At 41.5% G+C, this 57,431-nt stretch carries 55 protein-coding genes, 1 tRNA gene and 1 pseudogene (2 of these 57 running past the window's edge); 27 read left to right on the top strand and 30 right to left on the bottom strand.

Annotation, left to right across the window (positions count from 1 at the left end):
- Both ACM0OY_RS04705 and ACM0OY_RS04700 read right to left on the bottom strand, forming a co-directional pair.
- Positions 1–2,515, bottom strand: partial view of an NB-ARC domain-containing protein gene (locus tag ACM0OY_RS04705; RefSeq protein WP_414567724.1) — the 5' portion only. The gene continues 1,019 nt to the left of window position 1, outside the view; the window shows 2,515 of its 3,534 coding nt (coding positions 1–2,515); the start codon lies at positions 2,513–2,515; its stop codon lies beyond the left edge, outside the window.
- Positions 2,502–2,660 (bottom strand): hypothetical protein, encoded by a 159-nt coding sequence (locus tag ACM0OY_RS04700; protein ID WP_414567723.1) that lies wholly within the window; start codon positions 2,658–2,660, stop codon positions 2,502–2,504. Before ACM0OY_RS04700 ends, ACM0OY_RS04705 begins: the two co-directional genes overlap by 14 nt.
- Before the next feature lie 15 nt (positions 2,661–2,675).
- Between ACM0OY_RS04700 and ACM0OY_RS04695 the strand changes: the two are divergent.
- Together ACM0OY_RS04695 and ACM0OY_RS04690 are read left to right on the top strand one after the other, a co-directional pair.
- Positions 2,676–3,365 (top strand): annotated as a pseudogene (locus ACM0OY_RS04695) (PAS domain S-box protein); the annotation flags it as partial.
- 38 nt (positions 3,366–3,403) lie between these two features.
- A complete protein-coding gene (locus ACM0OY_RS04690) occupies positions 3,404–3,610 on the top strand; it encodes a hypothetical protein (RefSeq protein WP_414567722.1) in 207 nt (68 codons plus the stop codon).
- A 51-nt stretch (positions 3,611–3,661) separates the two neighbouring features.
- Here ACM0OY_RS04690 and ACM0OY_RS04685 read toward each other — a convergent pair whose 3' ends face one another.
- Entirely contained in the window at positions 3,662–4,513 is an 852-nt protein-coding gene (locus ACM0OY_RS04685; protein WP_414567721.1) for a thiopeptide-type bacteriocin biosynthesis protein, read from the bottom strand.
- Positions 4,514–4,670: 157 nt separating this feature from the next.
- Between ACM0OY_RS04685 and ACM0OY_RS04680 the strand changes: the two genes are divergently transcribed.
- Positions 4,671–5,687, top strand: coding sequence for a cupin-like domain-containing protein (locus tag ACM0OY_RS04680; protein ID WP_414567720.1), 1,017 nt, complete (start codon positions 4,671–4,673; stop codon positions 5,685–5,687).
- A gap of 55 nt (positions 5,688–5,742) precedes the next feature.
- Here ACM0OY_RS04680 and ACM0OY_RS04675 read toward each other — a convergent pair whose 3' ends face one another.
- From ACM0OY_RS04675 to ACM0OY_RS04665, 3 genes are all read right to left on the bottom strand, one after another.
- Positions 5,743–7,887 (bottom strand): NHLP family bacteriocin export ABC transporter peptidase/permease/ATPase subunit, encoded by a 2,145-nt coding sequence (locus ACM0OY_RS04675; protein WP_414567737.1) that lies wholly within the window; start codon positions 7,885–7,887, stop codon positions 5,743–5,745.
- A 149-nt stretch (positions 7,888–8,036) separates the two neighbouring features.
- Positions 8,037–9,479, bottom strand: a complete 1,443-nt coding sequence (locus tag ACM0OY_RS04670) for an NHLP bacteriocin system secretion protein (protein ID WP_414567719.1) — start codon at positions 9,477–9,479, stop codon at positions 8,037–8,039.
- Positions 9,480–9,632: 153 nt separating this feature from the next.
- On the bottom strand, positions 9,633–10,673 hold the full coding sequence (locus ACM0OY_RS04665) for a cyclic nucleotide-binding domain-containing protein (protein WP_414567718.1): 1,041 nt from the start codon (positions 10,671–10,673) through the stop codon (positions 9,633–9,635).
- A gap of 628 nt (positions 10,674–11,301) precedes the next feature.
- Here ACM0OY_RS04665 and ACM0OY_RS04660 point away from each other — a divergent pair.
- Genes ACM0OY_RS04660 through ACM0OY_RS04645 form a run of 4 tightly spaced genes read left to right on the top strand, consistent with a single transcriptional unit; the run spans position 11,302 to position 17,259 of the window.
- Entirely contained in the window at positions 11,302–12,075 is a 774-nt protein-coding gene (locus tag ACM0OY_RS04660) for a DUF928 domain-containing protein (RefSeq protein ID WP_414567717.1), read from the top strand.
- 3 nt (positions 12,076–12,078) lie between these two features.
- Positions 12,079–14,355: a CHASE2 domain-containing protein gene (locus ACM0OY_RS04655; protein ID WP_414567716.1), complete on the top strand. Its 2,277-nt coding sequence runs from the start codon at positions 12,079–12,081 to the stop codon at positions 14,353–14,355.
- Positions 14,348–17,023: an NHLP bacteriocin export ABC transporter permease/ATPase subunit gene (locus ACM0OY_RS04650; RefSeq protein ID WP_414567715.1), complete on the top strand. Its 2,676-nt coding sequence runs from the start codon at positions 14,348–14,350 to the stop codon at positions 17,021–17,023. The genes ACM0OY_RS04655 and ACM0OY_RS04650 overlap by 8 nt, the downstream gene beginning before the upstream one ends.
- A gap of 59 nt (positions 17,024–17,082) precedes the next feature.
- Complete coding sequence (locus ACM0OY_RS04645) at positions 17,083–17,259, top strand: hypothetical protein (protein ID WP_414567714.1); 177 nt, start codon at positions 17,083–17,085, stop codon at positions 17,257–17,259.
- 156 nt (positions 17,260–17,415) lie between these two features.
- Here ACM0OY_RS04645 and ACM0OY_RS04640 read toward each other — a convergent pair whose 3' ends face one another.
- Positions 17,416–19,104: an ATP-binding protein gene (locus tag ACM0OY_RS04640; RefSeq protein WP_414567713.1), complete on the bottom strand. Its 1,689-nt coding sequence runs from the start codon at positions 19,102–19,104 to the stop codon at positions 17,416–17,418.
- A gap of 39 nt (positions 19,105–19,143) precedes the next feature.
- Between ACM0OY_RS04640 and ACM0OY_RS04635 the strand changes: the two genes are divergently transcribed.
- Positions 19,144–19,368 (top strand): hypothetical protein, encoded by a 225-nt coding sequence (locus ACM0OY_RS04635; RefSeq protein WP_414567712.1) that lies wholly within the window; start codon positions 19,144–19,146, stop codon positions 19,366–19,368.
- A 420-nt stretch (positions 19,369–19,788) separates the two neighbouring features.
- On the opposite strand, the gene ACM0OY_RS04630 is transcribed toward ACM0OY_RS04635, so the two are convergent.
- Positions 19,789–20,589: an RMD1 family protein gene (locus ACM0OY_RS04630; protein WP_414567711.1), complete on the bottom strand. Its 801-nt coding sequence runs from the start codon at positions 20,587–20,589 to the stop codon at positions 19,789–19,791.
- A gap of 65 nt (positions 20,590–20,654) precedes the next feature.
- On the opposite strand from ACM0OY_RS04630, the gene ACM0OY_RS04625 reads away from it, so the two are divergent.
- Complete coding sequence (locus ACM0OY_RS04625) at positions 20,655–20,906, top strand: hypothetical protein (RefSeq protein WP_414567710.1); 252 nt, start codon at positions 20,655–20,657, stop codon at positions 20,904–20,906.
- A 57-nt stretch (positions 20,907–20,963) separates the two neighbouring features.
- Here ACM0OY_RS04625 and ACM0OY_RS04620 read toward each other — a convergent pair whose 3' ends face one another.
- Both ACM0OY_RS04620 and ACM0OY_RS04615 read right to left on the bottom strand, forming a co-directional pair.
- Positions 20,964–21,119 carry a hypothetical protein gene (locus ACM0OY_RS04620; protein WP_414567709.1) on the bottom strand — a complete coding sequence of 52 codons (156 nt, stop codon included), beginning with the start codon at positions 21,117–21,119 and terminating at the stop codon, positions 20,964–20,966.
- A gap of 121 nt (positions 21,120–21,240) precedes the next feature.
- Positions 21,241–21,633 (bottom strand): hypothetical protein, encoded by a 393-nt coding sequence (locus ACM0OY_RS04615; protein WP_414567708.1) that lies wholly within the window; start codon positions 21,631–21,633, stop codon positions 21,241–21,243.
- 202 nt (positions 21,634–21,835) lie between these two features.
- Between ACM0OY_RS04615 and ACM0OY_RS04610 the strand changes: the two genes are divergently transcribed.
- From ACM0OY_RS04610 to nspC, 3 genes are all read left to right on the top strand, one after another.
- On the top strand, positions 21,836–22,288 hold the full coding sequence (locus ACM0OY_RS04610) for a DUF1392 domain-containing protein (RefSeq protein ID WP_414567707.1): 453 nt from the start codon (positions 21,836–21,838) through the stop codon (positions 22,286–22,288).
- A 415-nt stretch (positions 22,289–22,703) separates the two neighbouring features.
- On the top strand, positions 22,704–23,903 hold the full coding sequence (locus tag ACM0OY_RS04605; protein WP_414567706.1) for a saccharopine dehydrogenase family protein: 1,200 nt from the start codon (positions 22,704–22,706) through the stop codon (positions 23,901–23,903).
- A 2-nt stretch (positions 23,904–23,905) separates the two neighbouring features.
- The gene (nspC, locus tag ACM0OY_RS04600; protein ID WP_414567705.1) at positions 23,906–25,060 is read left to right on the top strand and encodes a carboxynorspermidine decarboxylase; all 1,155 of its coding nucleotides are present in this window, start codon (positions 23,906–23,908) and stop codon (positions 25,058–25,060) included.
- Positions 25,061–25,220: 160 nt separating this feature from the next.
- On the opposite strand, the gene ACM0OY_RS04595 is transcribed toward nspC, so the two are convergent.
- Positions 25,221–25,400 carry a transposase gene (locus ACM0OY_RS04595; RefSeq protein WP_414567704.1) on the bottom strand — a complete coding sequence of 60 codons (180 nt, stop codon included), beginning with the start codon at positions 25,398–25,400 and terminating at the stop codon, positions 25,221–25,223.
- A gap of 513 nt (positions 25,401–25,913) precedes the next feature.
- On the opposite strand from ACM0OY_RS04595, the gene xerC reads away from it, so the two are divergent.
- Complete coding sequence (gene xerC, locus ACM0OY_RS04590; RefSeq protein WP_414567703.1) at positions 25,914–27,107, top strand: site-specific integrase; 1,194 nt, start codon at positions 25,914–25,916, stop codon at positions 27,105–27,107.
- A 24-nt stretch (positions 27,108–27,131) separates the two neighbouring features.
- Here xerC and ACM0OY_RS04585 read toward each other — a convergent pair whose 3' ends face one another.
- From ACM0OY_RS04585 to ACM0OY_RS04570, 4 genes are all read right to left on the bottom strand, one after another.
- Positions 27,132–27,704, bottom strand: a complete 573-nt coding sequence (locus ACM0OY_RS04585; protein ID WP_414567702.1) for a hypothetical protein — start codon at positions 27,702–27,704, stop codon at positions 27,132–27,134.
- A 123-nt stretch (positions 27,705–27,827) separates the two neighbouring features.
- Positions 27,828–28,076 carry a hypothetical protein gene (locus ACM0OY_RS04580; RefSeq protein ID WP_414567701.1) on the bottom strand — a complete coding sequence of 83 codons (249 nt, stop codon included), beginning with the start codon at positions 28,074–28,076 and terminating at the stop codon, positions 27,828–27,830.
- A gap of 27 nt (positions 28,077–28,103) precedes the next feature.
- On the bottom strand, positions 28,104–28,592 hold the full coding sequence (locus ACM0OY_RS04575) for a hypothetical protein (protein WP_414567700.1): 489 nt from the start codon (positions 28,590–28,592) through the stop codon (positions 28,104–28,106).
- Positions 28,585–28,839 (bottom strand): hypothetical protein, encoded by a 255-nt coding sequence (locus ACM0OY_RS04570; protein WP_414567699.1) that lies wholly within the window; start codon positions 28,837–28,839, stop codon positions 28,585–28,587. Before ACM0OY_RS04570 ends, ACM0OY_RS04575 begins: the two co-directional genes overlap by 8 nt.
- Positions 28,840–28,930: 91 nt before the next feature.
- On the opposite strand from ACM0OY_RS04570, the gene ACM0OY_RS04565 reads away from it, so the two are divergent.
- The 3 genes from ACM0OY_RS04565 (at position 28,931) to ACM0OY_RS04555 (ending at position 30,750) form a co-directional block, all read left to right on the top strand.
- Positions 28,931–29,569, top strand: a complete 639-nt coding sequence (locus tag ACM0OY_RS04565; protein ID WP_414567698.1) for a hypothetical protein — start codon at positions 28,931–28,933, stop codon at positions 29,567–29,569.
- A gap of 250 nt (positions 29,570–29,819) precedes the next feature.
- On the top strand, positions 29,820–30,032 hold the full coding sequence (locus tag ACM0OY_RS04560) for a hypothetical protein (protein ID WP_414567697.1): 213 nt from the start codon (positions 29,820–29,822) through the stop codon (positions 30,030–30,032).
- Positions 30,033–30,207: 175 nt separating this feature from the next.
- The gene (locus ACM0OY_RS04555; protein ID WP_414567696.1) at positions 30,208–30,750 is read left to right on the top strand and encodes a hypothetical protein; all 543 of its coding nucleotides are present in this window, start codon (positions 30,208–30,210) and stop codon (positions 30,748–30,750) included.
- A gap of 405 nt (positions 30,751–31,155) precedes the next feature.
- On the opposite strand, the gene ACM0OY_RS04550 is transcribed toward ACM0OY_RS04555, so the two are convergent.
- From ACM0OY_RS04550 to ACM0OY_RS04530, 5 genes are all read right to left on the bottom strand, one after another.
- Positions 31,156–32,766: a virulence-associated E family protein gene (locus ACM0OY_RS04550; RefSeq protein WP_414567695.1), complete on the bottom strand. Its 1,611-nt coding sequence runs from the start codon at positions 32,764–32,766 to the stop codon at positions 31,156–31,158.
- Between the two features lie 84 nt (positions 32,767–32,850).
- Positions 32,851–33,000 (bottom strand): plasmid mobilization protein, encoded by a 150-nt coding sequence (locus tag ACM0OY_RS04545; protein ID WP_414567694.1) that lies wholly within the window; start codon positions 32,998–33,000, stop codon positions 32,851–32,853.
- A 142-nt stretch (positions 33,001–33,142) separates the two neighbouring features.
- Entirely contained in the window at positions 33,143–33,442 is a 300-nt protein-coding gene (locus ACM0OY_RS04540; RefSeq protein ID WP_414567693.1) for a hypothetical protein, read from the bottom strand.
- 26 nt (positions 33,443–33,468) lie between these two features.
- On the bottom strand, positions 33,469–33,645 hold the full coding sequence (locus ACM0OY_RS04535) for a plasmid mobilization protein (RefSeq protein WP_414567692.1): 177 nt from the start codon (positions 33,643–33,645) through the stop codon (positions 33,469–33,471).
- 3 nt (positions 33,646–33,648) lie between these two features.
- Positions 33,649–33,873 (bottom strand): hypothetical protein, encoded by a 225-nt coding sequence (locus tag ACM0OY_RS04530; RefSeq protein ID WP_414567691.1) that lies wholly within the window; start codon positions 33,871–33,873, stop codon positions 33,649–33,651.
- A 305-nt stretch (positions 33,874–34,178) separates the two neighbouring features.
- Here ACM0OY_RS04530 and ACM0OY_RS04525 point away from each other — a divergent pair, with 305 nt between their 5' ends.
- The gene (locus ACM0OY_RS04525; RefSeq protein ID WP_414567690.1) at positions 34,179–34,400 is read left to right on the top strand and encodes a hypothetical protein; all 222 of its coding nucleotides are present in this window, start codon (positions 34,179–34,181) and stop codon (positions 34,398–34,400) included.
- Between the two features lie 53 nt (positions 34,401–34,453).
- On the opposite strand, the gene ACM0OY_RS04520 is transcribed toward ACM0OY_RS04525, so the two are convergent.
- The 3 genes from ACM0OY_RS04520 to ACM0OY_RS04510 all read right to left on the bottom strand — a co-directional run bounded on the left by ACM0OY_RS04520 (position 34,454) and on the right by ACM0OY_RS04510 (position 35,745).
- Positions 34,454–34,657 (bottom strand): hypothetical protein, encoded by a 204-nt coding sequence (locus ACM0OY_RS04520; protein WP_414567689.1) that lies wholly within the window; start codon positions 34,655–34,657, stop codon positions 34,454–34,456.
- Positions 34,658–34,793: 136 nt separating this feature from the next.
- A tRNA-Cys gene (locus ACM0OY_RS04515) sits at positions 34,794–34,865 on the bottom strand.
- A gap of 289 nt (positions 34,866–35,154) precedes the next feature.
- Positions 35,155–35,745, bottom strand: coding sequence for a chromophore lyase CpcT/CpeT (locus ACM0OY_RS04510; protein ID WP_414567688.1), 591 nt, complete (start codon positions 35,743–35,745; stop codon positions 35,155–35,157).
- Between the two features lie 341 nt (positions 35,746–36,086).
- On the opposite strand from ACM0OY_RS04510, the gene ACM0OY_RS04505 reads away from it, so the two are divergent.
- The 3 genes from ACM0OY_RS04505 (at position 36,087) to ACM0OY_RS04495 (ending at position 39,238) form a co-directional block, all read left to right on the top strand.
- On the top strand, positions 36,087–37,316 hold the full coding sequence (locus ACM0OY_RS04505; RefSeq protein WP_414567736.1) for a tetratricopeptide repeat protein: 1,230 nt from the start codon (positions 36,087–36,089) through the stop codon (positions 37,314–37,316).
- Positions 37,317–37,560: 244 nt separating this feature from the next.
- Positions 37,561–38,229 carry a DUF1003 domain-containing protein gene (locus ACM0OY_RS04500; protein ID WP_414567687.1) on the top strand — a complete coding sequence of 223 codons (669 nt, stop codon included), beginning with the start codon at positions 37,561–37,563 and terminating at the stop codon, positions 38,227–38,229.
- Between the two features lie 379 nt (positions 38,230–38,608).
- Positions 38,609–39,238 carry a hypothetical protein gene (locus ACM0OY_RS04495; RefSeq protein WP_414567686.1) on the top strand — a complete coding sequence of 210 codons (630 nt, stop codon included), beginning with the start codon at positions 38,609–38,611 and terminating at the stop codon, positions 39,236–39,238.
- An 88-nt stretch (positions 39,239–39,326) separates the two neighbouring features.
- On the opposite strand, the gene ACM0OY_RS04490 is transcribed toward ACM0OY_RS04495, so the two are convergent.
- Positions 39,327–40,103, bottom strand: a complete 777-nt coding sequence (locus ACM0OY_RS04490) for an ABC transporter ATP-binding protein (RefSeq protein ID WP_414567735.1) — start codon at positions 40,101–40,103, stop codon at positions 39,327–39,329.
- 68 nt (positions 40,104–40,171) lie between these two features.
- A complete protein-coding gene (locus tag ACM0OY_RS04485; RefSeq protein WP_414567685.1) occupies positions 40,172–40,360 on the bottom strand; it encodes a hypothetical protein in 189 nt (62 codons plus the stop codon).
- Between the two features lie 145 nt (positions 40,361–40,505).
- Here ACM0OY_RS04485 and ACM0OY_RS04480 point away from each other — a divergent pair, with 145 nt between their 5' ends.
- Positions 40,506–42,128, top strand: coding sequence for an iron uptake porin (locus ACM0OY_RS04480; RefSeq protein WP_414567684.1), 1,623 nt, complete (start codon positions 40,506–40,508; stop codon positions 42,126–42,128).
- A 712-nt stretch (positions 42,129–42,840) separates the two neighbouring features.
- On the opposite strand, the gene ACM0OY_RS04475 is transcribed toward ACM0OY_RS04480, so the two are convergent.
- From ACM0OY_RS04475 to prfC, 5 genes are all read right to left on the bottom strand, one after another.
- The gene (locus ACM0OY_RS04475; RefSeq protein WP_414567683.1) at positions 42,841–44,574 is read right to left on the bottom strand and encodes an NFACT family protein; all 1,734 of its coding nucleotides are present in this window, start codon (positions 44,572–44,574) and stop codon (positions 42,841–42,843) included.
- Between the two features lie 218 nt (positions 44,575–44,792).
- Positions 44,793–46,121: a glycosyltransferase family 4 protein gene (locus ACM0OY_RS04470; protein WP_414567682.1), complete on the bottom strand. Its 1,329-nt coding sequence runs from the start codon at positions 46,119–46,121 to the stop codon at positions 44,793–44,795.
- Positions 46,122–47,579: 1,458 nt separating this feature from the next.
- Positions 47,580–48,077 carry an RNA recognition motif domain-containing protein gene (locus ACM0OY_RS04465; protein WP_414567681.1) on the bottom strand — a complete coding sequence of 166 codons (498 nt, stop codon included), beginning with the start codon at positions 48,075–48,077 and terminating at the stop codon, positions 47,580–47,582.
- Between the two features lie 636 nt (positions 48,078–48,713).
- Positions 48,714–50,954, bottom strand: a complete 2,241-nt coding sequence (locus ACM0OY_RS04460) for a M48 family metalloprotease (RefSeq protein WP_414567680.1) — start codon at positions 50,952–50,954, stop codon at positions 48,714–48,716.
- Between the two features lie 138 nt (positions 50,955–51,092).
- On the bottom strand, positions 51,093–52,721 hold the full coding sequence (prfC, locus tag ACM0OY_RS04455) for a peptide chain release factor 3 (RefSeq protein ID WP_414567679.1): 1,629 nt from the start codon (positions 52,719–52,721) through the stop codon (positions 51,093–51,095).
- A gap of 125 nt (positions 52,722–52,846) precedes the next feature.
- On the opposite strand from prfC, the gene ACM0OY_RS04450 reads away from it, so the two are divergent.
- The 6 genes from ACM0OY_RS04450 to secD all read left to right on the top strand — a co-directional run.
- Positions 52,847–53,206 (top strand): DUF4870 domain-containing protein, encoded by a 360-nt coding sequence (locus tag ACM0OY_RS04450; RefSeq protein ID WP_414567678.1) that lies wholly within the window; start codon positions 52,847–52,849, stop codon positions 53,204–53,206.
- 186 nt (positions 53,207–53,392) lie between these two features.
- On the top strand, positions 53,393–53,596 hold the full coding sequence (locus ACM0OY_RS04445; protein ID WP_414567677.1) for a hypothetical protein: 204 nt from the start codon (positions 53,393–53,395) through the stop codon (positions 53,594–53,596).
- A gap of 97 nt (positions 53,597–53,693) precedes the next feature.
- The gene (hemB, locus tag ACM0OY_RS04440; RefSeq protein WP_414567676.1) at positions 53,694–54,674 is read left to right on the top strand and encodes a porphobilinogen synthase; all 981 of its coding nucleotides are present in this window, start codon (positions 53,694–53,696) and stop codon (positions 54,672–54,674) included.
- Positions 54,675–55,201: 527 nt separating this feature from the next.
- Positions 55,202–55,492: a helix-turn-helix domain-containing protein gene (locus ACM0OY_RS04435; RefSeq protein ID WP_414567675.1), complete on the top strand. Its 291-nt coding sequence runs from the start codon at positions 55,202–55,204 to the stop codon at positions 55,490–55,492.
- A 670-nt stretch (positions 55,493–56,162) separates the two neighbouring features.
- Positions 56,163–57,146: an alpha-ketoacid dehydrogenase subunit beta gene (locus ACM0OY_RS04430; RefSeq protein ID WP_414567674.1), complete on the top strand. Its 984-nt coding sequence runs from the start codon at positions 56,163–56,165 to the stop codon at positions 57,144–57,146.
- A 190-nt stretch (positions 57,147–57,336) separates the two neighbouring features.
- Positions 57,337–57,431, top strand: the start of a protein-coding gene (gene secD, locus ACM0OY_RS04425) for a protein translocase subunit SecD (protein ID WP_414567734.1). It continues 1,318 nt past the right edge of the window; only the first 95 of its 1,413 coding nucleotides appear in the window; it begins with the start codon at positions 57,337–57,339; its stop codon lies off the right edge, out of view.

Genomic DNA, 57,431 nt, shown 5'->3' with positions numbered 1-57,431 from the left:
ATTCACCTGTCTCGACATTCCATAGCTTCACGGTTTGATCGTGCCCGCCGCTAGCCAAAAGCTTACCTTGGGGGCTGAAGGCAACTGAAAAGACCCAGCTGAAATGTCCTTGAAGCGTTTTGAAACATTCACCCGTATTGACACACCATAACTTCACCGTATGATCGTGCCCACCGCTAGCCAAAAGGTCGCCTTGGGGGCTGAAGGCCACTGAAAAAACTCGATTAGAATGCCCCAGAAGTGTTTTGAGACATTCACCCGTTTGAGTCTTCCATAGCTTAATAGTTTGATCCTCGCTGCCACTTGCCAGTATCTGACCATCTGGGCTGAGGGTAATTGACCGGATTCCACTATTATGATGCTTTTGAAACGTTTGAATACACTGTCCAGTTTTGATATCCCACAATTTAACGGTGCGATCGTCACTACCACTCAACAGCTGAGCATCTGCTCTAAAGACAACAGAGAGTACCCAACTCAAATGTCCCTCAAGTGTTTTGAAGCATTCTCCAGTGCTACTATTCCATAATTTCACGGTGTAGTCATCGCTGCCACTTGCTAATGTGCAATTATCTTGGCTAAATGCAACCGACCAAACCTCATTTGTATGCCCTTCTAAGGTGCGAAGGCACTGACCAGTACTAACATCCCATAGCTTTATTGTGTAATCTGTGCTGGCGCTAGCGAGAATCTTACCATCAGGGCTGAACGTCAGTGATGTTACCCAACTCTTGTGTCGCGTGCAGATGAGGACTGGTTGCACATCGCTAACTTGGTAAAGATGAATTTCTCCATTACTGTCACCTAGCGCCAGAAGTTCTCCATCAGGACTAAAGGCTACCGCATGAATAGCACCAAAAGTTTCAGTAAACGTACACTTCGCTAGATTGGCGTAAGCAAAATTCGTATTTTGCAAATTTACATCTCGTAGGTCAGCCTGCCAAATGTTTAGTCCAGAGAAATCATAGCCCGTTAAATTAGTTCCTAGCTGATTGAGTAAGTTAAGAATATTACCTGCTACATATCCCGGCTCTAAGGGTGACTTCTCTCGCTGTTTGAGTAAGATTTGAGTCAGCTCATATTCCAAGTTTTTTTTGCCTTCAAAGATTGGAATTAACCTGTTAATCACGGGATAGAGAATCAGACGAATTTGAGTCTCTCTTACATAGTCTTTGGCAGTAGCTTTGATCAGAGCATGGCTTTTAAAAAGCGAAAACTCCTGCTTAGTAATCTCCTCAAAAACTTGTTCAACCAAGCGATTTGTCACGTACTCCATGACGACTGGCTGTAGAGTGAAGCAAGCTGTATGTCGTTCGATGAGCGATCGCCGTCCCAAAGATTCTAGGGTTTCAACTAAATTGAGTTGTGGAAAAGGTGATACTAAATCTTCTCGTAACTTGGAGAGGGTTACTGGCTCCCGATTAATCGCTAACCAGTACATTACATCTTTTCCCCCATCAGATAAACGCTCAAATTGCTGCTCTAATAGGTCACGAAGATCGCCAAATACGGTGGTTTCCTCCTTTAAAAACTCAGAAATATAACCATCAAATAAATCTTGAATCGTAGTTGCCACAATTTTTAAGGCTAAGGCATTGCCCCCATAGCGTTTGACCAGTGCGCTGAATTGAGTTTCTGAACCCTTGAGCCTCTTACTCTTAAGAATTTCCTCTCCCTCTCCTTCTTTAAGTCCACCCAATCTCAAAGTTCGCACTGGCAAGGCTTCTCCTTCTAGAGAGGCGACCTCTTTAGGTTTTTCTCGCGTTGTAAGTAGCAAGCAACTCTGGTGGTCTGATTTACCTACTCGTTCGAGGAGTTCGCCATATTGCTCATATCCAAGCCTATATTGTCCTGCTCGACTCCCACCACGTAACACAGCATCTACATTATCAAACACGACTAAGCACCGCATCTCCTTAAAGTAGTTAAGCAACTGGGAAATCTTTTCGCTGACGCTTTCCGGCAATTCTGCCTCAGTTTCTTGCTCGTCAGACAGAAACTGAATAATGCTACCCAAGAATGTATCAATGGGTGGAGCGTCATACAGCGATCGCCAGACAATACAATCAAATTTGTTTTGCATTAATTCTGCCAATTTGATCGACAGAGAAGTTTTGCCTACTCCACCCATTCCGAGAATGGTAACTAATCGACAGCAATCCTTCAGCAGCCACTCATCCAGAGTACTGAGTTCTTCTGTACGCCCGTAAAATGCTAAGACAGAAACAGCTTCCCCCCAATCTTGACGGCAATTGGGGTCTGAGGTCGAATAGTAGCCTTCGCATAGGCAGCTATCAAAACCAAGAAAGAGAGCCTCAAGTGTTCGCTTGTCAACTCCCTTCCTACGGTTCAAAACTTTTCTAATTGTTAGAGGGTCTAAGTTAGTGCGGTAGCTTAACTCTTCAATAGTGAATCTCTTGCCAAAATTATCTCGAAACTCAAACTTGTGCCTTGCTTCCTCAAACTTCTGTAAACCAACAGAAGTGAGTATAACTCCGCGTTTACGTCTTGGCATACCCAAATTCCTCTACAAACAAAGATAGATTTAGCACAGAACTTAAGTACTTTTTCACCCATACGGGGTAAATATAGCATGGCTGACAGACACTAGGAGCAACAGCCGCAATCACATCTCCTAACCAAGACACCTTGATATACATAATTAAAGATATCTTGTCATGGTTAGTTCCTGGTATGGTGGTTTAAACCCAGGACTGTTGGCGACTTTTTTGTCTGCTATAGTCTGCGCCTACTTCCTTTTGCCACCTTTTTATTCTTTGGCTATTACTGGGTTCAGTGTAGTGGGGTTGCTTCAGTTTGTGTTAGTAGGGTTGTTGATTAGCTTACTTAACACTGCACTACGTCAGGCGCGATCGCAAGCTCAAATGAACGCGGTAGCAGCCCTGCAAAATTATGAGCGTCTACGTGAAAGTCAAGACAGTCTGCGTCAAAGTGAAGAACGTTATCGGTTATTAGTAGAAGGAGTAACTAATTACGCAATTTTCATGCTAGATCCAAACGGTAACGTTACCACTTGGAACATTGGAGCAGAAAGTATTTTAGGTTATCAGGAAGCAGAAATAATTGGTCAAGCTTTTGAACGAATTTTTTCACCTGAAGCAATTGAGCAGGGACAACCACAACAAGTCTTGAGACAAGCTGTCGCTGAAGGATTTTCGCGGGAGAATCGCTGGCATATTCGTAAAGATGGTACATATTTCTGGGCGCATTGTCTCATCACACCTTTACTAGATGGCGATGGAAATCTGCGCAGCTTTTCTAAAATTATGCAAGATATTACTGAACGTAAGCAAGTTGAAGAAGAAAAAGAGCAACTACTACTGCGAGAACAAGCTGCACGCGCCGTTAGCCCCAGCGTTCGCCTACGGTGAACAAAACGCCAATGTCGCAAATACCAGTGTTAGTTTTTACAGAGCGAAATAATTTTAGCGATCGCTCACCGGAAGTGCCCGTATTTTCGCTTAACTGTAATAATTTTAAACCCACACCTCCCACACCCCTGGATTTCTCACAAGTGAGAAATCCAGGATTATGTATGCGTCGATGCGATCATTTGCGTTCAAGCAATATTCGGTATCCTGTGTCTTAGCAAGGCTTCTAGAACCGAGACTTACACCCAACAGACAAAGCCGAACTTTGTTCAGGAAATAGGACTTTCATCATTTTGCTCAAGAATTCGGATTATAGCTTCAATTAATTTCCCTGAACGATGCCAGTCAAACCCGTGGCGATGAAAATTAAACATCGCTACTGCGGCGAGTATATCAGCCAGATCCTCAGTCAATTGACCAAGATGCTGAAGATTAACTAATTCCTTTGCAAGTATGTCGTTAGCTGTTGCATATTTTTGTAACACATCAGCTTCTTGTCCTACTACGGTTCGAGACTCAGACAAAGTTTCTAGAGAAAATAGTTCAATTGTTGGAATTGTGGCTTTAGGAAGTGTAGGAATCAAAGCCCTTAAACTGTGCCAAGCTGCCAGAATAGATATTTTACTTGACAAAGCACGGCTAAAAAGATCGTGCAGCACAGTTGGCAGAAGTAAGTCTTTGGGGATAACACTAAGTTTATGTCGCTCGAGATGGTCAAGTATAAGCCATATTGAAGTGTCTGCGTCGAAGTGCTGATGAACGCACTTCATGGCTTCCAGCCCACCAAATCGATCGCTTTCAGGCTGATAGTCACTAAAGAAAAATTGATTAATAAAATTCTCACGCTCAAGAGTATACATGAGTTCAGAGATTTGGGCGATCGCTTGTTGCCGATCCACTGTTGTAAAAAAGCGCACCCGGACATCTGGCGGTTTTCTCATAAAGAAGAACCAGCGCAACAAACCATGACTCCGCCAGTGAGTAACCAAAGGTTCGAGCCGAGCAAAAAGGGCGCGGGCGCTTGGTAATGCCTCGCCCTGATGCCTTACGAGTCCCACGTTGAGTTGCACCCAATCCCCGTTTTCCCAGTTATGACTACTAAATTGTCGCTCGTGAATCATTTAAGACTGTTATGTCTGCTTTAATTTATCTGAAATACTTAGATTAGTCTGTAAGCTGTTCGTAACTTTGCCAATGTTAAATCAAGAAAACAAAGGTTGACAATAGAAACTCGCTTAAAGCAGCATTACGGCATGTTTGTTAGCCACTAAAAGTAACATGGTTCTCAACAATATCGACCGTATCGAAGCACCTCCAGCAGATGTGTTTTACCAAGAGTATATTCTGCCGCAGCGCCCAGCGATTATCACTAATATGTTTGATAATTCATCATTGCGTCAGATGGATACCCTTGAAAAGGTAAGAACTGGGTTGACTGACATCCCAGTTCAAATATCTCCAAATTACATCGCTAATCTGCTAGATTCAACATCAGCTAATGTTCCTCGTATGATGAACTTGGGTGCATATCTTGATTTCCTGCAAGCACAACCCACAACTCTTGATATTTGTGTTGAGTATCCTACACCCGAAAAATTGCTTGAGTTATTGCCCCTGAATTTATACCAAAATTTCAATGATGAGAGCGATTTATACTCGAATATGTTTGTCGCTGCCAGCAATAACTATGCTCATTTGCACTATGATGCCGATCAGCGTAATGTTTTGTTGTTTCAAGTTTTTGGCGCAAAACGATTTGTATTGATTCATCCGCGTGAAACTCAAAAATTAGATGCCATCGAGCAAGCTAATCTATGTCGTACAAGTGGCATCTTCTTGGAAAATATGTCAGAAGCCGAGAAAACAGATTTTCTCCAATATACCAACGCCTTTGACGCAGTACTTTACCCTGGGGAAACTATTTTTATGCCAATGATGATCTGGCATTATATTGAATATTTGGAACCAGCCATGTCAATTGCTTATCGTTTAGGACGCAATCCTTATAATCGTCGATTGGCGAATCTATTTCCAGCCCCATCGGTTGATGTTCAATCCTTGTCGTTGTTGTTGCAAGATGAGACACAAGCACAATTACATCATCTGGAATGGTTGAATAAACTAGAGGCTGTAAGCCATTCCTTAGCAGGGAATGAAAGCGATCGCAGGGACACTTTGAACTACCTATCTTTAAGGATTCGCGGGCAATATCTTGGCCTTGAACCTATCAAGAATATTCGGGAGTTGAGAAGACGTGAAGCGATGTTGAACAAGTCTCTGGGAGGGAAAGTATAACTTAATTCATAATCTTAAGAGGTTATTTTAAGGGAGTGCGATCGCAAATACATTATTAAACACTAGCCTGCTCCGACCGAATTAACCGTGCATAAGAACCATCAATCTGAGACATTTCTGCATGGTTCCCTCGTTGGACCACTTTACCCTTTTCTAAAACGATGATTTCATCACAGTCGCGGATGGTACTGAGGCGGTGAGCCACAATAATACAAGAACAGCCTCGATGACGGAGATTCCGGTCAATAATTTTTTCCGTCTCTGCATCTAGAGCGCTGGTTGCTTCGTCCATAATGAGAATTGTCGGCTCGTTGACTAATGCACGAGCAATTTCTAAACGCTGGCGTTGTCCTCCACTGAAATTAGCAGCACCTTCAAGTAAGTTGCCTTCATAACCCCCAGGTAAAGCTAAAATCACTTCATGAATGGCAGCATCTTTGCAAGCTCGCACTAATTGAGAATTTGACACTGTATCATCCCACAAGGTCAAGTTATCTCGAACTGTGCCGGCGTACAGAAAAATTTCCTGTTCTACCATTGCCACAGAATTAGAAAGTATCGCTCTAGGAATTTGCTGTCTGGGAATACTATCAAAAAGAATTTCTCCCGACCAAGGTTGATACAGCCCCGCTACTAATTTGGCAACTGTTGATTTACCAGAACCACTACTACCAACTAAGGCTACTCGCTGTCCTGGTTTTAATTGAAAACTCAGGTCTTCAATTAGAGGCCCATCTGTTCGAGAGTAGCCAAATGTGACATTTTTTAATTCTACATATCCCTTAAGTTCGCAGGATGAAGCATATTGTAATGGTTTGGCTGTTGAGGTATGTAAATTATGACTGTCCAATTCTGAATCGGTTGCGTTTTGCAACACATCATCCAGCCGATTTAAGTCTCCTTCTAGTTCCTGCAAGGTACTACCGAAATTCACCAGAAAATTGACTGGAGTCAAAAAGCTAGTCATTAAACTTTGGAAAGCAATCAACATCCCGATGCTGAGATGCCCATCCATGACTCGTAGACCCCCAATAACTAAAACTAATAGGGAACTTAAACTAGTCAATAAAATAGGTAAAACGCCTAGTACTTGATTAGTGATGCCTAATTCCTGCTGACCGTTGATAAATTTTGTGTAGTAACCCGACCAACGGGAGAAAAAATCAGATTCCAAAGCTGATGCTTTGAGGGTTTCCATACTTTGAAGGGCAGCAATTTCTGTACCTGCAACTTTGCCTCTATCTTGAATGATTCGCATATAAATATCTGTACGCTGCCGGGAAATCCATTGCAATGTCAACATATTAATCGCAGCAAAACAAATACCGATCGCAGTCAGCACGCCATCATAAGCAAACATAACTAAGGCGTAAAATACCACCATGATCGTATCAATCACAGTCCTGGCTAACTGCCCCGATAATACTTCTGCAACTTTAGTATTGATATTGATTCGACTGCTAATTTCTCCGGCAAATCTTTGGGAATAAAATGATACTGGCAAGCGCAGAATATGGTGGATAAATTGCCCCGACATCTCCACCGATAACTTAATATTTAGCTTTCTCAGAAAGCGTCTTTGTAGTAATGTCAGTAACACCTGGATAACCACAGTAATTGCCATTCCCAAAATCAATGGACGCAACCACTCTGTACGATTTTCTACCAGAACATTATCGACAAAAATCTGATTAAAAACTGGTAAAACTAACCCTGGAATGACTAGAAAAAATCCTGCCAGAAAACAATAGAGAATCGCTCCCCAAGAACCGCGCAAACGGTCAACAAGTGCCCCAATTAAGCTAGGTTTGCGACCCCCACGTTGGAATTCCGGGCCTGGTTCCATCACCAAGACTACCCCTGTATAGGCTTCATCAAATTCTTTGAAGGAGACTCGCCTCGGCCCCGTAGCTGGGTCGTTGAGATAAACCCAATCTTTTTTAAATCCTTCTACTACTAAGAAATGATTAAAATTCCAGAAAACAATGTATGGCGGACGAAGTTCTTGTAATTGCGCCAACTGCTTTTTAAAACCTTTGGCTTGCATCCCGCAATTTCTCGCAGCTTTGATCATGTTGGAGGCTTTGCTACCATCACGAGAAACCCCACAATTTTGCCGCAGTTCTGCTAAAGGCACAATTTTGCGATGATAGGCTAAAATAATCCCGAAAGCTGCTGCTCCACACTCCACCGCTTCCATTTGCAATAAGGTCGGAGTTTTGACGCGGTAGTTTATCTGAGTTTGTGCTGTTTCTAGGTCTGATAATGGAGCTTTTTTACGTAAGGGATTGAGGTTTTGAATTGAGGAAATTAATTGCTGAATCAATTGCACAAGACCATTTTTAAACTTTAGTTAATGCCAGTAAATTCTCGTAGAATGGGTAAGACATAAGTAATTGGTGCCTGCTCTGCTACTTTAACGCGGACACTGGTAGTTGTTCCCCCAGAAATTTTTAATTTTGGCCCTTGGGAAGAAGACCAGCGATAACCGCTAAAAGTAGATGGAGTTATTTCCATTTCTGCTCGCACTTCAATGTCTCCGCCACCAGTTGGCAAGATGTTGGTTACTAAATCAGAGTTGCCAATCACAGACTTTGCACCTTCTTTAGTCACAGGTAAGGGGGAAACGGAAATAACTTTGCCGACAATGCCGCCAAAGCGTTCTCTTTTCACGGAGGTGGGGGTGATTTGTACGGTCATTCCTGGTTGAATCTGTTTGCCATCTTGGATATTAAAGTAGGAAACGGCAATTAGTGGGGTGTTTTTGTCGCCGATGTTCAGGGTGACAAGGGGAGTTTTCGGGGTAGTAACTTGTCCGACAAAACCAGTCACTTCTAATACACAGCCATTACTAGGGCTAACAATCTGACTATTATCTAATATTTGTTTTTCCAATTGAGCGATCGCTCGATTAACTTCTTGAATTTGATTAATTTTTATATTGACATTTTCGACGTTCTCTTGCTCAATACGTTGGCTCTTAGTATCTAAATCTTTTAATTGCGCTTGTAGTTCGCTTACGGAACTCAAATTTTGTAAGTATCTCTGCTGTGCTTCTGTTTCTTGTACATCTAACTGTTTGAGCTGCGCTCTAAGATCGTATAGGGTCTGCGTTCCCTGTTTATATTCTTGCTCTGCTTGTAGATATGTATCTTTGGAAATAGCTCCCGCATCTACGAGTTGCTGGCGCTTTTGCAATCGATCTTTGAGTATCGGTACGATCGCTACAGCATCATTGAGCCGTTGCTGCAAACTAATGCGCTGTTCGCGGATGGCATTTAAGCCTTTTTCATAAAACGCAGGCGTGAGAGTCTGAGTGTCCCGCAAACGTTGTATATAACTAGCTCTAGCAGATGCGATCGCTTCTTTTTCTTTAGCGGTACGTTGTCGCTGAAGCAACGATGAATTTTGTTCTTGTGTTTGTAATTGCCCTAGTTTTGAGCGTTGCAGTTGTAATTGCTGTTTTAAATCCGTCGGATCGATTGTTGCTAGGACATATCCTCGATCTATACATTGTCCGGTTTTGACATTCAAACTTTTTAACTGTCCTGAAATTGGCGATTCAAAAGTGACAACTTGATTAGGTTGAATGAGAATTCCTTTTCCTGTTACTGTCACAGGAATACGTCCAAAAATACTCCAAATTAACCCCAGTAACACAAAAGTACCCAACGTCGCCAAAGGTAGCCAATCCATAGGGTTAACTATTTGCATTAACTGATCCAATCTTTCTGGAGAAGATAAACGATCCAGTGATTCTTTGCGAAATATACTATCTTGATTTTCAGCCATTCATTTGTTAATTCGTAATACTTCTCTACGAGAGGCTGCGCCAACGACTGCGCTCAGTAAAAGTTCGTAATTTAGATTGAAATTGCAGACTAATAAACCTACCTCCTTCCTGCCTCCTGCCTCCTGCCCCCTGCCTCCTGCCTCCTGCCTCCTTCATGATTGTCGATTCAGACGTTTAATCATCCAGTCAAATCTAGCACCTGCAAGGGCGGTATTATCTAATGTATCTAAGTTGAGTTCATCTTCAACTTCAATATCTTCTGCTAAAAGTTGGTCTAGTTGGTAAGCCAATTTTCCAAATCCACGACGAAAGAGGCGATCGCGAATCCGATCTACTAAAACTACAGCGATCGCTTTGTAAAAACGTGCTGTAAATCCTGTATCTCGCTTTAATTTTTCAGCTAGTTTCTGTTGTGGTAGAGCTAGTAATACAGAAGATTCTGCTGCCTTGACTGTGGCAGAGGCGGTTGTTGCTTCTACAAAAGACATTTCCCCTAAAATTTCGCCTTTGACTGATTGAGCAATTTCTCTTTCGACAAGTTTATTGTCTGGGGTGGTAACAAAAATTCCTAACTTGCCATCTAATAATATATATAATGCTTCAACAGGTTTTCCTTCTTCAATTAGCACCTTACCTGGATTGACTTGAGTTTTTACTCCTTGAGAAATCATCCAATCAATATCGCCATCATTCAAAATAGCAAATACAAACAAAACCTTTCGCAGTGGTTCTCCTGGAACTACTTTGTTCTTAGCAAGAAAATCAGTGAGTCCCCGCAATTGCTGTGAAAGTAAAACAGCTATCGTTTGATAAAAATGCGCGGCAAATTCTGTATCTTGCTCCAGTTTTTGAAATAATAATTGTCTTGGTAGTGCTAATACCTGTGAGGATTTAAGAGCTATAAAAGTAGTAGATGGAGGACGATTATCTATAAAAGATAAAGTTTCTACAATTTCCCCTGGCGATACGCGATCGATTTCTTGTGCGTCTTTTAGATTGCCTGTGGGAGAAACACAAATACTTAATCCTCCCTCTAGCAAAATTTCTACTGTATCAATAATTTCTTTACCTTCTTGAATGAGAACTTCACCAATACGATGCTCTCTACATCTGCCTACACTGAGCATCCAATCAATATCAGTTTCCCTGAAAGCAGCAAAACTAGGAGTATTAACCAGGATTTGTCTAAACATAGGATTTAAACTTGATTATGAGTGGAATTAAATCATTTTTTGTAGGAAAATACAGCTTTTTGTTAGTTTTCTTGAAGTCTTCTACCTAGCTGTCTGACATAAGTAGTAAAAATTCAGTAAAAACAAGGTTTTTCAGAAAAGGGGTCGAGTTGCATAAGACGGTAAAGTTACCAGACAACTATAGCAATCGCTCTATTCTCTGTCATTAAAGCTACTTACATATTTGTACGTATTTTCTTGTAAACTATTCTGGATTGCTATACTCTTGCTTATGCTAAGTTCTACGTACTGGGAGCATCTCACTTTTGTAAAAACACGTTTGCCCTGGCGAATGGAATTCGCGGCTATACAGGCAAAAGCTACCGATCCTGGGTTTCAAATTGTTAGAGTCCGCGTAGGCTAGGCGGACTTCGTTTGTGTAGCTGCAATTTATAATCACCTGGTATATTTGCAAAGGTGAGATGCTCCCTACGTACTTTATTTTTTTTTGCAAAATCTTTAACAAAGCTTTTACACAGAAGTTAATATAGGTTTTATCATTAAGTAGTTAATTTAACTCAATATCACCTTTTCGTGCTATCACAAATATTTGTCTTTGTTAGATGATTGAAAATTAATAGGACTTAATATGAATTGGATACAAAAATTTGTAAAATTTCCAGCATTTCCTATATATTTGGTATTAATAATTTCTAGTTTGCCCAGAATCGCGATCGCTGAATCACCAATTTCACTTAAATTCCAAAGATTCCAGAGTTGGCAAATTAGTCAGAGGTTTATCCCACCAAATCGAAAAGCACCACAAACTACTGCTGGCGGGGCAAGTCGTCGTGGCCGTTCCTGCTTTTTAGAGAGTAAAGAAACTTTAACTCCCTTAATGCCTGCGAATAAATTAGGTTTAACCTTTGCAGAACGTCCGACATTTTACTGGTTTGTACCAGAGACAGCAGTACAAACTGCTCGTTTTTCACTTCTAGATGGTGAGGATATAGTCTACGAAACGACTTTTAAACTTCCTCAGCAATCAGGAATTATTGGTTTTACTCTCCCGGCAGAAGCGCCAAGTCTCAAAGTTGGTAAACAGTATCAGTGGTATATGGCGATCGCTTGCGGTGCAGACAAACTAGCAGAGGACATCGCTGTTGACGGTTGGGTAGAACGAATTCAACCCACTCCTGATTTATCGAAGGAAATAGCCAGGACAAATCCCAAGCAACTGTCCCAAGTCTATGCCACATCTGGTATTTGGTACGAACTGGTGCATACTTTAGTACAGCAACGTCTTGCCAATCCAAGCGATCGCACAGTCATGGCTAATTGGCAAGCACTATTAGAGTCAGTGGGGTTAGAAAATTTAGTTTCCAAACCTTTAGTAGATATCTGCAATAACAAGACTAAGTAATTTATGTGGATAAACATCAAACGACGACTTTGGCAATGGCGCGGTATCTTCATTGCTGCTCCCAGCGCGGGAGCATTGGTGTTTATTCTACGTTTGAGTGGATTATTGCAGATGTTGGAATTGGCAGCGCTGGATCAAATGTTTCTGTTACGTTCTCCAGAACCTATCGATCCGCGGATTGTCATTGTAGAAATTAATGAATCTGATGTGCAAAAACTTGGTAAGCGCGGTTATTGGCCTCTGCCTGACAGCTTGCTGGCACAAGTTTTAGAGAATTTAAAACAACAAAAACCCAATGCTATTGGTTTAGATTTATATCGAGATTTACCAGTAGGTTTTGGACATCAATCCTTAGTTAAGGTGTTTGAGTCTACACCAAATTTAGTTGGCGTCCAAAAAGTAGCCCAGAGTGAAGATAGTTCGGCGGTAGCACCACCACCAGCGCTGAAAAAACTTGGTCAAGTTGGTGCAAATGATTTTCCCTTAGATGGGGATGGTAAAATTCGCCGTAGTTTGATGTATTTGGCCGATGAAAATGGCGAAAATGTGTTTAGTTTTGCTTTTAAACTTGCCTATCTTTATCTGAGCGATCGCCAAATTGATGTCGGACAAACAGAAGATTTTTTGGTAAAAACAGGTAATGTGATTTACCCTTTATTTCAAGGAAATGATGGTGGTTACATTCGGGCTGAAGACCAAGGTTATCAAGTACTAATAAATTATCGTGGTTATAGAGACAAATTTCAACACATATCTATTATGGATGTGTTAGAAAATCGGATTTCCAAAGATTTATTCAAGGGGCAGATTGTGTTGATTGGCCCCACAGCCGAAAGTCTCAAAGACCTATTTTATACACCTTACAGCAGTACTATATTAACAGCACCAAAACGGATGTCTGGTGTAGTAATTCATGCTAATGCTATCAGTCAAATTTTAAGCGCTACTTTAGATAATCGTTCGTTAATTAAAACATGGAGCAAACTACAAGAATGGTTATGGATTTCTGTTTGGTCATTAATTGGTACAATCTTAAGATGGCAACAACGATATAGCAGTGGCTCTAAAAGAAAATCCTTATTACCTTTGATTAGCATTTTGCTAGCTGGTTGCTGTCTTATAGGTAGTAGTTATTTGGCTTTTATCGCAGGTTGGTGGATTCCTCTAGTTCCACCATTAATCGCATTAATTGGTTCGGCACTTACTGTTACTGCCTATATTGCCATGACTGCGGGAGAAATTCGTAAAACCTTTGGGCGTTATCTCACCGATGAAGTCGTCGCTAATTTATTAGAAAATCCAGAAGGTTTAAAATTAGGCGGCGAACGAAAAAAAATTACTATTCTCACTTCCGATCTAAGAGGTTTTACAGCTACCGCTGAAAGATTATCTGCTGAAGAAGTAATTAAAATAATTAACTTGTATTTGGGATATATGGCAGATGTGATTACTCAGTATCAAGGCACAATTGATGAGTTTATGGGTGATGGAATTTTAGTTTTGTTCGGCGCTCCTATCACTAGAGAAGACGATCCGACAAGAGCGATCGCCTGTGCCGTGGCAATGCAGCTAGCAATGGAACCAGTAAATCAAAAAATCCAACAAATGGGATTACCAAAGCTAGAAATGGGTATTGGGATTAATACAGCAGAAGTAGTAGTTGGTAATATTGGTTCGGAAAAACGGACTAAATATGGAATTATCGGCAATCAAGTTAATTTAACTTATCGGATTGAATCTTATACAGTCGGCGGACAAATTTTTGTTTCCGAATCAACTATTAAAGAGGCTGGTTCTATTGTCAAAGTTATTAGACAGAAAGAAGTACAAGCAAAAGGAGTGAAGGAACCTATAAAAATTTATGAAGTGGGTGGGATTGCTGGAGAATATAATTTATATCTGGCTAAAGATGAAGAAGAAGCCTTTTTGGAACTTTTAGAAGCAATTCCCCTAAAATATGCGGTTTTGGATGGAAAAGATGTAAATAGTACTGTAGTTGAAGGAAAGTTAGTGAAGCTGTCAGCTAGGGAAGCGCAAGTATGTTATGACTCAAAAGTAAATTCTCTAGTTTTACAACCCTTTACTAATCTGAAACTGAACTTATTTATGGAGGGCAACACCAAAATTAGTGAAGATATCTATGCTAAAGTCTTAGACAAAACAGCAGAACCAAATAATTTTTATATTCGCTTTACCAACCTTCCATTAGAAGTGGTAGGAGAATTTAATGCTATACGCCTCCGCCAAAAAACTATTGCATCTCTAACTGCAAATGAGTGATTCCAAGTTACTGCTCGCGGGTAATCAATCCCTAATATTAGACAATCCCCAAACAGTTTGGCAAATTGAATCCGGTGCGATCGCTGTGTTTGCTATTCCCATCCACCAAGGTATTGAAGGCGTTCGCCGTTATTTATTTAGCGTCAATCCGACAGAAGCATTGTTTGGAATATCGGCTAATAATCATAAAATTTTGGCGATATCTCTAGAAGATACTGTGCTGTTGCAAATATCTGCACCCGAATGTGAGGAAGGGATAAGAGGGGGGAAAGACGAGGCAGAAAGTTTATTGAAGTTAGTGCAGATTTGGGAAAAAAAAATTCAAATTTGTCTAGGCGATCGTTTTTCTATTCCACTAGTTTTTTCCCACCCTGAAAACCTTACCAACTGGAACGCCATCCAAGCTACTCTGAGTGAAATCCACGAAAATTTCTGCGAAATTCTGACTCAAATAGAACAAGAAGAGTCGGCAGCAAAATTTACTCAATTCCAAGCACGGGAACAACTTAACTCTCAGGTAAAAGTCAGTGCTTTAGGAGAATTAGCATCAGTCCTCAAACCCAAGCAAGCCGAACTGATGCAGTCAGGTACACCATTGCTGATTGCCGCAGGTGCAGTGGGAAGGGCATTAGGAATTAAGATTTTGCCACCTGTACGTTCCGAAGACATGAATCGGATTAAAGAACCATTAGAAGCGATCGCGCGTGCATCCCGGATTCGCATCCGCCAGGTATTACTTAATGACCGATGGTGGCAAAAAGATAGCGGCCCGCTATTAGCATATACGAATCAAGGTAATTTTCCTGTAGCACTGCTACCAGCAGGGGTAGGTAAGTACGAAATATTTGACCCCCAGAAGCGCGTTCGCATACCTGTAAACGAGGATACAGCCCAGCAACTAGCTCCTTTTGCCTATGTATTTTATCGTCCCATACCCGAAAATAATTTTACTGCGATCGACTTACTTTTATTTGCCTTCAAGGGGAAAATTCGAGAACTGGTTGTTATCTTCCTTACTGGTGTCGTCGGTGCATTACTGGGAATGTTAACCCCCTTAGCAACTGCCATCCTCATCGATTCCGTCATTCCTGATGCAGACAGAGGGTTGTTAGTGCAAATTGGATTGGGTCTGATAGCCGCCACCTTTGGTACGATAATTTTTCAAATCGCCCAAGGTTTTGCCGGTCTGAGATTAGAAAGTAAAGCTAGTTTAGACTCCCAAGCAGCCTTATGGGATAGATTGTTTAATCTGCGAGTATCTTTCTTTCGTGAATATTCAATTGGAGATTTGCAATCTCGTGTTTCTGCGGTCACTCAAATCCGTCAAAAACTCAATGACACAGTGCTACGCACTGTTTTTACTAGCTTCTTCTCTCTACTTAATCTGGGATTATTATTTATCTACAGTTCCAGCCTAGCTTTAGTTGTAGTAGCAGTAGCGCTCATTGCAATTATCTTCACTACTATCTCAAGTCTACTTAGTCGCCAAAAATTGCGTTCTTTAGAAGAAATAGAGGGGGAAATTTTTGGTTTTACTGTACAGATGGTTGCTGGTGTTTCCAAACTTAGAGTCAGCAATGCAGAAGACCGCGCTTTTGCTTACTGGGCAAAAAAGTATAGTCAGCAGCTAAAACTCAAGTTGAGTACAGAAGTAATTGAAGATGTTTTAGCGATATTTAATACCGCTATGCCAACTGTTAGTTCGATAATTATCTTTTGGCTGGCAGTTACCTTAATTACACAAGCGCCATCTCAAAGCGAAACCGGATTATCTACAGGTACATTTCTCGCCTTTAATTCCGCCTTTGCCATATTTATTGCAGGGGCAACTCAGCTGAGTAACACCATAGTCAGCATATTAGATATCAGCATTTTCTGGGAACGTGCAAAACCCATCTTTCAGGCTCAACCAGAAATCGACCTGAGCAAAAGTGATCCGGGGCGGTTAACAGGTAAAGTAAAAGTAGATCGCGTGACGTTCCGTTACCGCGAAGATGGGCCCCTGAATTTAGATGATTTGACCATTGAAGCAGACCCAGGAGAATTGATTGCTTTGGTAGGGCCTTCTGGTAGTGGCAAATCAACAATTATTAGGCTGTTATTGGGATTTGAAACGCCAAAAGATGGCACTATTTACTACGATGGCCAGGACTTATCAGGCTTAGATACATCAGCAGTGCGTCGGCAGATTGGTGTAGTGCTGCAAAATGGTCGCATCAATAGCGCCTCGATTTTTGAAAACATTTCTAGTGGCGCATTAGTGACAATGGATGAAGCTTGGGAAGCAGTACGGATGGCTGGATTTGCCGATGATATTAAGTCAATGCCAATGGAGATGCACACAGTCATTTCGGAGGGGGGTACAAATCTCTCTGGTGGGCAACGTCAAAGGCTACTAATTGCTCGTGCTTTAGTATTAAAACCGAGAATTATAATTTTTGATGAAGCTACCAGTGCTTTAGATAATCGTACTCAAGCGATAGTTAGTACCAGCTTAGACCAGTTAGGAGTAACGCGCATAATTATCGCCCATCGCCTCAGTACCATCCGCAACGCCGACCGAATTTATGTGATTGAAGCCGGTCGAGTTGTCCAGCAAGGTAGGTTTGAAGAATTAGTGAATCAAAAAGGGTTATTTGCTAATCTGATGGCACGACAAATGACGTAAGCCTTCAAAATCGTCTACTGTTTTTCTCACCTGCCCCCTGGCTCCCTGCCCACACAACGATGGAATATTTTTTTACTTGGAAGTCCCGTCGCATTGCCGATCCTGTAACCCTTGATACTGAACTTACTGCTTGGCAACAACAACGCAATTTAGAACAGGCTTACGTAGTCTGGCGCTTTACAACACAGGATGCGAGAGTCAAGTTGCGTTCTCTCTACCCTAACCGAGCAAATTAAGCTTGCCGCGCTACTACGAATATTCTTAACCGAGTAGTATTGGGTAATGTTGATATTATTCGGAATAATTCTATCCAAGACGCTCGCGGTCTTTGCTTCGACATCAAGAATCAAAATCTTGGGTTCAGATATAGCTCTTTAAGTAAGCAATACTGGTTATGTAGTTGGGATATTGCGATATTCTAGCATCTTTGCTTCTACAGATTTAATTTGTTGAATGGGAATCTCAATTATGAATTTAGCTCCTGCTCCTGGAGATGAAATACAGCTTAAGCGCCCTTGATGTTTTTCTGTAATAATTTGATAGCTAATTGACATTCCTAAACCAGTTCCTTTGCCTACTGGTTTGGTCGTAAAAAAAGGATCAAACACACGCTTTTGAACTTCTGGCAGCATTCCGCGCCCATTGTCAGCAATCTCAATCGCAATCCAATTACAGTTGAGTACGAAAGTGCGGATAAAGATTTGTGGGTTGCCTGGCTGATTAATAAAAGACAAATTTTCTAAAGCATCGATCGCATTAGTAAGAATGTTCATCAATACTTGGTTAAGTTGACCCGCATAACATTCTACTAAAGGCAGTTGGCCGTACTCTTTAATAATTTCAATTGACGGATGATTGGATTTAATTTTGAGGCGGTTTTGCAAAATTAATAGCGTACTTTCAATACCACTGTGGATATCGACGGTTTTTATTTCCGCTTCATCTAGCCGAGAGAAGTTCCGCAATGATATTACAATATCAGTAATGCGTTCGCTTCCCATCTTCATCGAATCGAGCAATTTTTTGAGGTCTTCAGTAATAAACTCTAACTCGTTTGCTCCTATGACTGAGCGAATTACTGGTGTAGGATCAGGATATTCTTTTTGGTAAAGTTGCAGCAATTCTAGCAATTGTTGAATATATTCTTTAGCATGAATAATATTACCATTGATAAAGTTAACAGGGTTGTTAATTTCATGAGCCACTCCAGCCACTAGTTGTCCTAAAGAAGACATTTTCTCAGTCTGGATTAGTTGCGCTTGCGTGTTTTTTAATTGTGTTAGTGCTTCAGCAAGCTGTTGATTTTTTTGGGTTAATTCCTTCTCACGCTGTCGTAAAGCTTCCTCTGCTTTTTTGACAGCAGTAATATCTAAACCCATTTCGACAACCATTGGCTCACCTTTCATATTCTTGAACGGATAATCATAAATCTGATAAACATTACCTGTTTTACTGTCAACCCATTCCCAAAGTTGCGGAGCATTACTGTCAAAGACACGAAATGTAGGGCAGACTGGACAAGGCTGTTTGAGTCCAGCAATTGCCTCATAACAACGTTTTCCTGTGGGGTCTCCAAATACCTCTTGGAAGCGTTGGTTATAAAAGCCTATACCATAATTATTGGGTTGCAGATAAAGAAAAGCGGGTAGCTGATTAAGTAGGTTATAAAGGCTTTGGCGTTCAGTTTCAAGTGCTTCTATTTGCTGCACCTGCTGGTTGATGTCTTTGCCTATTGCATATATGAGTCCCTGTTCGTCAGTTGACAGGCTCCAAGACAGCCACCGATAACTACCATCTTTGTGAAGATAACGGTTATCCCAGCGCCAAGAAAGCTTTGGTTCCCTTGGTAGCTGATTGATTGCAATATCCTCTGGATGCAGGAATTTTAACCAAGGATGCCCGATTAAGTTCTCTGGTTTCCATCCTAATACTTTTTCCCATGCTGGATTCACTTGGTGGTAACAACCATCGGTAGCGATGATACAGAATAGGTCAGTTGAAAGGTTGAAAAAATTTTCTTTCTTAAACACAATAATCTTGTCATCCAAAGTTCTGCCTTCAAAGTAACTAAGTATATCCACTAGTCACAATGTCAAGATTACTGAAGAATTATAAAAATAGTGAAAAGTAAATTCAAGGCGATCGCACAGATTATCACTAACCCCCCTGATATTGGCTATTGGATTGATACCAGTCGCGTTGGTATTAAACCTTGCGCCAAGATTCGCTTTACTTGCAAGTTGCTAGAAAAGCCCCTGCTACGCGAAGATCTCAAGCTTGACCCTGTACTGAAAACTCTGATGGTGATTCGTCAGCCGAACTGTGCAACCTACAAAATTACATAACAGCAATGGCAGCGTGTACATGAATTGAAAGGATAAGCTAATCGTCATTCATTTTTCCAGAGTGATTCGCTTGTAGTAAGCGGCTCCAGCCCTGGTTTTATGCAACTTAAATGCTCTGACTTTTCACGGTATCTGGAAAACCCCGCTTCCATTCCTCTCCCCTGTAAGGAGAGAGGCTTTGATTTCTCCCCCTTCCCTAGTAGGGAAGGGGGCTGGGGGGTTAGGTTTTGCGTTAGCTTTTCCACATGACGTGAAAAGTCAGCTTAAATGCTCATTAGCTTAGTACTCGCAGCCCAAATTGACACTAAATTGACACTCACACTTGCGTAGGCTAGCAAGCACCGCAGACTCGCTCATCTGAATTTACCAGTGGCAGCCAATTAACGTGTTTAGCTTCCTCATTTTTAGAGGCATTAGGCGTTAGCTTTTAAACATGATGTCGTACAGCGACAGCAGAATCTCCACCACAATCAGAATCACCACATACCACTCTACTCGCTGGCTACTGCTATGCTGCATGAACTCCAGCACTATTTGTGCGGTTTGAGAAATTAGCTCTAGTTTTCGTTCCAAGGCATTGTGACGCTCACGGATTTCGTATTCATCCTCTAAACGCAGATATAAGTTTTCTAATTGTGGTGACTCCCACAGCAGCTCCGGCTTATCAATAATCTCTACTCGACCCACAATTTTATGTTGAACTAACAGGGTAGTCCCAAGTTGACGCAATAATTCCCGACTCTTGCGTTTACTCCTGTTGTCACTCATTAGACTAGCTGCAAACGGTTCAATTTGATCAAATACAGTTGCTAGGCTCGTTTCATAATGAGAAAGAACAACACTCTTAGCAAGAATATCAGCCACTATCTGTAAACGTTCTATACTAGATTCATGCAGAAAAATTTTTCCTTCCTTAACTCGCTCACTTTCGGCAACATTGAGATGAATTTCTACCTCTTCTGTTTCTGGCTCGGCAAAAGAGTCACTAACTTGAGAGGATAGTTTGGTCAAAAAAACTACTTTTTCGGCAGGCTCAAGGTTAAACAGAACAATTGCACCATAGCCCAGCAGCACCGCACAGCCGTGTTCACCTACTGTAACCATTACTGGCATAGTCGCCAAGCAAACGTAATTCTCCAATCTTTGTAGGTTAATCTTCTTACCAAGGAATAGGGCCTGCGCTCTAAAGCTATCTCTGTCACGAAAAAGGAGTTTTTGCATTGTCGCCAAACACTATATTTTGTCTATTAAGGGAAACCAAGAAATAAATTATCCCACAAGAAATTTTGGGACGTTTTTTTATTTGGAATTCCCTCTATTACTATGTATTTTCTAGTACATTACTAGCCAGTTGTAGCGTTCGCGCAGCGTCTCGTAGAGAAGCGATGACCGAGGGCTGTGGGTTGCTGAGTTATTCTACAGCTTTGGGTCAACAACTGGCGATTTGTGACTGTTGCGTTCTGTTGATACCTCATTTAAACGGCAATTTAGATACTTGTGATGCCAAATTGCCACAACCTTTGAACGTGCCGCTGTAACTTCAACTTTTACCAGCGAGGAAAAAAAAGCGATCGCACATCAAAAGCAGTCTGCTTTCAAGTCAGGAAAACAGGAGCGATCGCCCTTTGTCCATTCGCTTCCAGTCCAACAAAAAACAATCCCGTGCCCTGTAATGGATAATTGGCTGGGTTGTAGGGCTGATTAGTACTTTCGTCTATGAATTCATTAGCCTGCAAATAACTATCTGGCATCCAGGCGATCGCTTCCAAGCCTAGATTAGTGGAGCTAACTGTCGGTAAATTAGAAGTTAAGTTCCATTCCTCGATAGCATTGATTAACTTGTGATGGGAGAAAATTAGGAAACACTGGTATTCACTCCAAACTAATTTTCCAAAACCCTTCTAGCGGATTGGACTGTTGCAATTGACCACTACTGCTGCCGGGCCAATCATTGCTATATACCAACCCAACATTGAATGTATTATTTACAGGATATTGTCCTAGTTTTCCAAAACCTTCAATATCGTTTGAGTCAGTGATTACCTGCTGGTTCAACTTTATGGTTATTTGGTTTCCGTCAGCAAAGTAGATTATTGCTCGTTTATTGTGAAAGCTTACCTGAACTTTGTAGACCCCACCTGTTGCATAATAGTAAGCCTTAGCAGGTAACTTTTGACCATCAATATTTTGCCCTTTTAACTCAACTGCCATCGCAGGTGTGCCTAGCAGTAACAGGACTGGCAAGACTAACCCTAAAACTTTCATCGCTAGTAACAAACACTTTCAATCAAACTACTTTCTACTTTAAAACACAAAACTAATTTCTAGGTTAATCAGCAATTGCTTGGCTGGAATTGGGAACTCTAAACAAAGGTAATTGACTATGGCGGGTGAAGTATTTGAATTATATTCCGGATCAGACTGATGCAAGGGAGTGTATGTATAAAAAAGAGAACTACATTCCCAGATGATTAACCAAATTACCGCCTTAGAATCCTGTTGGCATATTTCTCCTGAGTGGGGTCAGACCATGCCTCCACTAGCAGTCAAAATGTTAGAAAAAGTTTTGTTGCCAATCTCAGACTTGTCAGGCTACTGCTGTGGTGTTCAGTGGGAAAGACAGGAGTGGATTTATGCAATTGTTTGCCAGAGTGAAATTCTCTACTTACCTGAGCAAGAATTTCACCGAACAAACGTACTAGAAAAAACCACTGTTTCTACTCCAGCTTTTGAATTGGGGGACATAGTTGAGGTTGATTTCGGTGAACAGCCGACACACCGTATTATTCAAGGGATTTTTAGTCTCAAAAATAATTGGCTTTATGGAGTAGAGTGGCGCTCCCCAATTTTAGAGGAAGTGTTTGCCCAAAGCAGAACAATATGGCTTGCTGATGTTGATTTAGTAAATGTTGGTGTATAACTATTATCAGTTGGATTGACACTCACCGCTCTAAAGTTATCTCTTATTAAATTCTAAGAAACTATCCTACTAATATGAAAATGTGATAATCTACTTTTCATCTGAGAAGGGTGTATCACCTTATGGCTGGACGTTTTGAAGGACTGAGTGACGAAGAAATGAAAGTTGTTTGAAGATATATTTTCTGAAGAGGCATCCAAACGTGGCAAAGGAATGCCTCATGCACCATATCGTTATGTATTAAATAGGTTGTTCACTCTTAACGTCGAAAAGTATATTTTGATGCATTTCTTGAGCTTGCTACTATTCATATTTGGATTCAAAGAGCTTTATTAGTGGGATAGATTCGTGATTAGCTGTTAATAAAATTACGAGTTCACAGAGAATGTAAAAGTCACTTCTTTCAGGAGGTAGCATGGCTCAGGTAATGATAGTTGGAGCTGGGGGTGTAGGAAACGTAGTTGTACATAAATGTGCTGCGCGAGAAGAGTTTTCAGAAATTCTTCTGGCGAGTCGGACAATCGAAAAATGCCATCGGATTGCTGAACGCGTTCAGTCACCAAAAGTTAAGGTAGCCGCCCTTGATGCAGATTATGTAAACAATACAGTCGAAGTTCTCAAAGAATTTCGCCCTGATATTCTCATCAATGTGGCACTTCCTTATCAAGATTTAGCGTTGATGGATGCATGTCTTGAGGTAGGAGTTCACTATCTCGATACCGCAAACTATGAGCCTCCTGACGAGGCAAAATTTGAATATAGTTGGCAGTGGAAATATCACGAGCCTTACAAAAAGGCAGGAATTACTGCTATTCTTGGATGTGGTTTCGATCCTGGGGTGACGGGAGTCTTTACTGCCTACGCCCTCAAGCACTATTTTGATGAGATTCACTACCTCGATATTGTTGATTGCAACGCTGGGAATCATGGCCAAGTGTTTGCCACCAATTTTAATCCGGAAATTAATATCCGGGAAATTACCCAAAATGGGCGATATTATGAAAATGGCACGTGGGTAGAAGTACCTCCTCTTTCGATTCATCGTCCAGTCCCTTATCCAGAAATAGGTGAGAGAGAGTCATATCTTCTCTATCATGAGGAATTGGAATCTCTTGTAAAACACATTCCAACTCTCAAGAGGGCCAGGTTTTGGATGACTTTTTCACAAAGCTACATCACCCATCTTCAAGTACTTCAGAATGTTGGAATGACGCGCATTGACCCAGTTGATTATGAAGGATTCAAAGTAGTTCCATTAAAATTCCTGAAATCTCTGCTTCCAGATCCCTCATCTCTTGCACAGGACTATACAGGGCAGACATCCATTGGCTGCTATATTCATGGAGTGAAGGGAGGAAAAGAACGCAAATACTACGTGTACAACAACTGTGACCACGCTCAAGCATACCAAGAAGTTGGAGCGCAAGCGATCGCCTACACAACAGGTGTTCCGGCGGTAATTGGTGCGCTAATGGTGGTTAATGGCTTCTGGAAAAAACCTGGAGTATTTAATGTTGAGCAGTGCGATCCCGATCCGTTTATGAAGCTGCTTGGGCCTTTTGGACTATCATGGCATGAGGCGATCGATGGAACATCCCCATTCGAGAAGGAGTAAGGATGACGCAGAGCAGCAAAGTAGCTTTCACAACGATCCCATCACCTTGTTTTGTATTAGACCAAGTGCGTCTTGAGCAAAATCTTGCTGTTTTTGAACGAGTGCAGCAAGAAGCACCGATAAAAGTACTTCTTGCTCTCAAGGCGTTTTCTCTGTTTCATAGCTTTCCTCTGGTACAAAGGACACTTCACGGCGCCTCAGCAAGCTCGTTGTGGGAAGTGCAACTGGCTAGGGAAAAATTTGGCAAGGAGATTCATGTCTATTCTCCAGCCTATCGTCATGAAGATATGCCTTCCATTCTCACTTATGCTTCCCATCTGACGTTTAACTCAATGAGTCAGTGGGAACGATTTTACCCATTCATTGAAAGATCCCATTGTCAAGTATCGCTGGGGCTTCGTATTAACCCCCAATACTCGCCAGTCAAAACAATGCTTTATAATCCTTGCCAGCCGAATACTCGCCTTGGTATTTTACCGGAGTACATTGGCGATCGCCTACCGAAAGGAGTGGAAGGGTTCTTGTCCCATAATTTATGTGAAAGCGATTCGTATGCGTTGGAAAAAACGCTTTCACATATAGAATACTTTTTTGGACACTTTTTATCGCAAATAAAGTGGTTAAATCTTGGTGGTGGGCATTTGATGACTCATCAAAGCTACGATATTGCTCATGCAATTGACGTTTTATGTGCATTTCACAATCGCTACCCACATATTGAATTGATTCTTGAGCCAGGTTCGGCAATCGTCTGGGAAACAGGATTTTTGCTAGCTACCGTCCAAGATCTGATTCCAACCTCCGATCTTACCCATGCCATGTTAGATGTGTCATTTACCGCTCATATGCCGGATTGCTTAGAAATGCCTTATAAACCTGTTATTCGAGGAGCGCGGGAATTAGAGGAAGGAGACAAAGTGTATCGCATGGGTGGTTCGAGTTGTTTAGCAGGAGATTTTATTGGTGATTACGCCTTTTGTGATGACTTGTCCATTGGCGATCGCCTGATCTTTGAGGATATGATGCACTATACGATGGTGAAAAGCACGATGTTCAACGGTGTGGTACATCCATCAATCGGCTTGCTTAAGAAAGATGGCACATTCGAGCTTTGGCGTCAGTTTTCCTATGAAGACTATCGAGCAAGACTTGGTTGAACAATGGAAACTTGATTTAAAAATACTATAAACTTCTCACAATTCTCCGGTAAAGGTGTTAGCCACCAATTACAACTTTAATAAGATAAGGGTAGTTTTTCCACCTTATTATCTTGTTGGCTTTAGAGAAGGTCAAATACGGAAAAATCTACACCGAAATTTATGCGATCGCTTTTTTCAACAAACCTCTATCAAGATAGTTATAAACGGTTTGCCAAGGTGGGAAGTCATGTGGTAATGCACGCCACGTACATCCCTCGTGCAGAACATAGAAAATTCCATTGATGATTTTTCGTAAATTTACTTCACGACGACCAATGGGTTGTGAACCGGGAAGCAAAGGCTCTATAATTACTCATTCTGCATCATTTACATCACTTGGATACGCTTTGCGTGTCATTGTTTAGACCACTACTCTATTGCTTCAAAATCAATTTTCATTTGTAGCGATCGCCATACTTTTATCTCTTTACATTTCTTTAGAGACAGCCTCTTAAAGTTTTAGTAGTTGTACTAAAAACTTTGCTAAATTTCTTGTGGGTTTAAACTTAAGGCAGAGGTTTGCCATTGTGATAGTGTGTCCGTTTGTAGTTGTGACACACAATCTGTTAACAGTGACATCAATTTGTTAAACATGACATTAATCTGTTAACAATGACAAATAATTAGTTAATGTACATTTGTCAAAGGCGACACCCGGATTTGAACCGGGGGATGGAGGTTTTGCAGACCTCTGCCTAAAGTACTAAACACCCCAGAAACCCTTGATTAACCAATAACCCACCGCTGACTATCTTGACTTTGACTATCATACTGACTATCATAATCTGGTAGGTAGAGGTTATTGATAGTCATGAATACAGCTAAGCGGGTTAAGGGTAATGTAGGGGTTGAGGAGTACCGAGGGAAGTTAAGGCTCAGACTACCTAGAACTGTGGTTGATGGAGGTAAACAGGTCTACCTTAGCACCGGGCTAGATGCTAATGAGATTAACCGAAGGCGGGTAGACTCGATAGCTAACTGGATAGAAGAGGATATACTAACCGGGAACCTTGACCCGACATTAGACCGCTACAGAGAGAAGTTAGGAGCCTATAAGCAACCCCAACTAACTATAGTTAAGCCAAATACCCCTGAGTCCGATGTACTGCAACTTTGGGTTAAGTATTGCGAGTATATGAAACCACAGTTAGCCCCGACCACATATCGCCGGGATTATGCCAGAAAGTATCATAACCACATCCAGTCCCTGCCTGTTAAAGACTTGAGTCAGGCGATCACAATCAGAGATTATCTGCTGACCCAACTAACCCCTAATGCAGCCAAGCGGGTACTGACCTACTTAGCCGCATGTTGCAAGTGGGCTAAGGCTTCCGGCTTAATCGCTGATAATCCCTTTACTGGTATGTCAGAAGACATCAAGCTACCTAAGCATGATTCAGATGCCATTGACCCTTTCAGTAGGGATGAAATGAATATCATTATCAAGGCATTTGAGGATACCAAACCACATTATGCCCCCTTTGTTAAGTTCCTATTCTGGACTGGCTGTAGAACCGGGGAAGCAATAGCGCTCCAGTGGAAACATATAAACCCAGATTGTACCCAGATAACCTTTACTGAGTCCTATGATAGCCAGCTAAATATTAGGAAGGGGACTAAAACAGGTAAAACTCGGAAGTTCCCATGCAATAACCAAGTTAGGGAGCTACTACTATCTATCCGCCCCGATACCCCTAGCCCCGACCAGACAGTTTTTACTAGTCCTACCGGAGGTATAATAAATAACAATAAGTTCAGTACCCAGATTTGGAAGGGGGGTAGGATGGGTAAGAAGTTCTACAAAGGGGTAATCCAAATACTACTTGAGCAAGGAAAAATAGACCGCTACAGATGCCCCTACAATACCCGACATACATTTATTACCCTGATGTTAGAGCAAGGGTTAACAGTTACCACAGTGGCTAAGTTGGTAGGGAATAGCCCAGAGATTATCCTGAAGCATTATGCAGGTAATACAGTACCCCTAACCCTACCAGAAATCTGATAACAGGGTTAACCCCATCGGCTGTTACTGGGATTTTAGGAAGTCTAGCCAAGTGTCCAGGGGTCTAAATAGATGCCTGGGTACTCCATAGGATAGTTCCTTGGACTTGACCCTAAGCCAGCTTGTCTCTCTGGTTAACCTATCCGCCTCTGTTATCCTGGCTTCCCCAGTGTTGCGATCGATGGCAACTACAAAATGAACCGGGAACCTATAGCGCTCCCATCGGCTTGCAATACCGCCTACCAATATGTTATGGTTTTCAAAGATGCCTGATTTGGACTTTACTTCTAAGTTGTAACCAGCCCCCCTGTGAATAACTCGGATATCTCGCTGGTACTTTGGGTACAAGTCTTGGGCTAACTTAGACTGACTCCGACTCCTCCAGTTATCCGGGTCAGCCTTCAAAATCCCATAAACCGATCGGTAAGTCATGTACTGATCTGGCTGGTAAACTCGGTCTAACCCTTGATTATTCAGGTATTCGGTTAGGCTATACTCCCATGAGTTACCACAGGCTAACCGGACTTCAATAGGGTCGGTGAAATAATCGCTATGGCGACTTCCCCCATTATGGGGAATGTGTGCTATAATAGTCATGGTATGGTTTATTAAATATTTGTTGATAGCTCCCTTGGTACTGGTCATACCTTGGGAGCTTTGGCTGTTCTGGGCTTAATCGAAATATTTCCCCAGGATATCGAAATGTTTCGATGAAAGGTGCTAATCTAGATGACCGCTGTACATCTGGGCTAGACTGACATCATCCCCAAGTCCATGAGCGGCTTTGTCAAAGGCAGTACCCCCTGATACCTGTTTGGTCTTGCCCAGTCTCTTAACTTTTCTAGTCTGGGCAGCCCTTACATTAGCTGGTAGGTATTGTTTATGCTCTAGGACTTCTAACAACCTAGCCCTCTGTGCTGGGGTTAGTCTGTTGAATAATGCTTTCTGTTTGGCTGTCATCTTAATCATTGTTTTGTTCCTTATATATTTTGAAAACTAAACCTCTGGAATACCTAACTCTTGTTCTAATGACCCCAGGTTGATAGATACTGTGACATTGGTTTCTGGTATGGTTTCCCTAGCCATCCTGTCTTTAACTAACTGACTAGCCCATTCCCCCATCTCCTTAAGCATCCTGGCAACCCTGAGATTGTTATCAGCATTGAACTGGGCAGCCAGGGAATCAACAGCCTCTAGAGCGATCGCCAGTAGCCTTTCTTGTCTGTCATCGGTGGTTAACCCATCGGCTGAGACATTAGTAGTTAACCGGGGGGCTACCGGGTGGCTCTGGTATGTTGCCGGGGGCTTGATGGGTTTACTGTGCTTTTTATGGCTATAAATCTGCTGAGGTGTTACATGAACCCCTAGAGTTATCAGGTAATCAACTAAGGCGGTTGCTGGCAGTCCTAGCCTTACCTTATCCTCAAAGCTTTGTCTAGCCTCAGCATTAAGCGCACAGATGGGGCAATGGCTCTTTCTACCCATTAGACTTTACCTCCTTAAGTACCGCTATCAACCCATCAAGCCCCTGTAAAAACTCGGTGGAATCCAGGGAGCCTAAATACTCCAGACATTTGCCATAGACCGATTTAGTCTCCTTTGACATCCGGCTGACCATTAATACTTCCCTAGCTACCTCAGCTACCGATAGGGGGGAATCTTTGCCCATTCCCTCTAACCAGTTGTAGGTATCATCATCAATCCTGAAACTTATCCGGTGTGGTTTTTTCATTGGTCTGTTTCCTCCCATATATCCTTACTTTGTCAACAAACTCTCTACCGAAGTTGACAAAGTAATATCAAATAGATTAAGGACAAAACTTATGGCTGGGGACTTTCAAAAATACATTGATGAACAACTGGCAACCCTCAAGTTGCTACAAGATCAACAAGAGGCAGAGCGCCGGAAGAAAGCAGAGGAAGAGGCTAACAAAGCCCGGTCTAGGAAAGAGCTTATGCTGTGGCTAGAGCGATTTATTGATGCTCAGATTAAGTTTGGGACTTTAACAACCGACCATGTGGAGACTTATCTCATCCAGTACCGCAAGGAATATGGAGATGAGGCGGCGATCGCTAAATATCTGGGCATTGTCGCCCAGTTACTGACTCATCCATTTTATGGAGTAGAGTCTACAACCCACAGGGTAGGTAATGGGGGACTTCTATTTAAGGGCAAGACCTATGCAAATACCAAGGAACTCTATGAAGCCGTTGTAGAGTTAATGGCAGGGGTTGACCCTCTAGACTCCCAAGTATGGTTTGATTACCTGTTGACTCGAATGTTCGATGAAGACCCGACTTGGCTACCTGCTGAGGTTCTATTGCCCCGGTGGAGAACTGACTTTGTACCCAAGTTAATACAGTTGGTAGAACAAGCGAAAAACTCAGTACAAGTTCCTGATTTAGATATACTGAGTACCGATGATATCTTTATCATCGAGTCCATACTGGGTAGTTTCTAGCGCGTGTAGACTGCAATAGATAACCCTGGCAGTCTAAGGCTTCCAGGGTTTTTATATGGGATTTAACTGCAATCGGAAGAGGTCTTATATATTGCCGTGCTTACATCAAAAAGTCGATAAATGAGGATATTCGGGGATAATAAGCGATATTTAGCTATTTTTTATATTGCCATGCTTCAACCCCGTGCGAACCTCAAAATAACCCCGATGAGTATTTATGCTTACCGGGGTTTATTGTTGGGAAGTTACAATGGGAACTAGATACAGAGGAGATCGGATGATTATAGTTACCTTAGATGGGGTTGAGTACTTTGTTCAAGGCGACAGGTTAACCCAGAAAGTAGCTTGGAGCGCTATTGCTGTAGCAGTAGGTCAGGCAGTCCAAAGGAAACAGAGGGTTACTAAGGCAACTAAGATAACTGTGGAATGCGTTGATAGACCCTTTGTTACCCCTGACCCCTGATTACTCCGGGGGCATCCCAGGCAGCCAGCGCCCTGTTAGGTATCCAAGGAGGGACTAGCGATCGCCGGGGTCTTTTTATGACCAGTGGGTAGTTTGCTGAGGTTGATTGGTATCCTTGACCATGATTATTTACCAGAATAGACTGATGTAAGTAATATTAGATACCATTATCACAGTGCTAAATAAATACCTAGACCTTATTGAAAAGCACCCCAAGCGGTTAGCTACCATAATAGCTACCATTACAGGGTTGTGTTTCTTAGTATACATACCATTTCAAATAGGCACATCGAGAACAGTTGAATCTGGGACAGAAGAACAAGCCAAAACTCAGGTCAATGAACCCACAGATTATGCGGATGATGAACCCTTTGATAGAACCCAATGTAAGGTTTATACTATTGGTTTGGCTTTGGGGGCTATGGTGTACCAGTTCAAGGGTACAGATGGTAAACTAGACTACTTATTATTTACCAATGACCCTAGTGTTATTCAGGCATTTGATAGAAGTTCCTTTGGTATATTCTGGTGGTCTAGCTCAGGTTTTAAAAGTTCTGATTATCCTGGGTTAGCCAAGCTGTTACCACAGGAAGGCTTAAAGGAACTAGATTCATTGCTAGGAAGTTATAGTTATGCAGCTATAGGGACTAGTGCTTTTGCAAAAGCAGTACAGGTAAGTCCCAATGCGGGGGTATTAAATACCTGTGATGTTGATTAAGCGATTGCTAGGTGGTTACTGGTTAGGATGCTCTGTCCTATGTGTCCTATGTCTGTCCTATCAGTTTTATCTTATAGGACAGCCCGAAAAGCTTAATGGGTAGAGGTTCTACTATCTGTCCTATGTGTCCTACTAGTTTTACCCAACTTACCCTAGATATAAGTATTACTAGCATAGCTTATACAATACATACCTACAAGTCCTATACTTTTCTATTTTTCATAGGACACATAGGACAGATAGGACAAATAAGGTAGAACCCTTACCCACTAATCAACCTGGTTGTCCTATGAGATTTAGAGTTGATAGGACAGAGGTATTTTGATAGGACAAGGATAAACCCCTGTAACACTAAGGCTACAAGGGTAATCAAGGGGTATTAGGTTAAATAATCGGGTTAGTTGACTACTTCCAGCATTCTGCCATTTGCTCTAACTGTGCGGAGTCAACTATTAAGGGATTCTGAACACCATGTTTTATATAAACCCAGGGGCGGCTACCATCAGCTAAGGTAGGTCTTTTTTTGGTATAACCTAGCTCACCTAATGCTTGGGTTATTTTCTTGTTACAACTTCTATGTAATGTTACATGAAGTTTTAGGCTGTGTTCCATGAAGGCAGATAAGTTAATAGCTAACCCATCATAATGTTGATACCCATCTCTACTCTTACCTGATGTATTCTTGCTGTCGATAAAGCCCTGTAGTTTAGCTAAACTATGGTTAACCTTTTGTGTCCACTCATTAACCTCCTGATAGTTCTTGTTTCTATCCTCAGACTGTTCTGACATCTGATCATCTGGATACCAAGTAACCCCCTGTTGCCACTTAAGATATGCAGTAGCCAGTATAGAGTCTCTGTTTTCAACTAAATAATCTCTGTTAACTTTGCGATCTCCTAAGTCAATAATCCAGAATCTTCTATTACCTGTTGAATCTCTCAGAATCTCATCGGAGTTACAAGTTCCACCAAACACACAATGTCTAGGATGATCAGATGGCTTGCGCTCATATAACCCTCTGAATGTATCCTTAGTCTTTGTTAGAAATGCCTTAAGCTCCTCTACTTCTTTTTTGCGGGTTATGCCTTCCATTTCACCCATTTCAACCATCCAAGACTTATCAAGCTGTCTTTTAACTTCGGTTCCATCGGTTGAGTTATCCAGGTCTAAGAAATATTCCCCACCTAATAATCGGAAGAAAGTAGACTTACCCGCCCCTTGTTTACCTTTTAATACTAGGCTGTAATCCACTTGTTCCCCCGGTTGGTAAGCTCTAACAACTGCGGATATTAGCCATTTTTCTAACATCATCTGACTCAATACATCATCAGTACCAAACAAGATACTGGCTAGTTTGTCCCAATCTTCCATAGGCTCATAATAATCTTTGACTATATACCCACCTATTGAGCAAAGTTTTTCAATATCAGATATGGGTTTTTTCTCTCTGTTAGTATAATAGCCTTCAATATTTTGGATGGTCTTAGGGTTTGTTCCGGGGATAACCCACTGATGTGTTTTTTCTTTTATAATATCCTCTATTTGTCGCCTAACTGGGTTAAAGGTATACTTATCAATCCAGACTTGAAACTTCCTTTGGAACTGCTCTCGGTTAAGTCTCATGAGCATTTTTAGAGCCTGTTCTAACCTGTCTATTAAATATTCTTCAGTTACTATTTGCCCATCTAAATAAAGTTCCCCAGTCCAAGCATTAAGCTCTACTCTGCCATCATAAACAGCTTTAAACACCTCAAACCAAACATAACCCGCCTCATTACCTGACTTATTAATATGCGCTCTTATGCTGTTTATAAGGGGTATTTGCTCTCTGTGGTCTTTGTTATCAAATCTAGATGAACCCCTAACCGATACACTTAGGATATTCACCACTTTAAGTTCTTTTAAAAGGCTATTGAGGTCAGTATCATCAAAGCCGCTAGGACTTGACTTAGTATCATTAAAGCTGTTATAATCAGACATATCGACTTCCTTTGAGTTGGTATTGCTGTAATCCATTTATTTGAATCCTTTGGGCTAATGCCCTGTGTTTGTTTACTTTGAATATTGAGCTTTAGGGTAACTAGCTGCTAACTGGTTACCCTATTTGGTTTGTACTGGTTGCACTGGGAAGCCTAAAGCAGCTAACCGGATATATTCTGACTGGCTGTAACCTGCTGCCTTAGCCAGTTCCTTTATCTTTGCTACTTCCTGTTCAGTAGCCCGGAAGTTAATCAATGATGTTCTAGTCATTTCCTGTAATATCAATGCGCTTTATCTAACATTGTCAAGTCGGGTAATCTAACAGTAGAATCAGGGTTCTAGCCTCTGAATAATCCTATAAACCTTAAGGAATCCTAAAGATATCTAAATCTATACCTTTAGGAATAAGTATTTATACTTGTGGAATAGAGCAGCAGATGGGGAACTGATCATAGATGTGTAGGGAAGATTCCTCATTAGTCTCTAAACTAACTGTTACCACTTCCCCAGTATAAAAATAAACATCGACTAAATCCCCTATAGGCTCACCATTTTTATCAAAACCTAACTGAGGTATTGCTTTTAATATTTGGGCATGGTTCACCTCAATATAACTACCCCCAACTGTCTCTAAATCCCAGCTACCATGTACTAGCTCTAATCTGGCTGTGGCTAGTATTCTTTGTTCCTCTTCCTTTGACCAGTAAGACATTTTTAATCCTTTAAGTATTTGATTAGTTACTTATCCGCTACAGTTGCCCCTAAGTCAGCCTTAATCGCCTTGAGTACAGTAGACCGGACATAACTAGACATCCCCTGACCTGTTGCGGTGGCAGCCTGAGACAGTAGTTCATGTTCCTCTTCAGTCAGCCAGACCTGTAACTTAACTTTCCGGTTGGTTCTCTGGTTAGTCATTATTCATACCTCATCATCCAAGAAGATTTCAACTCCATCAAGATCAGGTAGGCTATCTGTGAATAAATCCCATAAATCAATAAACTTAGACCCTCGCAGAGTATACAAGGTCTTTATTGCTGACTTGACCGATGGGATAACTGATAACTTCTCTAAATCCGCCTTGTCTAGCTCGATCAGGTATTCATCTAAATCTAAAGCCACTCTGGTAAAAACTGGGAGTTCCATTGTTTCTTTCCTCTCTTAGTATACTCCCATTATAACCCATGCAGATATTAATGGCTGGCTTAACTGGCACATTTTGTATATAAACTGGCACATTGGGTTAACCCTATTTGAGATGATTTGGTATTTTAAGCTGGCTGATAATACCTGAAGCGATCGCCAGCGCAAGCCAGTTACCCCTAGACCCAACTAAAAAGCCCCCTGGGGTTAACCAGAGGGTTAAAGGTAAACTAATGACCGAAGAAAATAGGTAGTTTTATAGGAAGTTTGTTATAGTTATTACTACTTAGTCAATATGCTAACCTAGTATGGATATTCAAAATCAATATGAAACTTTAGAGGCTAGCCTGATTCAACTTAGGACTAGCCTTTGCCAGTCTGACCCTGACTATCAGATAGTCGCCACTGCGCTTAAGGAACTCCGGCGATCGCAGGTTGCCTATAACCTGACTAGACACTCTGATAATCAGATGACCACCGATAACACCCAACATCCAATGACTAATGGGCTGAGATGGAATCAAGGGTAACTAGATGCTCAACTAACTTCTGTAGTACTTTTGTATTAGCATCTAAATCTTTCTCAATGCGCTCTAGGGTTATCTGTACCCTCTGCTGACTCTCCCTGACTTCCTGTAAACTCGCCTGTAACTCCTGGATGGTTACTTGCTTGACTGATAAGGTATCGGATTTGGGCTGCCATAGAAAGCCCATTAGCGGCTGAGAGTTTCTGAAGTTTGGTATAGAGATCATGGGTTAGGGTAACTGGTAACTTATAGGATGCCATCTGATATAACTCTGATGTCTGAGGTATACCTAAAATATGTCAAGTTACCCCCAAAACTCCCCTTTGACTATCAGTTTGACTATCATTTACCCCAGTTTATTTGTTTTCTAATACTCTTAGAAGGCTGAAAGCCTTAAGGCGACACCCGGATTTGAACCGGGGGATGGAGGTTTTGCAGACCTCTGCCTTACCACTTGGCTATGTCGCCAGACCCACAAGTTATTATATTACCAATATTTTATCTAAATTGCCACCCTCTGACTGAATAATTTTTTGAGCTTCTTACTAGGTCAGAAATTGTATGCTAGCTGGGTGCAACAAATACATCATGGATTTACCAATACAGTACAGTTTTTAAAATACTCAGTTAGTCGTTGTCATCGAATTATGACTGTGCGATCGCCCACCGCGGGCGGGTATGCCATAGCAACTGCTATAGGATATTAAACGAGTCATGAGTTATGAGTTTTAATTCCTCACTCCTCACTCCTCGCTTGCTACACCTTCACTTCATCAGCAAAATTATTCCAACGGAGAAAGTGAAATGGTCCAGCTATAGAACCCCACACACGTTCATCGGTGTCTAAGTCCCTTCCCCGGTCGAGACTGAAAAATTCTTTATCGTCGATCTCAAATTTGTTATCAAGATAAGTATTTTTACCATCACGAACCACAATACAGCCTTTACCAGGTTCGACCCTACCTTGGAAACTGTGACCTGTCCACTCTACAACCATATTGCAACCTGGCATTTTTTCTAACTGGTCAAGGGATAAGTCTTTTAGGCGTTCGGGGTCACGGGATGCGCCGTAAAATTTTTGTTCTTCCTTAACTGTATAGTGTTCGATAGCAATGTGGTTTTCTGCTTCAATCAAGTTCATCACACGCATTCGGTAGGGTTGATTGAGCATAAAATCATAAGCTTGTTCGAGAAACAAACTTACCCCTGAGAACAATTCCAAAGGTAAGGGACGGATACAAACACGAATGTGAGCATAAAAAGGGGGATTTTCAAAGGCTTGTTCTTGATTACTAAAGTCAGCTGCCATCCAGCGGGCTAAGGTGGCGATATCAGTAGAATGAGTCATTACAGACGATTGACTAGTTGTTTAAAAATTATCTCCAAGTATTGTAGACCTTGGTAATGGTAATAGGGAATGGGGAGTGGGTGATAGAAAATAGGGATAATTGTTAGTATTTTATGCGTCAAACAAGTTGGCAGGCTTAAAAGCAGGGAATACGTAACTTATGGGACATTAACATACAGCAGGAACAGGGAATAGGGAATAGGTAAGAGTGTTAAAACTCTATTGAGATATGGATTTGTTCTTAAAGTTTCTACCTTATTTTCCTGAAATATGCTGTAAATACCAATGCCCAACGCCCTATGTCCTATGCCCAATTCTATATGCAACAAGGTAAAGTTACTATGCTACAGCGGTTAATTGTTATTGTTATTGCCAGTATATTTTTTAGCAGTTCTTTGACGCTAGCAGAAAGTAAAAAGCCCAACCCACCGGATGAATTTCCTCCTAATCCGCTAGAATTCACTACAGCCGATCCACTTTTACCACGATCGCCCAAGGACAAAAAGCCGTTAACTCTCGAAGAACGGCTAAAATTAGAACCAGCATTAGATCGATTAAACCAAGAAGCTGCGGCGAAACTGCAAGCAGGGGATGAAGTGGCGGCGTTTGAAATTTGGAACCGAGAACTCCGCTTACGGCGCTTTTTAGGTTCTTTAGAGGAAGTACAAGCATTATCACGAGTTGGTGCGATCGCTTGGAATCAAAACGATCGCCAAGAAATAGTTTATATTACTCAACGATTACAAGCAATTCAAAAGCAAACCCAATCCCAGAAAAAATCTAGCGAAATTGATTTAGAACTATGGCGATTGCTAGGTCAAGCTTATCAAAATGTGCGATCGCCTAAACAGGCTGTACAAGCTTATGAACAAGTTTTGCTAGCAGTCAGACAACAAAAAGACACTGTAGCATTAGTAGAAACTCTCAAGACGATTGGAGAACTGCATCTGAGTTGGTTTGATTATCGCCAAGCTGCACCAATCTACGAGGAATTGTTGAGTTTAGCCATTTCCCAAGGGGAATCTGCAAATGAGATAGTATATCTGCAACAATTGGCTGAGATCTACGCACAGACAGAACAACCACAGCAGTCATTAAATGCACTTAACAAGTTAGCAGAAATTTACATTAAGGAAAATAATCTAATTAAAATACCAGAATTAAAGCTAGCGATCGCCTCAGATTATGAATCTCTGGGGAAGACAGATCCTAATTTCCTAGTAGAGGCTTTTGAAAATTATCAAGAAGCTTATACCAGTGCTTGGCAATTGCAGGAGTTCGTTCGTGCTGGTGAAGCTTTGCAGAAGATAATTAGCCTGTACCGTTCTCAAGGACAAATAGATGAGGCTTTAGAGGCTAGCCAAATTCTCGTAGATACACAGACGCAGGCCGCCAACTTTTACGCGGTGATGCAAGCTTATGACCAAATTGGGCAATTGTATTTAGAACGCAAAGAATATCCCCAAGCACTAACAGCTTTTCAAAAAGGTTTAGAACTGGCGCAACAACTCAAACACCAAGAAGCATACTTTACTGAGCAAATTAAAAAACTGCCGAAAGCAAATTTTTAACTTAGGGGCTATTTATGAAGGAATACCTGGGTTAAAAACAAAAGTAGGTTGGGTTGAGCAATAGCAAAATCCAAGAGTTTAGACACTCTGCGCCTTTAGCAATCTGCCTTAGGGCAGTTTAAAACTTTTAATAAATTTTATTTATCGTTTTAAAAATAAACAATATTTGCTCCTATCGTTTAAGCACCGTACATTAAAAGTCATCAGGATAAACACAGACTCAAATGACGCCAAGAGGTGCAACATGAATACATTAAAAACAGTATCGTCCAACACAGTTGCTGCAAAAGTAGCTCAAAAGCCTCAAATTGTAGAAATACAACCAGCAGCACAAGAGATTTCCACTCAAGAACTGACTTTTGGACAACGCCTTGCTGATAAATTTGCAGCACAAGTGGGTTCTTGGGGGTTTCTTATTGGACAAAGTACCGTTTTGGCAGGATGGGTTAGTCTGAACTTAATGCCTGGGGTTCCCCACTGGGATGAATCACCATTCATGATGCTCAATTTAGTATTTTCATTTGCCTCAGCGTACACGGCACCCATCGTTTTGATGAGTCAAAATCGCCAGTCTGATACCGATCGCAAAAATGCTGAAATTGACCACAATGTCAATTTGAGGTCTGGGCAAAATATTGAATTACTCCATGAAAAATTGGATGAGATACACACTCAACAACTCAACGAACTAACTCAAATAATTAAAGAGCAACACCGAGTTCTCAGCGAACTGAAAATAATTTTAGTGCCTACTTCCAAAGATACTAAAGAAGTTAAATTAAGTGTATTACCAGCGCTGCACACCCAAAGTAATGCCAAATTTACCAAAGAAACTTCCAGTAATAAACTCTTTCTTGATGAGCAACAACTTGGGGAAAATAATAAAGTTGTTGAAAAGCTGATTCGTCAATAACAGTGAATCACAAATACTTTTTCATGATCCCAATAGCAAGAAAGTCTAAATCTACTTTATTTACTCTATACATTTCAAGCTTAAATTTAGACTCTGCATTCAGGATCTGGAACAAAAAGAGTATTTAGATGAAGCTGCTTCATCAGAAACAAAAATCTTAGATTTGAGATTTTAGATTGACCCCATAGCTGTCTTGTGTGCGTTACGACTTTTTAGGTAGAGGCTTGAGGTAAAAATTGTATATTTTGGATTTGAGATTTGTTCCAAAAATAAATTTGTTCTGAGAAATTTTTAGTATTTGAAGTTTTGAATTTTTTACCCAATATAGTACAATTCTCAATGTTGAAAATATTTTGTAATCCTCAAAAGGAGAATGAAAGTGAAACTTTTCAAAACTGCTCTAATTGCTTTAGTATTTCTAGTTAATTTGATAATTACCCAACCTTCTTGGGCTGACAGGCCGAACCTAACTATTAGTCCCGATTATATCGACGTAACTCAACGGATTAATAATCTCTTACAAATCAAAGATACACCCGATCAATCTGAATATACACCAGAGCAAATTCAGCAAAAATTAGGTGAATTGAAGCTACAAAAGTATATTTTAGAGACAGCACGAAACTGGGCACAATGCCGCAATGAAACTGGTAAAACCTTAGCCATCTATGCTCACAAACCCAAAAAAGCTTCCCAAGGAAATACCCTCTACTTTTTGGGAAATGGTCAAATTACAGAAAATGAGTGGGACTGTGATGGTGTTTACCTACCCATTGGAAGCAAGGTAGGTGGTATAGCTGCGGATGCCCAAGAATTGACGGAACCCTTAGCTATTAAAGTTGTAGATGGAACTCAGCTAGTAGCTAAGACTAATCCACAAACAGGTACTGTTGAATTTAACGTTACTCCTGCCAAAGTGTTGAAAGCAGGTGACCCGAACTGGTTGATTCCCAATTTGTCGCAAGCTGATATTGATGCTGCGATTCCGAATGCACCCATTGAGGATTAAGATTATTTACTGCTGAAAACTTCAAACCCCTCTCGCTAATTGTTGAGAGGGGTTTTTATGATTCTAAGCTTAGCCGATGATAATTATTTTATATAGCAGAAATAGCACAAACCTGTAGTCCGATAGGTGTCTGAATAATCACTGATTCTACGCCGAAAACTTGTGCGATCGCATTTGGTGTCATCACTTCTTCAGGCGTACCAACTTCCCAAATATGGCCTTGTTTTAATAATGCAATGCGAGAGCTATACCGTGCAGCTAAATTCAGCTCGTGTAAAACTGTGATAATAGTTAATTCCTGATGCTGATTCAGTTCTTTAAGTAATTCCAATAGTTGTAACTGATAGTTGACATCGAGAAAAGTTGTAGGTTCATCTAATAATAAAACTTTTGGTTCTTGCGCTAATGCTAAAGCTAAAAAAGCTCGTTGTCTTTCACCACCTGAAAGTTGCTCGACTAAGCGATCGCTTAATTTTTCTAATTGCGTTTTTTGAATTGCAACTTCGACTTTTAGCCAATCTTCAGCATTTAATTCCCATTGCCACCAAGATTGATGTGGCGTGCGTCCTAAACTTACTAATTGTCGCACTGTCAAGCCAACAGGAACTATTTGTTGTTGCGGCAATAATGCTAGTTTCTGTGCAATTATATTTGGGGGCTGAGAATGAATTGCTTTACCGTCAAGTAGCACTGTTCCCTGCTGTGGAGAAAGAATGCGACTCAGTAATTTAAGTAAAGTAGACTTACCTGAGCCATTAGCACCAACTAAACTCAACCATTCTCCTGTTTGCAGACTGAGGTTAATGTTTTGGACAATTGGTACTGTGGTGTAACCGCCTGTCAGATTTTGCAATTCGAGTGGCATTTGCTGAAATTCAACAATTAAAGGTGTAGTAAATACCATTTTTACAGAAGCATAACTCTTTCGACTCATCAACTCCAACTCCTGACGGGGTGACAAAGGGACGTAAACTCTTCAACATCAGCCGCAACACGATGAGCCTGTGGTTGCAGCGTAAAGCTGTAAGGACGCCGTATTTCTCGCGCCGTGCGTCTCAAAATACATTTTTTTCTTCTCCATAAATAAATAATGGGGCTTGTATCCTTTTGTGTTTCGGTCATGGCGGTTGCTAAAATTAGGATTTATTGACACAATTTCTTAAAAAGGTTGCATACTTCTGATAAGATTACTGACAAGTTTTTAATAAAATGTGCTTTCAAAAAAGCGCGGTGTGAGTGCGAATTGTAGATAAGTGTGAGGAGAAAAATGCAAAAAGTTTGTAAGTATCTGCTAGTTAGTCCAGCAGTGTGCAGTGCAATGCTATTTCTTAGTACTGCTGGATTTGCAGGTGAAATATCCGGCACTTCCGAAATCAATCAACCGCAAGTTTTGGCCAGTCCAAACATCAAAGTTCAAAACATAGCTCAAAATAACACAACGGGCCAAGTTACCTCAGTATCTCAGTTGTCAGATGTGCAAACTACAGATTGGGCTTTCCAAGCGTTGCAGTCGCTGGTAGAACGCTATGGTTGTATTGCAGGATACCCAAATAGCACTTATCGTGGTAATCGGGCACTGACGCGGTATGAGTTTGCTGCTGGTTTGAATGCTTGTCTAGATCGCGTTAATGAACTAATTGCTACAGCCACTGGTGATTTAGTTAGCAAAGAAGATTTAGCCACATTACAAAAACTGCAAGAAGAGTTTTCCGCTGAACTAGCGACACTCCGGGGTCGTGTGGATGCAGTAGAAGCACGGACAGCTGAATTGGAAGCCAATCAATTTTCTACGACAACCAAACTGCAAGGACAAGTTGTTGCCGTTGTCAGCGATGTTTTGTCAGGAAACACAGTCAATGGTGCAGAAATTACAGAGGAAAATACAACTTTAGGCGTACGGGCGCGGATAGAACTTGTTACCAGCTTCACAGGGCAAGATACGCTGTTCACTAGAATCCAAGCGAATAATATTCTCAGCCCTGACATTGGTACACCAGAGGGCAATTTATTCTTTGCTGGTGAGGATGGTACCACTACTGCTGCGATCGATGCACTGTTTTACAAATTTCCGTTGGGTAAAAAGACACAGGTGATTGCAATTGCCAATGGAGGTGCAGCAGATGATCTGACCAGTACTGTGAATCTCTTTGACGGTGATGGTGCCTTTGGTGCTTTGTCTACCTTTGGTACACGCAACCCAATTTATACTCAGATAGGTGGCGCGGGGTTAGGATTAACATACGAGTTTACTGATAAATTAGCACTAAGTTTAGGGTACTTAAGTGGTACAGCTAATGACCCTACACCCAATAATGGTTTGTTCAATGGTTCTTATGGTGCCTTGGCACAGTTGACAGTTCAACCAAACGATCGCATTTCTCTTGGTTTAACTTACATCAATTCTTACAACCAACCACTAGCCACAGGTAGCAATGCAGCAACCTTCCAAGATATAGCAGCTATCCAGGGTTTAGCAGAAGAAGAAGTAGGATTTTCTAGTAATTCTTACGGTGTGCAAGCATCCATTGGTATTACTGAGAACATAGTTTTAGGTGGTTGGGTTGGATACACTAACAGCCGAAGCTTGAGAGGAAACCGTGGAGACGTTGACATTTGGAACTATGCTGTTACCCTTGGCTTCCCCGACCTCGGTACAAAAGGTAGCTTAGCAGGTATTATTGCGGGTGTAGAACCTAAAGTCACAAGTTCTAGCCTCGTAGGATTAGCTAGAGATGAGGATACATCCTATCATTTGGAAGCATTTTACCAATATAAGCTCAGTGATAATATCACCATTACCCCAGGAGTCATTTGGCTAACATCCCCAGATCACAACAATGATAATGATGATGTTGTTATTGGTGCCTTGAGAACCACATTCAGTTTCTAATTTTGAAAATCTTACAAGAAAGATGCAAAGGATAAGTTTGCATCTTTTCTTTTGTGTGCAATCTCAAAATTACTCTTTTCCCGCTCAAAGAATAGCCAATTTTTTTAAACAACCGCAAAGAACACAAAGGAAGAGATAAGTAATTTTATGGCGGTAAGCGAGTAAAAATTTAATATTTTCATTGAAGTCCACGTAAATACTATCTCACAAAATACCTGATACAGAGGTAGGGGCGTACAGCTTTACGCCCAGCCGATTTGTATGTTGCAAAGATTTTTGGAAATCCTATAGCATTACGGTTAATTTTGAGCCGCCTTTGATTTACGTTTGAAAAATGAACCACTACTTCATCTCACCAAAACCCAAGAAAAAGTTTGCTGATAATAACAAAAAGACCAGCCTCCCACAGCTGGTCTCAAAAATTTTTTTTCGCGTTGTCTTCTCAAGAGAGTTAAAACCCAATTGCGCGTTCCTAAAATGCAACGGGCAACTTTTCTTAACAATATTGTAACAGCCAACACAGATTTTTTAGGAAATTTCATCAAAAAAAGATATAAGCAAAGTTTAAAAGCTTCTATCTATAAGGAGAATTCGCTATAACGCAGGGTAGAGGAGGGGAGTGGGAAGTGGGGAGTGGAGAAGCAGGGGAGGCAGGGGGAGATGAGGAGATGGGGAAGTGTGGGGAAGACACACTCTCTGTTTGCCCCATGCCCTATGCCCCATGCCCAATAACTAATTGTGGTTTTCCCCAAACGATACTCTCTTGCTTGTAAATGGCAATTCCCGGTTTTGCTCCTTTGGGTTTGTAGACGTGTTTTAGCTGAGTGTATACAACTGGTACTTGATCACTCTGACGGGCGCGACTGTAGTAAGCGGCAAGATTAGCTACAAATTGCAAATCAGCTTCTTCTGCAACAGCACCGGGTTTTAGACGTAGTAATACATGGCTACCCGGAATTTCTTGAGCGTGGAACCAGAGGTCATAATCCCCAGCTACACGAAAAGTTAATTGGTCATTTTGGCGATTGTTGCGACCGATTAATACTTCAAAGCCGCTGGGAGTATGGTAACGATGAAAGTTGCTGCTGGCGGCTTCATTGCTGCTGCGGTTGCGGTATTCTGGATCTTCTAGATACTTTTGCCCGATGAGTTCTTCCCGGATTTCTTCTAAAGCTTGTAAATCTTCTGCTGTTTGGTAGTTGTCTATCTGAGCGATCGCAGCTTCTACTTGCTCTAAATAGTCAATTTCTGTCTGCACTTCTAAAAGTAGCGGTTCCACAGCAGAACGAGCGCGTTTGAGTTTTTGGTGCTGTTTGTAAAGACCTTGGGCATTTTGGACGGCATTTTTATCTGGTTGGAGAGCGATCGCTACTGGCTCATTACTCTCAAAATCTGGGATAATTATCTCTTTCATTCCCGGTTCCCAGTTTTGCAGGTGAGCCATTAATAAATCAGCTTTTTGCCGATATTCATCGGCTCGATCTGATTGCTGCAAGCGTGTTTTAAAGGTTTGAGCTTTGTTGCGTAATTTCCCCAAAATATTATTCAATTTCTGACTCAATTGATGGCGCAATTGGGAAAATAACTGTTGATTGAGTTGGTCAGTGTAGTAACGGTTGAGTAATTCTTGGGTATTTTTGACGCTTTTGACTCCACCCCAACCCATTACTGTGTAGCCATCTTTTGTCCAAGCGGGTTGAAATTTACTCGAATCCAATGCTTGTAGCCATTCTTGCCAACGCTCAAACAACCTTTGCCAATCTTCAGATTTGAGGGTATCGGTAGATGTTTCTGATGGGATATTTGCTGCTAATAACATTGTTTCTAACAGTGCAGCACTTAAACCACTATAACTTTTGAGTAATTGCCGCTTGATTGCTCCTGGTACTAAACTTACCCGTTCTTGCCAACGTTCTTGAGATTCACTCAAATTAGGGATAGTCCCAGTAAGTTTCGGTGGTGTTTCGTAAGGTTGTCCGGTTTGGATGGGACGGACACTAGATTGTTGCTGACTGACTTGATGGGCAGCTGTGATTATTATATTGCTAGCGTCGGTGAGAATGACGTTGCTATATTTGCCCATAACTTCCACATACACGTGATAGAGGGCAGTTTCTCCAGGACGCCGAGCAAATTGTAAATCAATAACGCGTTCCCAAGGAGCGATCGCTTCAATTGCCACTAAAGCCAAACCACCCAATTGGTGTATGAGTTGTTGACTGAAGGTGAAGGTATCGGGAATTCGCGGTGGCGGATCGCCGATGCAAATATGTGCAGCTTGAGGGTGCCAAGAAATCTCTAGCCAACCCCGCTGTTTCAAGGTGCGTAATGCTATGACAATAGTGTAGCGATCGCGTTGGTAAACTTGCTCTGTCCGTGAGGGTAGCCAGTTCGTGCGTAGTTCGCTACAAGCAGCTTTTAGGGTGGTAAAGTCAACTGGTTGCACAAAAATGAATTATTAACCTTCAAACATCGATGCCCAGTATATGCTATCGTGTCTAGTTCAGACTGGCATGATATGAAAAGCGGTAAAAGTTTTTAGTAGTCTCGAAGATTTAACGCATTACATATATATAGTAGGGTGGCACAGCTGTACCACCCTACTATTGATTATTTATGTGTTACTCATTCCCTGAGTACCTATTACCAAAGAAGGTTATTAGATCATGTGGTGAGTAATGCTGGTTCTGGTTCTTTGGTGCTGAGTAATGCTGGTTCTTTGGTAGTAAGTAATGCTGGTTCTGGTTGTTTGAGTGTTTGTCCCAAAATTTCATTGTAGAGTTCGCCCAATTGATTGGCGACGCCATCCCAACTAAACTTAGTTTCAACGCGCTTTCTACCAGCTTTACCCAATTGATCTCGCCATTGTGGATTCAACAGAATTCTATCGATCGCATTTGCAAAAGCGTCTACATCTTGCGCTGGTGCTAATAAACCGGTTTGTTCGTTAACTACAGTAAACTGAAGTCCACCGACATCACTTGCCACCACTGGTGTACCACTGGCCATAGCTTCAATCGCCACAAGTCCAAAGGGTTCGTAGTGACTGGGAACAACGCAAACATCAGCGGCTGCGTAATAAGTTGGCAAAATATCTTGACTTAAACGACCGGGAAGGATGGTAAGGTCAGTCATCCCTAATTCGTTGACAATTTGCTCAATGCGATCACGTTCAATTCCGTCGCTGTTACCTGGAGTGCTACCACCACCAATAATTAGCTGGAGGTTGTTGGAGTCTCGTAGTTGAGATTGATTAACTGCACGCACTAAGGTTTCTATACCTTTGCGTGGGTCAAAACGACCGACATACAATACAACTTTGGCTTTTTGATCGATTCCCAATTCCAATCTGGCTGCGTCACGTCCAATGGAACCAAATCGCTGAATATCTGTACCGCAGGGAATGATATCGATATTACCTTTCTTAGAAACGAGCGATCGCATATGTTGATTTTCTTGCGGACTCGTCGCTACAATTCGTTCTGCTGTCTCCAGCACTTCTTTTTCCACTGCCAATCGCTGACTGGCAATCAATGGAATATTATCTATCGTGTTATATTTCACTGCTCCTAAAGAGTGGTAGGTGTGAACCTGTTTAAGTTCTTGGATTTTCTTTAACTCCATTCCTACCCAACTAGAAAGCCAGTAGTTAGTGTGAACTAACTGGTACTTAATACCATTTTTTACTTGGAACTTGAGGAAATTCTCCACAAATTCCGGCAAATATCCAAAAATATCATCTCGTGGCACAAACTCCAGGGGACCTGCTTTTAAACGAATAGTTCGACAATTCTCGCTATGTTGAACCATCGAGTCTTGCTCCAGACTGACCTTGCGGGTAAACATATCAACTTCCCATCCTAGCTTGGCTAGGGCTTCACCCACATGGCGCACGTAAACATTTTGTCCCCCAGCTTCTTCTTTCCCTATTTCAATCGCCGGGTCTCCGTGGACGGAAATCAAGGCAATACGTTTTTCGGTGGTAGAGTTCATAGTTTGTGTGTTGCGGATTGTAACAAAGTTTTAGTTGATTCCAGGTTGGCGTATATAGCACGCTTCCCTGAATTATTTAAGAACCTTGATTAATATTGATTTTAATTTAATATATCTAATATTTTTTTACATCTTCTGCCAGAAGTATACTTTTAGATTAAGTATATGTATTTAATTCTTTTTTATATAAATGGCTATATTTATATCTAATACTTCTGATAGATGAAATTCTATTCTTTGTCTTGTTAATGAAAAACTAATTCCATCAATACACGTATTAATTAGATAGCTTCATTATTTATACGTCTATAATTTTGATTTACGCACTTTTTTATACTTTAAATACTCAGCAAGTAAATATTTTATCTGATAGTGCGATAGTTAAAATACCTTTTATGCAAAGCTTATAGAGAGAGTCCCACTTAATTCAAAATTATATATGTTCAAAATTAAATATTTTTTTATACTTTGATCGAATTTGATTTTAATCGGCTCCAATCTAGAAATTTACAGAGTTAGGAGATTTATAAATATTGAGTTTTGGTTTCTAATTCCTTTAAGTTGAGTTTATTTGAATTTAATTGAAAATTAATGTAACTCTAGGTTATGTAATTTTTATACTCAGTAGCATTTGTCATTAACCAACAAGAAAACTTGATTCTACGTTGGAAATATCTCGAATTTGCAAGCAAAAACATCAAAGGATTGGAATTCGTAAGCTAGTTGCTATCTTTCTCCTAACCTAGACGCTGAGTCATGATTTAACGTGAATTCGACGAACCTCTCCCTGCTTTGAACTTTAGTTCAAGTGTGTCCGTTTCTGACTCAAAGACGGATAGTTTTGCGTAGTAAAACCAGGGAGAGGTCTTTTTATTCAGCTAAACGCATACTATATGAGCCGTCCGATTTACGTTGATTTAGAAAAAAATGACAAAAAATTTAACTCCTCCAGTTTTACTAACCGAAGGAGTTTTCGTGTATGCCTTTTGCTGTGTGAAAGATAGAAGTGGAAGATCTATTTAAAATCTAATACTTTTGGCTTGTAGCAAGATCCTGTATGATATGAAATCAAATCCAATATTAAGCGTTAATTGTTGGGTTATCCTAAGCAGTCTTAGGATCTTCAGTCTAAGAGGTTGTTTGAAAAATTTTGTAGCGAGCTTTAAAATTATAAATATAGATAGTAGCTATATTTTAGCGGTGCTTTAGCAGTATTTTCGCTGTATGCTTGAAATAGCAGGCCTGGACTGTAACTGGTAGTTTCGATACGGCTGGGCAAGCTGTCTCTCAGTAATAAGTATAGGTAAATCTAAGATCCAAAAGGCAGGCTCAAAGTTGGCTTTGCACTGTAGGGCTTACAAAAATACCTGCAAGCAGCTAGATAACAATCGACAATTAAAAATTAAAAATCAAAAAAGTAATTCTGATTTTTAATTTTTAATTTTTCTCCCTTGAAGATTAATTTGTGGTTTGTGCAGCTAGCATCTGCTTGAGCTTTTCTAATTCAGAAGCCCAACGGGGATCTGGACGAATAGCGTCTGATTCTGTAGTTGTGCTACTTTCACGAGAACCGCCACCACCACCGCCACGACGAGGCTTCTTAGAGCCTTTCTCACGACGGCTTTCTTTGTTAGCGCTAGGAGTAGGGTTACTACTGGCAACATTAACTGCTTTAGGAGCTTGCTCCTCGCCCTCCTCACCCTTTGTACGAGGTAATGCCTTCTCTAGCTTGATGGGAGTGTCTTTAAACATCTGACCATTATACTTTTCAATTATTTGGTCAGCTTGTTCGTCATTGTTGACCGTCAGAAAACCAAAACCACGACATTTGCCGGTTTTCCGGTCTTTAATTAATTTAGTAGTTACAGCATCACCTTCAGCTGCGAACACTGCTTGTAGATCTTGACGATCAATTTCTTCTTTGGGCAAATTACCTATATATAGGCGAACGGACATGAACTATACCTCCAACAGATGAATGAACATGGCAAGGTGAGAAAACCATCACTTGGCTTTGGCTTTTAAAATAGATGCTATTAAGAAAGACTGCCACCAACCAATTTTTTTGCTCCAAACTATCAACCTATACAATACAGTTTTTCGTTGGGATCAAGCTTATTTAATCCGAAAGCCCACACTACGATGAGCTAATAACACCTTAATTCTAAGAATTGTAAATTTAATAGCCTACTATCTGCCAAAGTACGCGCTTTCTTTAATGCCCTTTTTCGCAGAATAAAATACCATCCTTTACATTACCACGGTATTTTCTACCTAGCTAGTTTAGCGCACACATTTTCGACTTTAGTATTATCACATCGTAACATAAAATACATATTTTATTCAAGGCGGAATTTTTGGAAACAAAAACCAGCCACTGGCTGGTTAATTTGCTGCTGTGTTGGGAGGATGAATATGGTATGGAGGGGGAAAAAGCATCCGAATTCATCACAAAGCTATGAGGCTGAGTTATGTCGGTTGCTATTGTTTGTGTAAATAAATGTAACACTTTGGGATAAAACCTGCAACTTTTGTTTACATTTTGGTTCGTCATTTGTCTTTTGTCCTTTGTCCTTTGCAAATGACCAATGACTAACCAGTAAGAAAAACGTATGCACCCCAAGCTTGGGCTGCAACTGCTAAAGCAGTAGACCAAATTGGATGAGGGCTATGAATGGTTTTCCCACTTTGAGTTTCTAGGGTTTGGATATCGATCCAAGGTGTCGCTCCTCGGCGGAACCAACCTGTGACGATAATTTGCCGACCAATCAAATCCTGGTGATTAACTGACTGTCCCAGCCAAGAAACATGATGTAATTTCACTAAGCCCGCGCTTGATTGTAATATTAAATCTTGGGCTAGGGAGTTGCTAATACCTTGACGACCTAATAATTTGCCTACAAGACGCACGCTAATGCTATCAATGGGTAAGGCAGAGGGGTCGGCTAACAAATTGGGCAGGCAGTCATCAGTTTGCACAGTGGCAGGCTTAATATCAGGAAAGAAAGAATTAATCCGGATCACTGTCCCGATGCTAAAGCCAATCAAAAGGCAACCTGTGATGAAAGACCAATCCTCATAAATCCACTTGAGATTTAAAAATTTGAGGGCGAATGCTAATTGCCACGCTAGCCACACCAAACCTGCAAACAGAACTCCCAGAGGAACTCCCAACCAAGGAGCGATTTGTAATAAGAAAGGCTGAGGCTTAACTTTTAATGGTTGTTCGTTAGGGAAATGTAATTCCGTGTCTAGATGCCAGTGACGGGCTATTTGGCAGAGGCGTTCGATGCGATCGCCTACCAGAGGATGGCTATTATTAATCGTAAACCATCGGCGATAGGGATTGACAATATCCCACTTCAAAAAGGATTCAAAAGAAAGATGACTAGCAATAGTGCCTAAAGAAAGACTCTGGTGGTAACTGATTGGTGCGACGATATTTAAGCTTTCCAACTGCCAACTGGTGTGTTCTTGTTTTTCGATATCAGTCGCAATTCCAATGGCAATTTTCAGCAAGGCACGAATCAAAGCATTAGGATTACCAGTAATTTCCGCTGCGGTGCGATCGCTATAATAAAGTCGCAACTGCGACAACCACAATGTAGTCCCAGTCAGCAAACACCAAACTCCATAAATCAAACTAGCTACAATTGTCACCGGCCAGCGCCAAATTTTTCCTGATATGCTGTCACCCAACTTTGATACCTCCTGATATACCTTATAAATTGGTAGTGTCACCAGCAATACCAAAGACATGACAACAAAATCCCACTGAGCAATATGCCCTAGCTGGGTGGCATAAATAATGGCAATTTCATCATCTGTTAGTTGTTCTAACAGCCCTTTACTGACTACAATCCTTGCGTTCCGTGGTAAACTACCGTAGGTGAGAATAATTGGCGCAGCCATTGGCAAAATTCGCAGTTTGGGTAACGGCCAATGTCGTTGTTGACAACAACGTTGTAACACCCGAACAGTTTCCCGACTATGGCCGTTCAATACATCTTTCGTAAGTTCTCGTTGACCATACAAGTTTGCCAGTAACAGATCCAGCAACCAAGGTGATACCCCCATTAAAATCACCAACACTATTAGCAAAAATTGTGTCGGGTCGTTGTATAAAAACTGTAATGGCTCTACATAGGGAAGCTTCACTAAAGCGTGGTTAATGAATCCCAATACTAACTTGAGGATTTCTCGCATCACCCAAAACAGGGCCATGAATGTTCCCGCAGCCAGCAGCCGCAAGGGGAGTGATTTTGGCTTACGTAGGGGTTGCCATGCCTTAGCGCGTTGCGCTTGTCGCCAATAAATAACACCGAATAGTTTGGCTTGGGTGCGGGTGACAGAACCCATAAAGCCATTAAGGGGCGGCGGCGGAGGTGGTGGTATGACAGTAGCTTTCGGTTTAGCTAATGGCACCATTTGTGGGATGTTTTGGTTGTTAATTTCTGTTACTTCGTCTTTTGGTTTCTCCTCTGATTTAGGAGTATCTGGGGGTGAATTTTCAAAAGCAACAAATCCAGTTTCGACATTTTTTGATTCTGGTTCAGGTTTTTGACGTTTTGTCAAATGTTCGAGAGCGCGTTTTGCCCACTCTTGAACTTGGGGATTGTTGCTCTCAATGAGATTTTGGCAAAAGGCGATCGCTTTAGAGACTTCGCCAGTGCGGGCATAAGCCATCACTAAACCAACCCTTGCTTGTAAGTTAGCAGTGGCATTACTTTCACTGCTAGCAAGAGGTTCTAAGTGAGCGATCGCTGTTTGGTAATTTCCCTGCTTGAGGGCAACTAAACCAGCCTCCAAAGACGATTTGGCATGTGAAGGCATACAGATTCTGGCACTCCAATCTCTTCTAAACGATCCACGTCTGGGCAAAAGCGCGAACCTCAGATGCCGTGGAAATCAACGTGTCCCAGCTAAGTCTACCTGTGAAAGAATTCAGGAGTCTGGAGTCAGAATTCTTCTTCATTCCTCCACTGGTTGTTGACTAGAAAATACTGGGGCGATCGCGCTTAATTTCAACTCTGGATGGTCACCCTCTAATTGTTGGCAATTCCATTCATTCCGGAATAGCAACACTGGGCGTCCCATACTATCTTTGACTGTAGTGGTATTGAATAAACGTCCCACTTTATTTAATGCTTCCCAACCACCTTCAACCCAACGGGCGACACTGTAGGGTAATAAATCCAGTATGGTTTCTACGCCATACTCATTTTGTAAGCGAAATTGCACCACTTCAAACTGCAACTGACCCACCGCGGCTAAAATTGGATCGCGTTTGGCTTCATCAGTTGAATACATAATTTGCACAGCACCTTCTTCGCGTAATTCCGCAACACCTTTTTGGAATTGCTTAAACTTGGAGGGGTTGGGGTTCCTGAGAGTTGCAAACAGTTCCGGCGAAAAATACGGAATTCCTTCATATTCGAGCTTTTGCCCCGTGTAAATTGTATCCCCGATCGCAAAAACACCGGGATTGTTCAAACCGATCACATCGCCAGGATAAGCTTCATCAATCGATTCCCTCTCCTGAGCAAACAGTTTTTGCGGACGGGAGAGACGGACAAGTTTACCAGTGCGAGCGTGATTCACCATCATATCTTTTTCAAACTTACCAGTGCAGACCCGGACAAATGCGACGCGATCGCGGTGTTTCGGGTCCATGTTTGCTTGCAGTTTGAACACAAACCCAGAAAACTCTGGGTATGTGGGCGCAACTTCGCCAACACTGCTGACATGGGAACCGGGTTTGAGGGCATAGTCTAGGAAGTACTTGAGGAATAACTCTACCCCAAAATTTGTCATGGCGCTACCAAAGAACACTGGCGTCATTTTGCCTTCGTGTACCAACTGCAAATCTAGCTCTGGTCCAACTCCTTCTAACAGTTCTAGATCGTTTTTCAGTTGATAGTACAGGTCTTGTTCTAACAGTTGTTCTATTCTCGGATCACCTAATTCAATTATCGTATCACGGGCTTCTCGGCTACCGTGGGCACTGCGTTCAAACAGGTGAATTTGTTGCTTGTGTCGGTCAAAGACACCTTTAAAGCGATCCCCCATGCCGATCGGCCAGTTTACCGCATAAGTTTCCAACTTCAATTCTTGCTCAATTTCATCCAACAACTCTAGAGGTTCTCTTCCTGGGCGATCGAGCTTGTTGACAAATGTAAAAATCGGGATACCCCTTAACTTACATACTTCAAACAACTTGCGGGTTTGGGGTTCTAAACCTTTTGCCACATCAATCAGCATCACTGCATTATCGGCGGCGGCAAGGGTACGATAAGTATCTTCACTGAAATCTTGGTGTCCTGGCGTGTCTAATAAATTGATTTGACAGTCTCGATATGCAAATTGCAACACCGTGGAAGTAATGGAAATACCCCGTTGTTGTTCCATGGCCATCCAGTCTGACGTGGCTTTGCGCTGTGCCCGTCGCGCCTTGACCGCCCCAGCTTCGTGAATTGCACCTCCGTATAGCAGTAGCTTTTCTGTCAGTGTAGTTTTACCAGCATCAGGGTGAGATATAATTGCGAAGTTGCGGCGAAGTTCAACTGCGCGATCGAGTTCAGACTCAAGTTCAATTGACATAACTGTATTTGTTTGTAACTTAACTTAATTTTTTTCGACTTTGGCAAGTCTTTTAATCTTAAGACAACGATGCTCGTGATAGGGTCGTAATATAACCAACAATCTGACTAAATTAGGAGAAAAGAATGTACGACACAGACAAGCGAAAGCTTTTATCCGCCTTGTCTCATGGAGCCATTTTTTTAAGCACGGCTGTTATATCTGTAGGTATACCTATTGCCATACTGCTCGTATCTGACGATCCTATTGTTAAAGAAAACGCCAAAGAATCCATCAATTTTCACTTTAATGTCTGGTTCTATGGAGCGATTCTAGGAGTGCTGTTTTTCCTCCTCGGTTGGTTGGTCTTACCACTATTGTTACTGGGACCACTAGCAGGTATTGGCTATTTGTTACATTGGGGACTAACGATTTGGGCAATCACCAAAGTTTTTAGCAATCCTGATACACCCTTCCGCTATCCCTTTATTTTCCGAGTGTTTTAGCATCAATTATCTATAGGCATAAGGCATAGGACATTGGTAATTGTTGTCGCTTATTTTTTATATTGCTGTTGGGCTATTAGTTTGTACACAACTAATAGCCAGAATTTTGCCAACAGAGAGTCTGACAAATTTCAATTGTGAATTTGGAATTGTTTATTGTTTTATAGATACAATGCCCAGTGTCCCATGCACAATACTTCGGCTTACTCGACTTCATTACTTCGACTGCGCTACTTCGGCTATGCTCAGCACAAGTCGCTTAGTACAAGTGCCCAATACCCAATACCCGTTTGTTATATTGTTTTTCTAATTCGTCAGATAGATGTCAACCAAGCTGTAAAATACAAAATTGCCCTACAGCTTGATTCAGGTAGGGCAAATGTCAGTTAAGCACTTTTTGTAGTCTGTCTGATGGCAGGAAACTTTTCCCCTGCTTTTGTGACGCTTTGTTTTGTGTCCATTGCGTTGTTTTTCTTCATAAAATTTTATGTTTCCTACACATCGCCCCCGCCGCCTGCGTACCCATCCCCAACTGCGCCGGATGGTTCGTGAAACTGTTTTGACAACCAGCGATTTCATTTACCCACTATTTGCCGTACCGGGTGAAGGAATCGCTAACGAGGTGAAATCGATGCCAGGAGTCTACCAGCTTTCGGTAGATAAAATTGTCGAAGAAGCGAAAGAAGTTTATGACTTAGGAATTCCTGCCATCATTTTATTTGGTATTCCCGCTGATAAGGATGTAGATGCTACTGGCGCTTGGCATGATTGCGGTATTGTCCAAAAAGCTGCAACTGCGGTAAAAGCAGCAGTACCAGATTTGATTGTCGTTGCTGATACTTGTTTGTGTGAGTATACCAGTCACGGACACTGTGGTTATTTGCAAGTTGGTGATTTGACAGGACGGGTTTTAAACGATCCAACTTTGGAATTGTTGAAAAAAACCGCAGTTTCCCAAGCAAATGCCGGTGCGGATATCATCGCCCCTTCGGGAATGATGGATGGTTTTGTACAAGCAATTCGTCAGGGTTTGGATGAAGCTGGATTCCAAGACACGCCAATTTTGTCTTATGCTGCTAAGTATGCTTCGGCTTATTATGGCCCATTTCGGGATGCAGCAGACTCGACGCCGCAATTTGGAGACAGAAGAACTTACCAAATGGACCCAGGTAATAGTCGCGAAGCAATCAAAGAAATTGAATTGGATATTGCTGAAGGTGCCGATATGCTCATGGTCAAGCCAGCTTTGGCATATATGGACATTATCTGGCGGGTGAAGGAAGCAAGTAATTTACCAGTTGCGGCTTACAATGTTTCTGGTGAGTATTCAATGATTAAAGCTGCTGCTCTGAATGGTTGGGTGGATGAGGAACGAGTGGTTTTGGAAACTTTAACTGGGTTTAAACGCGCTGGGGCAGATTTGATTTTGACTTATCATGCTAAAGATGCAGCGCGATGGTTAAAGTAATGTGGGCGATTGAATAAGAATTTAGAAATCTCACACAGAGGCGCAGCGGAAAGTCTGAGCGGAAGAAACCTCCGTAGACGCCCAGAGGGCGGCTTGTCGAATACATCAGAACTTTCCAACACAGAGGCGCAGAGTTTTTGGCGTTTCTATATCTGGGTGTGAGATTTTTGTATTTTCGCTAGTATCGAAGACCAGAGCTGAAACGCTTTACAATATTGCAGTTACAGAACGAGACAAGGTAATTTTAAGGCTGCCCTTACCCAAATAAAAGCCACTATTGAAATTATTGAGAATATACGTAGTAATACCAATTCTCTACTTCTAGATATAGTTAATTTATCGTTGTTACTTCATCACGTGTTATGTATATTATCTACGTAATAATACATAAATATGAGATTCACGCGTTTGCAACAGGGGGACGCGATCGCTTATAAAAGAAGATAGTTAATAAATTTTTCTCAATTGCCATTTAATGTCAATTGATTTAATAAAAGATTTCAATATTTCCGAGGAGAGCATGGGATATGGATATGCAAGTCCTGAGAGAGCGTGCTGGTCTTAGCCGTGCGGAGGTTGCCTTCAGGCTTGCAATCAGCGAAACTAGTGTTCGGAACTGGGAAGCTGGGCGTACTGAACCTACAATGACGCCAAAAAAGTATTTAGATACTTTGCGTCTGTTCAAATGTACACCTGAAGAGTTGGCAGCGGCAAGTGAAAAGTCAATTAATCAGCGACATAAACGCAAACCAGGTAGACCGAGACGCTTTCCAGACACTCAAGTATCTCAAGTAACTGATTCCCCTGTTTGTAGCTGATAACTTGCTCAGTGAAAGTTGAGTATGTCTGTTGTTTGGTGTAGAGACTTGAAAAAAGCTATAAAATCTAACTTAGGAATGTAGATTTATTGATTTGCAACTCCTAATCTAAGGTTCGCTAAATGTCTTGGTAACGTAATTTTTCTCAGTTATTGGTGTCTTAAGCTGATGGTAACCCAGTAACAGTCAGGCATTTGACCATCAGCTACTCATTGTGCCTCTGTTATAGAGTTAAAGTTTGACGTTTGATTTTGCTCCAGTGAACAGAGTTCCGCTTCTACCACTGCTGGAAAGAGAGGATTTTTATCTTGGTTGACAAGATTTATCAGGTCTGATGAGCAAAAATCAGCACTGTTCTCCGGTCTGTTTGATGGTTGGTTTTCGAGACACATGCTACCGTATATTTACCTAAAATGTTGAGTTGGGTAACAATTTTGATATAGTTGTCTCGGCGATTAGTCCCTGCTTAGCGGGAAAATAGCAATTAAACAGACAGCATGGGAGATGAAAAATCACAAACAATCAACAAAGAAACTTTTTAGCAATTCTTAGGGTTTATGCCTGGGGCGGTTCGTTTAAACAACCCAAACTCTAACTAGTGCGATCGCTCACGGTATTTGCCACAGCCACACGATAAAATTCTAAAACCATAATCGTACTAAAGGTCTAAATGGCAGAAACACTATTCTTCAACGCCTTGCGTGAAGCCATTGATGAAGAAATGGCGCGTGACTCCAGCGTATTTGTTCTCGGTGAAGACGTAGGACATTACGGCGGTTCCTACAAAGTTACCAAAGACCTGTACCAAAAGTATGGCGACCTCCGAATTCTAGACACCCCCATCGCCGAAAACAGCTTTACCGGTTTGGCAGTAGGAGCAGCTATGACTGGGTTGCGCCCCATCATCGAAGGTATGAATATGGGCTTCTTACTCCTAGCGTTTAATCAAATATCCAATAACGCTGGGATGCTGCGCTATACTTCTGGCGGTAACTTCAAAATTCCGATGGTAATTCGCGGTCCCGGAGGTGTGGGACGGCAGCTAGGAGCTGAACATTCCCAGCGACTAGAAACCTACTTCCAAGCTGTTCCTGGGTTGAAGATTGTTGCCTGTTCCACACCCAGAAACGCTAAAGGACTACTAAAATCCGCTATCCGCGATGATAACCCAGTATTGTTCTTTGAACACGTTCTACTTTACAACTTGAAAGAAGACTTACCAGAAGAAGAATACCTGCTCCCTTTGGATAAAGCAGAACTTGTGCGTCAAGGGAAAGATGTCACAATTATTACTTATTCTCGGATGCGCCATCATGTGCTGCAAGCAGTAAAAACCCTTGAAAAACAAGGATACGATCCAGAAGTTATTGATTTAATATCCCTCAAACCATTAGATTTTGATACCATTGGTGCATCAGTAAGAAAAACCCATAAAGTCATTGTTGTGGAAGAATCCATGCGAACTGCGGGTATAGGAGCAGAAGTCATCGCTTCAATTAACGATCGCTTATTCGATGAATTGGATGCACCAGTACTGCGGCTTTCTTCCCAAGATATCCCCACGCCTTACAACGGCAATCTGGAAAGACTAACAATTGTTCAACCAGAGCAAATAGTCGAAGCTGTGGAAAAAATGGTAGCTTTGCGAGTCTAGGGTAGAGGGGCAGAGGAGCAGGGGAGGCAGGGGAAAAGGTTAAAGGGAAAAGGGAGAAGGAAAAGGGAAAAGGAATAAATTTAATCTTTCCCCTTTTCCCCTTTCCCTTTCCCCATGCCCCATGCCCACTTTCCATTCATAACTCCATAAAAGAGCGCTATTATAGCCTTTGTCAGTTGCGAGTTATGGTATGCAAAGACAGCGATCGCTATTAATTTTGATTTTAGTTCTGGTAATCGCCGCGATCGCGGTGATTGCTACGATTCCGATACCTCTTGGACTTGA

It is taken from the genome of Nostoc sp. CCY 9925, from assembly GCF_963920935.1.
Taxonomy (GTDB): domain Bacteria; phylum Cyanobacteriota; class Cyanobacteriia; order Cyanobacteriales; family Nostocaceae; genus Nostoc.
The sequence above is the reverse complement of the archived record's forward strand: the minus strand, read 5'-3'. Positions and strand labels throughout refer to the sequence as shown.

What these genes read in the sequence shown, in the direction of transcription:
- ACM0OY_RS04700 (WP_414567723.1), bottom strand. Translation starts at nt 2,660, where the DNA reads ATGTATATCAAGGTGTCTTGGTTAGGAGATGTGATTGCGGCTGTTGCT.
- ACM0OY_RS04690 (WP_414567722.1), top strand. Translation starts at nt 3,404, where the DNA reads ATGTCGCAAATACCAGTGTTAGTTTTTACAGAGCGAAATAATTTTAGC.
- ACM0OY_RS04685 (WP_414567721.1), bottom strand. Translation starts at nt 4,513, where the DNA reads ATGATTCACGAGCGACAATTTAGTAGTCATAACTGGGAAAACGGGGAT.
- ACM0OY_RS04680 (WP_414567720.1), top strand. Translation starts at nt 4,671, where the DNA reads ATGGTTCTCAACAATATCGACCGTATCGAAGCACCTCCAGCAGATGTG.
- ACM0OY_RS04675 (WP_414567737.1), bottom strand. Translation starts at nt 7,887, where the DNA reads ATGGAAGCGGTGGAGTGTGGAGCAGCAGCTTTCGGGATTATTTTAGCC.
- ACM0OY_RS04670 (WP_414567719.1), bottom strand. Translation starts at nt 9,479, where the DNA reads ATGGCTGAAAATCAAGATAGTATATTTCGCAAAGAATCACTGGATCGT.
- ACM0OY_RS04665 (WP_414567718.1), bottom strand. Translation starts at nt 10,673, where the DNA reads ATGTTTAGACAAATCCTGGTTAATACTCCTAGTTTTGCTGCTTTCAGG.
- ACM0OY_RS04660 (WP_414567717.1), top strand. Translation starts at nt 11,302, where the DNA reads ATGAATTGGATACAAAAATTTGTAAAATTTCCAGCATTTCCTATATAT.
- ACM0OY_RS04655 (WP_414567716.1), top strand. Translation starts at nt 12,079, where the DNA reads ATGTGGATAAACATCAAACGACGACTTTGGCAATGGCGCGGTATCTTC.
- ACM0OY_RS04650 (WP_414567715.1), top strand. Translation starts at nt 14,348, where the DNA reads ATGAGTGATTCCAAGTTACTGCTCGCGGGTAATCAATCCCTAATATTA.
- ACM0OY_RS04645 (WP_414567714.1), top strand. Translation starts at nt 17,083, where the DNA reads ATGGAATATTTTTTTACTTGGAAGTCCCGTCGCATTGCCGATCCTGTA.
- ACM0OY_RS04630 (WP_414567711.1), bottom strand. Translation starts at nt 20,589, where the DNA reads ATGCAAAAACTCCTTTTTCGTGACAGAGATAGCTTTAGAGCGCAGGCC.
- ACM0OY_RS04620 (WP_414567709.1), bottom strand. Translation starts at nt 21,119, where the DNA reads ATGCCAGATAGTTATTTGCAGGCTAATGAATTCATAGACGAAAGTACT.
- ACM0OY_RS04615 (WP_414567708.1), bottom strand. Translation starts at nt 21,633, where the DNA reads ATGAAAGTTTTAGGGTTAGTCTTGCCAGTCCTGTTACTGCTAGGCACA.
- ACM0OY_RS04610 (WP_414567707.1), top strand. Translation starts at nt 21,836, where the DNA reads ATGATTAACCAAATTACCGCCTTAGAATCCTGTTGGCATATTTCTCCT.
- ACM0OY_RS04605 (WP_414567706.1), top strand. Translation starts at nt 22,704, where the DNA reads ATGGCTCAGGTAATGATAGTTGGAGCTGGGGGTGTAGGAAACGTAGTT.
- nspC (WP_414567705.1), top strand. Translation starts at nt 23,906, where the DNA reads ATGACGCAGAGCAGCAAAGTAGCTTTCACAACGATCCCATCACCTTGT.
- xerC (WP_414567703.1), top strand. Translation starts at nt 25,914, where the DNA reads ATGAATACAGCTAAGCGGGTTAAGGGTAATGTAGGGGTTGAGGAGTAC.
- ACM0OY_RS04585 (WP_414567702.1), bottom strand. Translation starts at nt 27,704, where the DNA reads ATGACTATTATAGCACACATTCCCCATAATGGGGGAAGTCGCCATAGC.
- ACM0OY_RS04580 (WP_414567701.1), bottom strand. Translation starts at nt 28,076, where the DNA reads ATGATTAAGATGACAGCCAAACAGAAAGCATTATTCAACAGACTAACC.
- ACM0OY_RS04575 (WP_414567700.1), bottom strand. Translation starts at nt 28,592, where the DNA reads ATGGGTAGAAAGAGCCATTGCCCCATCTGTGCGCTTAATGCTGAGGCT.
- ACM0OY_RS04570 (WP_414567699.1), bottom strand. Translation starts at nt 28,839, where the DNA reads ATGAAAAAACCACACCGGATAAGTTTCAGGATTGATGATGATACCTAC.
- ACM0OY_RS04565 (WP_414567698.1), top strand. Translation starts at nt 28,931, where the DNA reads ATGGCTGGGGACTTTCAAAAATACATTGATGAACAACTGGCAACCCTC.
- ACM0OY_RS04560 (WP_414567697.1), top strand. Translation starts at nt 29,820, where the DNA reads ATGGGAACTAGATACAGAGGAGATCGGATGATTATAGTTACCTTAGAT.
- ACM0OY_RS04550 (WP_414567695.1), bottom strand. Translation starts at nt 32,766, where the DNA reads ATGGATTACAGCAATACCAACTCAAAGGAAGTCGATATGTCTGATTAT.
- ACM0OY_RS04545 (WP_414567694.1), bottom strand. Translation starts at nt 33,000, where the DNA reads ATGACTAGAACATCATTGATTAACTTCCGGGCTACTGAACAGGAAGTA.
- ACM0OY_RS04540 (WP_414567693.1), bottom strand. Translation starts at nt 33,442, where the DNA reads ATGTCTTACTGGTCAAAGGAAGAGGAACAAAGAATACTAGCCACAGCC.
- ACM0OY_RS04535 (WP_414567692.1), bottom strand. Translation starts at nt 33,645, where the DNA reads ATGACTAACCAGAGAACCAACCGGAAAGTTAAGTTACAGGTCTGGCTG.
- ACM0OY_RS04530 (WP_414567691.1), bottom strand. Translation starts at nt 33,873, where the DNA reads ATGGAACTCCCAGTTTTTACCAGAGTGGCTTTAGATTTAGATGAATAC.
- ACM0OY_RS04525 (WP_414567690.1), top strand. Translation starts at nt 34,179, where the DNA reads ATGGATATTCAAAATCAATATGAAACTTTAGAGGCTAGCCTGATTCAA.
- ACM0OY_RS04520 (WP_414567689.1), bottom strand. Translation starts at nt 34,657, where the DNA reads ATGGCATCCTATAAGTTACCAGTTACCCTAACCCATGATCTCTATACC.
- ACM0OY_RS04510 (WP_414567688.1), bottom strand. Translation starts at nt 35,745, where the DNA reads ATGACTCATTCTACTGATATCGCCACCTTAGCCCGCTGGATGGCAGCT.
- ACM0OY_RS04505 (WP_414567736.1), top strand. Translation starts at nt 36,087, where the DNA reads ATGCTACAGCGGTTAATTGTTATTGTTATTGCCAGTATATTTTTTAGC.
- ACM0OY_RS04500 (WP_414567687.1), top strand. Translation starts at nt 37,561, where the DNA reads ATGAATACATTAAAAACAGTATCGTCCAACACAGTTGCTGCAAAAGTA.
- ACM0OY_RS04490 (WP_414567735.1), bottom strand. Translation starts at nt 40,103, where the DNA reads ATGCCACTCGAATTGCAAAATCTGACAGGCGGTTACACCACAGTACCA.
- ACM0OY_RS04485 (WP_414567685.1), bottom strand. Translation starts at nt 40,360, where the DNA reads ATGACCGAAACACAAAAGGATACAAGCCCCATTATTTATTTATGGAGA.
- ACM0OY_RS04480 (WP_414567684.1), top strand. Translation starts at nt 40,506, where the DNA reads ATGCAAAAAGTTTGTAAGTATCTGCTAGTTAGTCCAGCAGTGTGCAGT.
- ACM0OY_RS04470 (WP_414567682.1), bottom strand. Translation starts at nt 46,121, where the DNA reads ATGAACTCTACCACCGAAAAACGTATTGCCTTGATTTCCGTCCACGGA.
- ACM0OY_RS04465 (WP_414567681.1), bottom strand. Translation starts at nt 48,077, where the DNA reads ATGTCCGTTCGCCTATATATAGGTAATTTGCCCAAAGAAGAAATTGAT.
- ACM0OY_RS04460 (WP_414567680.1), bottom strand. Translation starts at nt 50,954, where the DNA reads ATGCCTTCACATGCCAAATCGTCTTTGGAGGCTGGTTTAGTTGCCCTC.
- prfC (WP_414567679.1), bottom strand. Translation starts at nt 52,721, where the DNA reads ATGTCAATTGAACTTGAGTCTGAACTCGATCGCGCAGTTGAACTTCGC.
- ACM0OY_RS04450 (WP_414567678.1), top strand. Translation starts at nt 52,847, where the DNA reads ATGTACGACACAGACAAGCGAAAGCTTTTATCCGCCTTGTCTCATGGA.
- ACM0OY_RS04445 (WP_414567677.1), top strand. Translation starts at nt 53,393, where the DNA reads ATGCACAATACTTCGGCTTACTCGACTTCATTACTTCGACTGCGCTAC.
- hemB (WP_414567676.1), top strand. Translation starts at nt 53,694, where the DNA reads ATGTTTCCTACACATCGCCCCCGCCGCCTGCGTACCCATCCCCAACTG.
- ACM0OY_RS04435 (WP_414567675.1), top strand. Translation starts at nt 55,202, where the DNA reads ATGGATATGCAAGTCCTGAGAGAGCGTGCTGGTCTTAGCCGTGCGGAG.
- ACM0OY_RS04430 (WP_414567674.1), top strand. Translation starts at nt 56,163, where the DNA reads ATGGCAGAAACACTATTCTTCAACGCCTTGCGTGAAGCCATTGATGAA.